The 57,506-nt window shown below is 62.0% G+C and carries 48 protein-coding genes (1 of these 48 running past the window's edge); 27 read left to right on the forward strand and 21 right to left on the reverse strand.

The annotated features are described in order from the left end of the window. Positions 1-631, forward strand: a 631-nt coding sequence (locus AAIL66_RS16160; RefSeq protein ID WP_343497221.1) for a substrate binding domain-containing protein, incomplete at its 5' end; no start/stop codon positions are given. A gap of 690 nt (positions 632-1,321) precedes the next feature. Here the strand turns inward: AAIL66_RS16160 and gyrB are convergent. The 3 genes from gyrB to dnaA all read right to left on the reverse strand — a co-directional run bounded on the left by gyrB (position 1,322) and on the right by dnaA (position 6,748). Further along, complete coding sequence (gene gyrB / locus AAIL66_RS16165; RefSeq protein ID WP_054073439.1) at positions 1,322-3,889, reverse strand: DNA topoisomerase (ATP-hydrolyzing) subunit B; 2,568 nt, start codon at positions 3,887-3,889, stop codon at positions 1,322-1,324. Between the two features lie 148 nt (positions 3,890-4,037). After that, positions 4,038-5,159, reverse strand: coding sequence for a DNA polymerase III subunit beta (dnaN, locus tag AAIL66_RS16170; RefSeq protein ID WP_003064798.1), 1,122 nt, complete (start codon positions 5,157-5,159; stop codon positions 4,038-4,040). Between the two features lie 182 nt (positions 5,160-5,341). Beyond that, positions 5,342-6,748 (reverse strand): chromosomal replication initiator protein DnaA, encoded by a 1,407-nt coding sequence (gene dnaA, locus AAIL66_RS16175; RefSeq protein WP_003064795.1) that lies wholly within the window; start codon positions 6,746-6,748, stop codon positions 5,342-5,344. 494 nt (positions 6,749-7,242) lie between these two features. Between dnaA and rpmH the strand changes: the two genes are divergently transcribed. From rpmH to yidC, 4 genes are all read left to right on the forward strand, one after another. Continuing rightward, complete coding sequence (rpmH, locus tag AAIL66_RS16180) at positions 7,243-7,377, forward strand: 50S ribosomal protein L34 (protein ID WP_003060014.1); 135 nt, start codon at positions 7,243-7,245, stop codon at positions 7,375-7,377. 64 nt (positions 7,378-7,441) lie between these two features. Further along, positions 7,442-7,999 (forward strand): ribonuclease P protein component, encoded by a 558-nt coding sequence (locus AAIL66_RS16185; RefSeq protein ID WP_343497222.1) that lies wholly within the window; start codon positions 7,442-7,444, stop codon positions 7,997-7,999. Next, positions 7,996-8,295 carry a membrane protein insertion efficiency factor YidD gene (yidD, locus tag AAIL66_RS16190; RefSeq protein WP_003064792.1) on the forward strand — a complete coding sequence of 100 codons (300 nt, stop codon included), beginning with the start codon at positions 7,996-7,998 and terminating at the stop codon, positions 8,293-8,295. The genes AAIL66_RS16185 and yidD overlap by 4 nt, the downstream gene beginning before the upstream one ends. After that, complete coding sequence (yidC, locus tag AAIL66_RS16195; protein WP_012840382.1) at positions 8,292-10,004, forward strand: membrane protein insertase YidC; 1,713 nt, start codon at positions 8,292-8,294, stop codon at positions 10,002-10,004. Before yidD ends, yidC begins: the two co-directional genes overlap by 4 nt. A 116-nt stretch (positions 10,005-10,120) precedes the next feature. Here the strand turns inward: yidC and AAIL66_RS16200 are convergent, their stop codons facing one another. Both AAIL66_RS16200 and mnmE read right to left on the reverse strand, forming a co-directional pair. Beyond that, positions 10,121-11,113 (reverse strand): restriction endonuclease, encoded by a 993-nt coding sequence (locus tag AAIL66_RS16200; protein WP_343497223.1) that lies wholly within the window; start codon positions 11,111-11,113, stop codon positions 10,121-10,123. A gap of 56 nt (positions 11,114-11,169) precedes the next feature. Beyond that, positions 11,170-12,597, reverse strand: a complete 1,428-nt coding sequence (gene mnmE / locus AAIL66_RS16205; protein WP_034382417.1) for a tRNA uridine-5-carboxymethylaminomethyl(34) synthesis GTPase MnmE — start codon at positions 12,595-12,597, stop codon at positions 11,170-11,172. A 141-nt stretch (positions 12,598-12,738) separates the two neighbouring features. Here mnmE and AAIL66_RS16210 point away from each other — a divergent pair, with 141 nt between their 5' ends. After that, a complete protein-coding gene (locus tag AAIL66_RS16210; protein WP_343497224.1) occupies positions 12,739-14,253 on the forward strand; it encodes a sulfatase-like hydrolase/transferase in 1,515 nt (504 codons plus the stop codon). Between the two features lie 240 nt (positions 14,254-14,493). Further along, entirely contained in the window at positions 14,494-16,803 is a 2,310-nt protein-coding gene (locus AAIL66_RS16215) for an NADP-dependent malic enzyme (protein ID WP_012840379.1), read from the forward strand. Between the two features lie 65 nt (positions 16,804-16,868). Here AAIL66_RS16215 and AAIL66_RS16220 read toward each other — a convergent pair whose 3' ends face one another. From AAIL66_RS16220 to AAIL66_RS16240, 5 genes are all read right to left on the reverse strand, one after another. After that, positions 16,869-17,018, reverse strand: coding sequence for a hypothetical protein (locus tag AAIL66_RS16220; RefSeq protein ID WP_343497225.1), 150 nt, complete (start codon positions 17,016-17,018; stop codon positions 16,869-16,871). Between the two features lie 137 nt (positions 17,019-17,155). Further along, on the reverse strand, positions 17,156-17,923 hold the full coding sequence (locus AAIL66_RS16225; protein ID WP_343497226.1) for a tyrosine-protein phosphatase: 768 nt from the start codon (positions 17,921-17,923) through the stop codon (positions 17,156-17,158). Positions 17,924-18,029: 106 nt separating this feature from the next. After that, positions 18,030-19,571: an AMP-binding protein gene (locus tag AAIL66_RS16230; protein WP_080746054.1), complete on the reverse strand. Its 1,542-nt coding sequence runs from the start codon at positions 19,569-19,571 to the stop codon at positions 18,030-18,032. Between the two features lie 14 nt (positions 19,572-19,585). Continuing rightward, a complete protein-coding gene (locus AAIL66_RS16235) occupies positions 19,586-21,235 on the reverse strand; it encodes an acyl-CoA dehydrogenase family protein (protein WP_343497227.1) in 1,650 nt (549 codons plus the stop codon). A 103-nt stretch (positions 21,236-21,338) separates the two neighbouring features. Then, the gene (locus AAIL66_RS16240) at positions 21,339-22,583 is read right to left on the reverse strand and encodes a branched-chain amino acid ABC transporter substrate-binding protein (protein WP_343497228.1); all 1,245 of its coding nucleotides are present in this window, start codon (positions 22,581-22,583) and stop codon (positions 21,339-21,341) included. 168 nt (positions 22,584-22,751) lie between these two features. Here AAIL66_RS16240 and AAIL66_RS16245 point away from each other — a divergent pair, with 168 nt between their 5' ends. Further along, positions 22,752-23,345 (forward strand): TetR/AcrR family transcriptional regulator, encoded by a 594-nt coding sequence (locus AAIL66_RS16245; RefSeq protein WP_343497262.1) that lies wholly within the window; start codon positions 22,752-22,754, stop codon positions 23,343-23,345. Positions 23,346-23,410: 65 nt separating this feature from the next. Here the strand turns inward: AAIL66_RS16245 and AAIL66_RS16250 are convergent, their stop codons facing one another. After that, positions 23,411-26,335: a DNA topoisomerase III gene (locus AAIL66_RS16250; protein ID WP_012840372.1), complete on the reverse strand. Its 2,925-nt coding sequence runs from the start codon at positions 26,333-26,335 to the stop codon at positions 23,411-23,413. A 117-nt stretch (positions 26,336-26,452) separates the two neighbouring features. Between AAIL66_RS16250 and AAIL66_RS16255 the strand changes: the two genes are divergently transcribed. The 3 genes from AAIL66_RS16255 to AAIL66_RS16265 all read left to right on the forward strand — a co-directional run bounded on the left by AAIL66_RS16255 (position 26,453) and on the right by AAIL66_RS16265 (position 28,884). Beyond that, positions 26,453-26,959: an SET domain-containing protein-lysine N-methyltransferase gene (locus AAIL66_RS16255; protein ID WP_003064766.1), complete on the forward strand. Its 507-nt coding sequence runs from the start codon at positions 26,453-26,455 to the stop codon at positions 26,957-26,959. 134 nt (positions 26,960-27,093) lie between these two features. Next, positions 27,094-27,924 (forward strand): biotin--[acetyl-CoA-carboxylase] ligase, encoded by an 831-nt coding sequence (locus AAIL66_RS16260; protein ID WP_003064764.1) that lies wholly within the window; start codon positions 27,094-27,096, stop codon positions 27,922-27,924. Between the two features lie 156 nt (positions 27,925-28,080). Then, positions 28,081-28,884 carry a hypothetical protein gene (locus tag AAIL66_RS16265; RefSeq protein WP_034394517.1) on the forward strand — a complete coding sequence of 268 codons (804 nt, stop codon included), beginning with the start codon at positions 28,081-28,083 and terminating at the stop codon, positions 28,882-28,884. 90 nt (positions 28,885-28,974) lie between these two features. Here AAIL66_RS16265 and AAIL66_RS16270 read toward each other — a convergent pair whose 3' ends face one another. The 4 genes from AAIL66_RS16270 to AAIL66_RS16285 all read right to left on the reverse strand — a co-directional run bounded on the left by AAIL66_RS16270 (position 28,975) and on the right by AAIL66_RS16285 (position 33,023). Next, the gene (locus AAIL66_RS16270; RefSeq protein ID WP_003064761.1) at positions 28,975-29,952 is read right to left on the reverse strand and encodes a tripartite tricarboxylate transporter substrate binding protein BugE; all 978 of its coding nucleotides are present in this window, start codon (positions 29,950-29,952) and stop codon (positions 28,975-28,977) included. 220 nt (positions 29,953-30,172) lie between these two features. Beyond that, on the reverse strand, positions 30,173-31,615 hold the full coding sequence (locus tag AAIL66_RS16275; protein ID WP_039050368.1) for a sensor histidine kinase: 1,443 nt from the start codon (positions 31,613-31,615) through the stop codon (positions 30,173-30,175). 112 nt (positions 31,616-31,727) lie between these two features. After that, positions 31,728-32,405, reverse strand: coding sequence for a response regulator transcription factor (locus AAIL66_RS16280; RefSeq protein WP_003064757.1), 678 nt, complete (start codon positions 32,403-32,405; stop codon positions 31,728-31,730). A 126-nt stretch (positions 32,406-32,531) separates the two neighbouring features. Further along, complete coding sequence (locus AAIL66_RS16285) at positions 32,532-33,023, reverse strand: MarR family transcriptional regulator (protein ID WP_012840368.1); 492 nt, start codon at positions 33,021-33,023, stop codon at positions 32,532-32,534. A gap of 138 nt (positions 33,024-33,161) precedes the next feature. Here AAIL66_RS16285 and recA point away from each other — a divergent pair, with 138 nt between their 5' ends. The 3 genes from recA to AAIL66_RS16300 all read left to right on the forward strand — a co-directional run bounded on the left by recA (position 33,162) and on the right by AAIL66_RS16300 (position 35,730). Continuing rightward, positions 33,162-34,271 carry a recombinase RecA gene (gene recA / locus AAIL66_RS16290; RefSeq protein WP_034394511.1) on the forward strand — a complete coding sequence of 370 codons (1,110 nt, stop codon included), beginning with the start codon at positions 33,162-33,164 and terminating at the stop codon, positions 34,269-34,271. Between the two features lie 185 nt (positions 34,272-34,456). Then, positions 34,457-34,933, forward strand: coding sequence for a recombination regulator RecX (recX, locus tag AAIL66_RS16295; RefSeq protein ID WP_034351075.1), 477 nt, complete (start codon positions 34,457-34,459; stop codon positions 34,931-34,933). Positions 34,934-34,995: 62 nt separating this feature from the next. Beyond that, complete coding sequence (locus tag AAIL66_RS16300; RefSeq protein ID WP_343497229.1) at positions 34,996-35,730, forward strand: hypothetical protein; 735 nt, start codon at positions 34,996-34,998, stop codon at positions 35,728-35,730. 24 nt (positions 35,731-35,754) lie between these two features. Here AAIL66_RS16300 and yddG read toward each other — a convergent pair whose 3' ends face one another. From yddG to argC, 3 genes are all read right to left on the reverse strand, one after another. Then, positions 35,755-36,669 (reverse strand): aromatic amino acid DMT transporter YddG, encoded by a 915-nt coding sequence (gene yddG, locus AAIL66_RS16305; protein WP_034351073.1) that lies wholly within the window; start codon positions 36,667-36,669, stop codon positions 35,755-35,757. 280 nt (positions 36,670-36,949) lie between these two features. Beyond that, on the reverse strand, positions 36,950-38,293 hold the full coding sequence (locus AAIL66_RS16310; protein WP_343497230.1) for an MFS transporter: 1,344 nt from the start codon (positions 38,291-38,293) through the stop codon (positions 36,950-36,952). Between the two features lie 341 nt (positions 38,294-38,634). Next, positions 38,635-39,567 carry an N-acetyl-gamma-glutamyl-phosphate reductase gene (argC, locus tag AAIL66_RS16315; RefSeq protein ID WP_054074263.1) on the reverse strand — a complete coding sequence of 311 codons (933 nt, stop codon included), beginning with the start codon at positions 39,565-39,567 and terminating at the stop codon, positions 38,635-38,637. Between the two features lie 472 nt (positions 39,568-40,039). Here argC and sucC point away from each other — a divergent pair, with 472 nt between their 5' ends. The 6 genes from sucC (at position 40,040) to AAIL66_RS16345 (ending at position 44,653) form a co-directional block, all read left to right on the forward strand. Continuing rightward, positions 40,040-41,200: an ADP-forming succinate--CoA ligase subunit beta gene (sucC, locus tag AAIL66_RS16320; RefSeq protein WP_003064741.1), complete on the forward strand. Its 1,161-nt coding sequence runs from the start codon at positions 40,040-40,042 to the stop codon at positions 41,198-41,200. Between the two features lie 20 nt (positions 41,201-41,220). Further along, positions 41,221-42,120, forward strand: coding sequence for a succinate--CoA ligase subunit alpha (gene sucD / locus AAIL66_RS16325; RefSeq protein ID WP_003064739.1), 900 nt, complete (start codon positions 41,221-41,223; stop codon positions 42,118-42,120). Positions 42,121-42,266: 146 nt separating this feature from the next. Next, positions 42,267-42,959, forward strand: a complete 693-nt coding sequence (locus AAIL66_RS16330) for a TerC family protein (RefSeq protein ID WP_034351067.1) — start codon at positions 42,267-42,269, stop codon at positions 42,957-42,959. Positions 42,960-43,099: 140 nt separating this feature from the next. Next, positions 43,100-43,537, forward strand: a complete 438-nt coding sequence (locus AAIL66_RS16335) for a MerR family transcriptional regulator (protein WP_046460395.1) — start codon at positions 43,100-43,102, stop codon at positions 43,535-43,537. Continuing rightward, a complete protein-coding gene (locus AAIL66_RS16340; protein WP_063662448.1) occupies positions 43,534-43,968 on the forward strand; it encodes a PaaI family thioesterase in 435 nt (144 codons plus the stop codon). Before AAIL66_RS16335 ends, AAIL66_RS16340 begins: the two co-directional genes overlap by 4 nt. A gap of 115 nt (positions 43,969-44,083) precedes the next feature. Then, positions 44,084-44,653, forward strand: coding sequence for a dihydrofolate reductase family protein (locus tag AAIL66_RS16345; RefSeq protein ID WP_343497232.1), 570 nt, complete (start codon positions 44,084-44,086; stop codon positions 44,651-44,653). On the opposite strand, the gene AAIL66_RS16350 is transcribed toward AAIL66_RS16345, so the two are convergent. Beyond that, positions 44,650-45,534 carry an EamA family transporter gene (locus AAIL66_RS16350; protein WP_343497233.1) on the reverse strand — a complete coding sequence of 295 codons (885 nt, stop codon included), beginning with the start codon at positions 45,532-45,534 and terminating at the stop codon, positions 44,650-44,652. The genes AAIL66_RS16345 and AAIL66_RS16350 overlap by 4 nt on opposite strands. 245 nt (positions 45,535-45,779) lie before the next feature. On the opposite strand from AAIL66_RS16350, the gene pyrF reads away from it, so the two are divergent. The 3 genes from pyrF to AAIL66_RS16365 all read left to right on the forward strand — a co-directional run bounded on the left by pyrF (position 45,780) and on the right by AAIL66_RS16365 (position 48,724). Continuing rightward, positions 45,780-46,607 carry an orotidine-5'-phosphate decarboxylase gene (gene pyrF / locus AAIL66_RS16355; protein WP_034382398.1) on the forward strand — a complete coding sequence of 276 codons (828 nt, stop codon included), beginning with the start codon at positions 45,780-45,782 and terminating at the stop codon, positions 46,605-46,607. A 19-nt stretch (positions 46,608-46,626) separates the two neighbouring features. Then, on the forward strand, positions 46,627-47,535 hold the full coding sequence (locus tag AAIL66_RS16360; protein WP_012840359.1) for a LysR substrate-binding domain-containing protein: 909 nt from the start codon (positions 46,627-46,629) through the stop codon (positions 47,533-47,535). 205 nt (positions 47,536-47,740) lie between these two features. Further along, complete coding sequence (locus AAIL66_RS16365) at positions 47,741-48,724, forward strand: tripartite tricarboxylate transporter substrate binding protein (protein ID WP_003064714.1); 984 nt, start codon at positions 47,741-47,743, stop codon at positions 48,722-48,724. Positions 48,725-49,317: 593 nt separating this feature from the next. Here AAIL66_RS16365 and AAIL66_RS16370 read toward each other — a convergent pair. Together AAIL66_RS16370 and uvrA are read right to left on the reverse strand one after the other, a co-directional pair. Beyond that, positions 49,318-50,490 (reverse strand): FAD-dependent oxidoreductase, encoded by a 1,173-nt coding sequence (locus AAIL66_RS16370; protein ID WP_343497234.1) that lies wholly within the window; start codon positions 50,488-50,490, stop codon positions 49,318-49,320. Positions 50,491-50,544: 54 nt separating this feature from the next. Further along, positions 50,545-53,613, reverse strand: a complete 3,069-nt coding sequence (gene uvrA / locus AAIL66_RS16375; RefSeq protein ID WP_034394495.1) for an excinuclease ABC subunit UvrA — start codon at positions 53,611-53,613, stop codon at positions 50,545-50,547. Positions 53,614-53,839: 226 nt separating this feature from the next. Here uvrA and AAIL66_RS16380 point away from each other — a divergent pair, with 226 nt between their 5' ends. From AAIL66_RS16380 to AAIL66_RS16395, 4 genes are all read left to right on the forward strand, one after another. Then, positions 53,840-55,012, forward strand: coding sequence for an MFS transporter (locus tag AAIL66_RS16380; RefSeq protein ID WP_039050399.1), 1,173 nt, complete (start codon positions 53,840-53,842; stop codon positions 55,010-55,012). 272 nt (positions 55,013-55,284) lie between these two features. Next, the gene (gene ssb, locus AAIL66_RS16385; protein WP_003064700.1) at positions 55,285-55,833 is read left to right on the forward strand and encodes a single-stranded DNA-binding protein; all 549 of its coding nucleotides are present in this window, start codon (positions 55,285-55,287) and stop codon (positions 55,831-55,833) included. A gap of 316 nt (positions 55,834-56,149) precedes the next feature. Beyond that, the gene (locus AAIL66_RS16390) at positions 56,150-56,866 is read left to right on the forward strand and encodes an FHA domain-containing protein (RefSeq protein ID WP_343497235.1); all 717 of its coding nucleotides are present in this window, start codon (positions 56,150-56,152) and stop codon (positions 56,864-56,866) included. Between the two features lie 188 nt (positions 56,867-57,054). Beyond that, positions 57,055-57,506 carry the 5' portion of a pilin gene (locus tag AAIL66_RS16395; protein WP_343497236.1) on the forward strand. 103 nt of this gene lie beyond the right edge of the window, so 452 of the gene's 555 nt are visible here — the first part of the coding sequence; the start codon lies at positions 57,055-57,057; its stop codon lies beyond the right edge, outside the window.

The following is a 57,506-nucleotide window of genomic DNA, read 5'->3' on the forward strand; positions in this document are numbered from 1 at the left end:
GTCTGATCTTGGGCGCAACCTGCTTCTGCTCTGGCTCAACGAATTCCAAGACCTTCACCCCAAGGTCGACATCCGGCTGCAGTTGTCGGACCGTATGGCCAACGTCTACAGCGACCCTGTAGACGCAGCCTTTCGTTACGGCAAGCCCCCGGACTCCAGTCTTGTTGCACTGCCACTGGCTCCTTCCAACCGCCGTGTGCTTTGTGCGTCCCCTGCCTATATCGCCAAATATGGTGTGCCAACAACACCGCACGAACTGTCTGCGCATGCGTGTCTGTGTTTCATGCTTGGTGACGAGATCCATGACAGGTGGCGCTTTTCATTTGGAGACGCCCCCGAAATCACAGTCCGAGTCAAGAGTGTGAATGTCTCCAATGACGGCGATGCAGTGCGCCGGTGGGCGCTTCTGGGAAAGGGCATTGTTTACAAAGCGGGCTTTGACGTGGCCACCGACCTGCTCGAAGGGCGGCTTCGCACCCTATGCCCCGAGTGGACAACCGAGGCGGCTCCGTTGTTTCTCGTAGTGCCCAGCCGACGCCAGTTGACGCCACTGGTGAGACACTTACGTGATTTCATCGCTCAACGCACCGCTGAATTGGAACAGCGCGCTTTTAAAAGCTGGATACAGTGAATCTATGCCCCAAAAGATGCGGAACGGCTTATTAAATGTCTGTCAAAAATAGGTATGTAATGCCAGCTGGAGACTTCCCTTATGAGCAAACTTTCCTGCTCAAATTGGGCTGCAGAAATGCGCATGCCCGTTAGCCACTGTCTGCTGCGCACCTGAAACCAGTCATTGAGGATCGACGCTTTTGGCACTCAGGAGAGCTACTACTTGGCTGAGACCGGCAGTCCGCCCTGAGAACTTGAGCGACAGCAATCGCTGCATCGCTGACATAGGCCGACGAGGCTCGAACGGCAGCAATGGGTCGGCAGTACCAGTTCATAAGCCGGGATAGCGGACTTCCAGCAACTTCCTTGGCTGCACTGCGGTCACGGTCAGCTGCTTACCTGAAACCTGTCCTTGAGTAGTTGCCAGTCTTGGCATTTGGATGACCGTTATGTAGCCGACCGATAGATCGTGATGCCGCGATGGACAATAGCAATCGCTGCACAGCAGTCGTCAATCACGATATGCCGAGCTGCAACGATGAGGTATTAAGCACGTCTCAGCAATGAAGGAACAGTAAAAAGGCTACCGATTGGTAGCCTTTTTTCGTACAAGAGGCCGATAGATTAGAACTCTTGCGAAGTGAGATTTGATAAATGTCTCAATAGATGCTTCTCAAAATCTCACCTTATGGGTCTCGCTACATGTACCTTACACGTCGATATTCCCCGCCCGCAGCGCGTTGTCTTCGATGAAGTTGCGGCGCGGTTCGACCTCGTCGCCCATGAGCATGGTGAAGACGCGGTCGGCCTCGATGGCGTCGCCGATCTTGACCTGCAGCAGGCTGCGGACGTTGGGGTCCATGGTGGTTTCCCAGAGCTGCTCGGGGTTCATTTCACCCAGGCCCTTGTAGCGCTGGCGACCCGTGGTGCGCTCGGCTTCGGAGATCAGCCAGGCCATGGCCTGACGGAAGTCGCCGACCTTTTCGGTCTTGGCCTTCTCGCCTTCGCCGCGCGTGACCTTGGCGCCTTCGCCCAGCAGGCCGACGAAGTTCTGCGCTTCGTCGGACAGAGCGGCGTAGTCATGGCTGCGCACGAACTCCTGGGTCAGGATGGAGCTCTTGATATTGCCGTGGTGATGGCGGCTGATGCGCAGGATGGGGTGCTCGCTGTTGGGGTCGATCTCGGCCGTCACATCGGCGGGCACGCCGGTGGTGGTCAGCTCGCGCAGCTTGGCTTCCAGAATCGGCGCGCACTCCTGGGCTTCTTCAATGGTGTCGAGCTTGATCTGCACGCCGTCGGCAATGGCGCGCAGGGCCTCGGCATCCATGAAGTTGGACAGGCGCTCGATGACGGTTTCGGCGGCCAGGTGCATGTTGGCCAGCTTGGCCAGCTCTTCGCCCTCGACGGTGCGCGGAGTGTCGCCGCCGGTGTTCACGCTGGCATGGTTCAGCGCGATCTTGAGCAGGTATTTGTTGAGGGCCGGGCCGTCCTTGAGGTAGAGCTCTTCCTTGCCGTTCTTGACCTTGTACAGCGGCGGCTGGGCGATGTAGATATGGCCGCGCTCGACCAGATCGGGCATCTGGCGGTAGAAGAAGGTCAGCAGCAGAGTTCGGATGTGGGCGCCGTCCACGTCCGCGTCGGTCATGATGATGATGCGGTGGTAGCGCAGCTTGTCGGGGTTGTAGTCGTCGCTGCTGCTCTTGCCAGAGTCTTCGCTGACCTTGCCGATGCCGGTGCCCAGGGCCGTGATCAGGGTGATGATTTCCTGGCTGGACAGCAGCTTTTCGTAGCGGGCCTTTTCCACGTTCAGGATCTTGCCGCGCAGCGGCAGGATGGCCTGGAACTTGCGATCGCGACCCTGCTTGGCGGAGCCGCCGGCGGAGTCACCCTCGACGATGTAGATTTCGCACAGCGCAGGATCTTTTTCCTGGCAGTCGGCCAGCTTGCCGGGCAGGCCCATGCCGTCGAGCACGCCCTTGCGGCGCGTCATTTCGCGGGCCTTGCGCGCGGCTTCACGGGCGCGGGCCGCCTCGATGATCTTGCCGCACAGGATCTTGGCGTCGTTGGGGTTTTCTTCGAGGAAGTCAGTCAGGCTCTTGGCCACGATGTCTTCCACGGGCGCTCGCACTTCCGAGCTGACCAGCTTGTCCTTGGTCTGGCTGGAGAACTTGGGCTCGGGCACCTTGACGCTGAGCACGGCGCACAGGCCTTCGCGCATGTCGTCGCCGGAGACTTCGACCTTGGCCTTCTTGGCCATTTCGTTGTCGGCGATGTATTTGCCGATCACGCGGGTCATGGCGGCGCGCAGGCCGGTCAGGTGGGTGCCGCCGTCACGCTGGGGAATGTTGTTGGTGAAGCACAGCACCTGCTCGGCATAGCTATCGTTCCACTGCATGGACACCTCGACACCGATTTCGGTGCCGGGAATGCCGCCATAGGTTTCCGCAGGGCGCGAGCCGTTGGCATGGAAGGTGGTGGGGTGCAGAACCTTCTTGGTGCCGTTGATGAACTGCACAAAGCCCTTGACGCCGCCGGCGCCCGAGAAGTCGTCTTCCTTGCCGTCGCGCTCGTCCTTCAAGCGGATGCGCACGCCGTTGTTCAGGAAGGACAGCTCGCGCAGGCGCTTGGCCAGGATTTCATAGCGGAACTCGAAGTTCTCCTTGAAGATTTCCTGGTCGGGCAGAAAGTGCACCTTGGTGCCGCGCTTGTCGCTGGCACCGACCACGCGCATGGGCGAGACTTCGGCGCCGTCTACGACTTCGATCAGGCGGTTTTGCACAAAGCCGCGCGAGAAGTCGATCTCGTGGCGTCGGCCGTCACGGCTGACGGTGAGCTTGAGCCAGACGGACAGCGCGTTCACGCAGGACACACCCACGCCGTGCAGGCCGCCCGAGACCTTGTAGCTGTTCTGGTTGAACTTGCCGCCGGCGTGCAGCTCGGTCAGCGCGATTTCGGCAGCCGAGCGCTTGGGCTCGTGCTTGTCGTCCATCTTCACGCCGGTGGGAATGCCGCGGCCGTTGTCGATGACGGACAGCGAACCGTCGGCATGGATGGTGACCAGAATGTCGTCGCAGTAGCCGGCCAGCGCTTCGTCGATGGAGTTGTCCACGACCTCGAAGACCAGGTGGTGCAGACCGGTGCCGTCCGAGGTGTCACCGATGTACATGCCTGGGCGCTTGCGCACCGCCTCCAGGCCTTCCAGGATCTGGATTGCGCCTTCGCCATAGCCGCCTGCATCTGCGGCGGTCTGGGTGTCTGGCTTGTTCTCTTCGGTCATGAAATTACCTTGCTGCTACAAGGTCAGGAGCTGTTGGCGCCTGACCTGCATAACTTTCAAATGAATACTTGCCTGAAATCATTACAGGACGAGCGGTAGCTGCTCCTGTTATTTCAGGCAATGAAATGGCTGGCTGCGTTCGGTCCACTCAGATGCGCATGGGCATCACGACGTACTTGAAGCTTTCGTTCTCGGGGATGGTGACCAGCGCCGAGCTGTTGCCGTCCTGCAGATCGATCTTGACCATGTCCTGGCTCATATTGGTGAGCACATCGATCAGGTAGGTCACGTTGAAGCCGATCTCGATGGTGTCGCCACCGTAGTCGATGTCGAGTTCGTCCATGGCCTCTTCCTGCTCGGCGTTGTTGGACGCCACGCGCAGCGTGCCAGGCTCGACCGACAGGCGCACGCCCTTGAACTTGTCGCTGGTCATGATGGCCGTGCGCTGCAGCGATGCCAGCAGCGGGGCGCGGCCCAGGGTCACGCTGTTGGTGTGGTTGCGCGGGATGACGCGGTTGTAGTCGGGGAACTTGCCCTCGACCAGCTTGGTCACGAACTCCATGCCGCCAAAGGTGAACTTGGCCTGGTTGTTGGCAAACTGCATCTCGATGACGGGCTGGTTCTCGCCGCTGGCGTCCGACAGCAGGCGCTGCAGCTCCAGCACGGTCTTGCGCGGCAGAATCACTTCCTGCTTGATGGGCACTTCCACGTCCAGCGTGGCGCTGGCCCAGGCCAGGCGGTGGCCGTCGGTGGCCACCAGGCTCAGGGTGTTGCCTTCGGCAACGAACAGAATGCCGTTGAGGTAGTAGCGGATGTCCTGCACGGCCATGGCGAAGGAGACCTGGCCCAGCAGGTCCTTGAGCACCTTCTGAGGCACGCTGAAGGCGGGGCCGAAGGCGGCCGATTCCTGCACCAGCGGGAAGTCTTCGGCGGGCAGGGTCTGCAGCGTGAAGCGGCTCTTGCCGCCTTTCAGAATCATCTTGGACTGCTGCGTCTCCAGGCTCACGGTCTGGTCGCCGGGCATGGTCTTCAGGATGTCGATCAGCTTGCGGGCACCGATGGTGGTGGTGAAGTCGCCGGCGTCGCCGCCCAGCTCGGCCGTGGTGCGGATCTGGATTTCCAGATCACTGGTTGTCAGCTGCAGTGCATTGCCGGTCTTCTTGATCAGCACATTGGCCAGAATGGGCAGCGTGTGGCGGCGCTCGACAATGCCGGCCACCGATTGCAGGACCGCGAGAACTTTGTCTTGTGTGGCTTTCAGGACGATCATGTCAACCTCAGTGATTTAAGTGCGCATTTGTTTTGACGCGGCGGCATCCGCAGGGCAGGGCGGACGCTCCCTCATGCCGCGTGAATTCCCCATTTTGCCCTGTGTGAGTGACATTCATGGGGGAGTTTTTCAGAGCGTGGTCATGATCTCTACGTCGGCGCGAGCAGATCGTGAACACGCTCTTAACCCTTGAGCGTTTGTTCCAGCACATGCAGCTGCTGGTTCAACTCGGTGTTGGTCTGGCGCTCGCCCGCAATCTTGCGTACGGCGTGCAGCACCGTGGTGTGGTCGCGGCCGCCAAACAGCTCGCCGATCTCGGGCAGGCTTTTTTGCGTCAGCTCCTTGGCCAGGTACATGGCAATCTGGCGCGGCCGGGCAATGCTGGCCGGGCGCTTCTTGCTATACATGTCGGCCACCTTGATCTTGTAGTAGTCAGCCACCGTCTTCTGGATGTTTTCCACAGAAATCTGGCGGTTCTGAATACTGAGCAGATCGCGCAGCGCCTCGCGGGCCAGCTGGATCGACACTTCCTTCTGGTTGAAGCGCGAATAGGCCAGGATCTTGCGCAGCGCGCCTTCGAGCTCACGCACGTTGGAGCGCACGTTCTTGGCCACGAAGAAGGCAACTTCCTCGGGCATGTCGGCGTTCTCGGCGCGGGCCTTGTTGATCAGAATCGCCACGCGCATTTCCAGCTCGGGCGGCTCGATGGCCACCGTCAGGCCCGAGTCGAAGCGCGAGACCAGGCGCTCGTGAATATTGGCCAGACCTTTGGGGTAGGTGTCGGACGTCATCACGATATGGCTCTTCTTGGCCAGCAGGGCCTCGAAGGCATTGAAGAACTCTTCCTGCGTACGGTCCTTGTTGGCGAAGAACTGCACATCGTCGATCAGCAGCAGGTCGAGCGAGTGGTAGCGTTCCTTGAACTCGTCGAAGGTGCGGCGCTGGTAGGCCTTGACCACATCCGAGACGAACTGCTCGGCATGGATGTAGAGAATCTTGGCGTCGGGCTTGTCCTTGAGCAGCTGGTTACCCACAGCATGCACCAGGTGAGTCTTACCAAGGCCGACACCGCCGTAGATGAACAGCGGGTTGTAGAGATGACCGGGCGAGCCTGCCACATGCATGGCGGCCGAGCGCGCCATGCGGTTGGCCGTACCTTCGACCAGCGTCTCGAAGGTGAGGGCCGGGTTCAATCGGGTGCGGAAAACCGGTGCGCTGGCCTCTTCGCTGGTGACGGTGGGCACGGCGACATTGTGCGTTTGCGGTGCAGCCTGCTGAGTCGATGAAGGAGGGCGCACATAAGTACGAACAACGCTTTCCCGCTGAGCAAGTGCTAACTCAAGAGTGACGGGTTGGCCGTAGAGCGACTCCAGCATGGCCGAGATGCGGCCTGCATACTGGGCACGGATCCAGTCCAGCTTGAAGCGGTTGGCCACATAGACGGTGACCTTGGAAAAATCTTCTGCAACGAGTGCCGTCAGCGGCTTGATCCAGGTGTTGAATTGCTGCTCTGGCAGCTCCTGACCCAGTTGCTCAACGCAGACCTGCCACAGGGCCTGGCCTGCATCATTGGTTGGTTCCTCTGTCATTGTCAAAAGTCTAATTGTGGATAGGAGGAACAGTTGCGGGGTTGGTATTGTAGCTTTTGCGGAAGTTATCCACAAAATATCAGAAGGCTGTCCCCGACTCCGGTGCGTTATAGGCTGCACATCCTAATAGATTGGCCGCCTGCTGTTTGTAAAGAATCTCTGGGCCGCGCAGGTGCTTGACGGGATACCCCGTGAGTCCTTAGCAAATTCAAGGGTCATTGCATCAAAGGCCCAACGCTGTGATAATCCCCGGTTTCCCTGAATGTGTTCAGGGTGATATGAGCCGGGCGCCTTTTTTGTGCGCGCGCGCCCAGTTGCTTTAGGCGCTGTGGCGGGTGCTTTGTTCCGTTTGTTGCCTTCTGGTCCGATGACATGCACGGCATGTGAAAAAATATCGGGTTTGGCGGTGACAGTGTGCGGCGCAAAACCGGAATGGTCGGGCGCAGACATGGCGCCTTGCCGACGCAAATACTGAACCTTCTCAAGGAACCAACATGAAACGTACTTACCAACCTTCCAAGATCCGCCGCGCCCGTACCCACGGTTTCCTGGTCCGCATGAAGACCAAGGGTGGCCGTGCCGTGATCAACGCACGTCGCGCCAAGGGCCGCAAGCGTCTGGCCGTCTAAGGCCGGCGTTGGCTAGCGGTCTGCTCATTCGCTGCGCTGAAGGCCTCTGAACGGAGGCTCTCCTATGCAAAGGCTGAAAACGCGTCCGCAATTCCAGGCCACCATGTCCGCGGGCACGATTGCCCGTACCCCGCACTTCGCCCTGCATCGCATGGAGCTGGTGGCCGAGGTTTCCGACATGGTTGCCAACCCCAGGACAGGGCCCGGATCGAACGATCCGCAGGCCCTGTTTGGCATTGGTGCCGTGCGCAAGCAGGCCTGGCTGGGTGCCATGGTGCCCAAGCGCTGGGCACGCCGCTCGGTCACGCGCCACACCATCAAGCGCCAGATCTACGCGGTGTCCTCGGATTACGAGGATGCCCTGCTGTGTGCTTCCTATGTGGTGCGCCTGCGCTCGGGGTTTGACCGTAAGCAATTCGTCAGTGCAACTTCGGATCAGCTCAAGGCAGCGGTCCGCAAGGAACTGCAACAGCTTTTTGCGACCGGGGCGCGCCGCCTGACGCAGGCCCGTCAGACCGCCGAGGCCGAGGTGGATTTGAAGAAGAATTCACCTCAAGCCATTGATGGTAAAGCGCGAGAAGCTACTGATTCAATAGCAAGTCAGCCGGAGAACCAGCCATGATGCAGCGACTGCTCATGGCTGTAGTGCGTGGCTACAGGCTGCTGCTCAGTCCCTGGCTGGGCTCGGCCTGTCGCTTCGAGCCGACCTGCTCGGCCTATTCCCTTCAAGCGCTGGAGCAACACGGCGCTGCGGTAGGCTCTTATCTGACGGTGCGCCGGCTGGCGCGTTGTCATCCGTGGTGTGACGGAGGGCATGATCCCGTGCCACAGCAAAAGCCCAGGCTGTTTTCCTTTCTGGACGATGCCTCGGACTCTTCCGCGACCACCCAACCTTCCTCACCTAAGAAGTCTTCATGAACGATATTCGCCGCACCATACTGTGGGTGATATTTGGCTTTTCCATGGTTTTGCTCTGGGACAAGTGGCAAATCCATAACGGCAAAAAGCCCACCTTCTTCCCATCGCCGCAGACGGTCAGTGCGCCTGCTGCGGCCGATGTCAAGCCTGCTGACGTCAGCGTGCCCCAGCCCGCAGCAGCAGCTTCTGCCGGCGATGTGCCCGGTGCCGCCAATGCCGCGGCTCAGCCCGCAGCAGCCGTGACGCCCCGTCAGGACGTGATCGTGGGCAGCGATGTGATGCGTCTGACCTTCGACAGCGAAGGCGGCACGCTGAAAGCTTCCGAGCTGCTCAAGTACTCCGACACCGTGGATGACAAGAAGCTCATGCAGGTGTTCGAGGAAAACGCCAAGCGTGTGTATCTGGGTCAGACCGGCCTGATCGGCGGCAACTTCCCCACGCACAAGACTCCCATGACCGTGATGCCCGGCGAGCGCGAGCTCAAGGACGGTCAGGACAGCGTGCAAGTGCGCTTCGAGTCGGCCGACCAGGGTGGCGTGAAGCTGGTCAAGACCTTCACGCTCAAGCGCGGCTCCTATGCCGTCGATGTGCAGCACGATGTGGTCAACACCGGCTCTGCCGCCGTGAACCCCCAGCTGTACATGCAGCTGGTGCGCGACGGCAACAAGCCCGAGCATGAGTCCACGTTCTACTCCACCTTCACCGGCCCGGCCGTCTATACCGAAGCCAAGAAGTACCACAAGGTCGAGTTCAAGGACATCGAGAACGGCAAGGCCGAAGTCGACAAGGCATCTTCCAATGGCTATGTGGCCATGGTGCAGCACTACTTCGCCAGTGCCTGGCTGCTGGCCGACGGCATCCAGCGTGACAACTTCGTGCGCAAGGTGGGTGACAACCTCTACGCCGTGGGCATGATCACGCCCGTGGGCACCGTGGAGCCCGGCCAGACCAAGACCGTGAGCTCGCGCCTGTTCTCCGGCCCTCAGGTCGAGCCCATGCTGGAAAAGCTCTCGCCCGGTCTGGAACTGGTCAAGGACTATGGCTGGCTGACGATTCTGGCCAAGCCGCTGTACTGGCTGCTGTCCGAGCTGCACAAGTTCATCGGCAACTGGGGCTGGTCCATCGTGGCCCTGGTGGTGCTGCTGAAGATTGCCTTCTACTGGCTCAACGCCAAGGCTTACTCCTCGATGGCCAAGATGAAGGCCATCAACCCCCGCATTCAGGAAATGCGCGAGCGTCTGAAGGACAAGCCCCAGCAGATGCAGCAGGAGATGATGCGCATCTACCGCGAGGAGAAGGTCAACCCCATGGGCGGCTGCCTGCCCATCGTCATTCAGATCCCTGTCTTCATGGCTCTGTACTGGGTGCTGCAATCCAGCGTGGAAATTCGCAATGCGCCCTGGATTGGCTGGATTCATGACCTTTCGGTGCCGGATCCCTTCTTCATCCTGCCGCTGCTGATGACTCTGTCCTCGCTGCTGCAGACCGCCCTGAACCCCGCTCCTCCTGACCCCATGCAGGCCAAGATGATGTGGATCATGCCGCTGATGTTCAGCGTGATGTTCTTCTTCTTCCCCTCGGGTCTGGTGCTGTACTGGCTGACGAACAACATTCTGTCGATCGCTCAGCAGTGGATCATCAACAAGCGCATGGGCGTGCCGCCTCAGTTCAACCTGCCGAAGTTCGGCAAGGCTGCCGAAGGCAAGTAAGCACGGCGCCAGCGCCAACAAAAACGCCACCTGAAAAGGTGGCGTTTTTTTATGGGACGAATAAGGGCAGATTTCGTTGGTTGCCAACGATGTTGATGCGCCGTCTGATCAAAGATCTATGCAGGCCAATACAGTCGCTTTGGTGGAATGAGGCGCTTGGTCTCGGCATCGGTGGCATCGTAGTGCTCGATTAATGCACGGACTACATGCTCTAGTGTCCACATCGCCAATGGGATGGAGGCACGATCTGCTTCGTACAGTGCATCCTTGGTAAAGCCGCCTGTGCTTACATACAGACCCCGGTCATCCTTGTGTCGGCCACCGAGGAAGCTGCGGATATCCTGGCTACCCATCTGCTCCTTGCGGTGCTTGACCTCAACGACGATGCGAGGGTGTTCAAAGCCAAAACCATCGGGCGATGCAACAATGTCTTTGCCCCGGTCTGCTCCATCTGGCGACACCTGTGTCTTGTAGCCCATGGCTCGCAGGATGCCTGCGACGACCTCTTGCATCTCTTTCCAGCTCAGATTGACGATGAGGTCCTTGATCTGCTCTCGCGCACGTTCCTCAATGCCACTCAGTGGGTCAATTGTTTCTTCTTCTACTTCGTATGCCTGTATTGGGGCTGGCTTGCCCTTTAGTGCGGCTTGTATTTCGTTTGCTGCGCTGGACGGGACTTCAAACAGAGTCAGGGTTGAGCCCAGGCTGTTTTTTGTACTGGCGCTAAGACTGTCGCGTGCGAGTTCTTGCATTTGCCACTGAACCTTGCGCACCAAAGACAAGCCCTGCTCGGCCGATTCTGGGCGGTGCTCGGATGGCCCCATAACTTTGCCGATCGAGTAGAGGCGGTTGGCTGGTGAGTAAGTAATGATCCAGTCGCCGTCTTGGATTTCATTGACGAAACGCCAGACCTGCGAAGCGCCCGATATCACGCTGCCTTGCTTGGACTGCGGCTCCATGGATTGAAAGAGTGCAATTAACTGCTTTCGGTCAACTCCAGGCTTGGCATGTGGCGCCAACTGACTCCAGCCGACGGCGACCAGGCCTTGCTCTCGGAAAGCATCGTACAGACTGCCGCCTTCGCCTCGTACCATCCACATCCGTGCCATAAAAGTCCTTTTTGAGTGGGTGTCGGTCCACTATTTCTGCTGACGGAACACCAGAGTTATTTGCCAATGCAGAAGCTGGAGAAGATCACCCCCAGCAGGTCGTCGGAGCTGAATTCGCCGGTAATAGAGTTCAGCGACAGCTGGGCCAGGCGCAGCTCCTCGGCCAGCAGGTCCAGATGGGCGGATTGAGCGGCCAGCTGCTCGTCGGCCATCTCCAGATGGGCATCCACGGCCTGCAGGGCTTCCACATGGCGGGCGCGGGCCAGGTACAGGCCTTCGGGGGCGGATTGCCAGCCCGCCACTTCCAGCAGGCGCTTGCGCAGCGCATCCAGGCCATCGCCGGTACGGGCCGACAAGGCGATCTGCTCGGCATTGAGCTGGGCGGTGTGGCGGGACTGCACGTCGGCAGCCGCCATATCGGTCTTGTTCCAGACATGGATGACCGGTACCTGCGCGGGCAGCTTGTCCTGCAGGGTGCGGGCGATATCGGCATCGGCTGCCGCATAGTCGGCCTGTTCCACGCGGGTCAGGTCGTGCAGGAAGAGCACGGCATCGGCTGCTGCAATCTCGTCCCAGGCGCGTGCAATGCCGATGCGCTCCACCTCGTCATCGCTGTCACGCAGGCCTGCGGTGTCGATCACATGCAGGGGCACGCCCTCGATCTGAATCGTCTGCTGCACCTTGTCGCGCGTGGTTCCGGCAATGGGGGTGACAATGGCCAGCTCGGCCCCCGCCAGCGCGTTGAGCAGCGAGCTTTTGCCCGCATTGGGCTGGCCGGCAATCACCACCTTGATGCCTTCGCGCAGCAGCGCGCCCTGATGGGCGCGTGCCAGCACGGCAGTGACCTGGGCGCGCAGGCGCTCGAGTTGGCCAAAGGCATCGGCCTTTTGCAGAAAGTCGATTTCCTCCTCGGGGAAGTCCAGTGTGGCCTCCACCAGCATGCGCAGATGCACCAGGGCATCGCGCAGCACATGGATTTCCTGCGAAAACGCGCCGGACAGCGAACGGCTGGCACTGCGCGCGGCGGCTTCGGTGCTGGCATCGATGAGGTCGGCAATCGCCTCGGCCTGGGCCAGGTCGATCTTGTCGTTGAGAAAAGCACGCTCGGTGAACTCGCCGGGCTGGGCCAGGCGCAGCCCAGTCAGCACCGGCTTGCCGTCTTCATTGGCGCTCTGTGCTGCTTCCAGACAGCGTGCCAGCAGCAACTGCAGCACCACGGGGCCGCCATGGGCCTGCAGTTCCAGCACATCCTCGCCCGTGTAGCTGTGCGGGCCGGGAAAGTAGATGGCCAGGCCATGGTCTATGGGCGAGCCGCCCGCGTCCCTGAAAGGCAGATAAGTCGCTTCGCGCGGTTTCAGCTCCTTGCCGCAGAGCGTCCGTACCAGCGCAGCAATGCCTTTGCCGGAGACCCGAACAATGCCCACGGCACCACGCCCCGGAGCGGTGGCAATGGCGGCAATCGGGTCGTTGTGGCGGGGAAGCATGGGCGGACTTTCGGTCGAGAAGAGAAACCGCGAATCATAGCCCTGCGGGTCAAGTCCTAGGAAATCAGTGGTGAGCGCTGCTTGGGCGGCTATTTAACAAAAGAAGTATTTCATACAATCGTCACAAATCTGTCACGAAAAATGAATATATCTTCCTTTGCAATGAGACTGGGCTCTCTACTCGCCTGGATATTGCTTTTTTCACCTCCGTTTCTCATTCGCTCATATGGAAAAGAAGTGGGCTACACGCTGTTGGCCGCGCTGTTCTTCTATCCTTTGGCGCTGTCCCGAAAGTCTCTGGCGATCTGTATTCCACTTCTGATTTTTATCGGCGCTGCGAATATTTTTCATGCCCAGTTTTTGGGAAACATGATCGATGAGTTTTCCCTTGCCACGCTGCTGCGCACCGAGACTCACGAGGCAGCCGAGTTCCTGAGCTCGATCAATCGTCAGATGGTTCTTGTCGTGCTGTGCTGGCTGGTGGCAAGTTTCGGATGTGGCTACTTTCTCTTTAAAAACTGCAAGGCTGGAGCAGCTCCATTTCAGAAATGGGAGAAAAGAATACTGCTGGGCATAGGATTGCTCTGGACCAGCTTTTTTGCCTTTGGCGTGACTCAGCAGTTCACCGTCAATGACTATGTGCATAAACTGCGTCATATCTATCCCATGCATATGGCCAAGGCTGCAGTGCGTTATGGAGATCTGGAAAAAGAGGTTTTCTATCAGCCGACACTGCCTGCCAGGCCAAGTGCATCTCAGGCAAACACCTTGGTGGTGATTATTGGTGAGAGCGCCAGCAGCCATCGCTGGTCGCTATTGGGCTATCAGGAAGACGATACCAATCAGTCACTGAGGCAGGTTTCCGGTTTGCGTACCTACAAGGTCATGGCTCATGGCTTCAATACGGCAAAGGCGCTGCCCTATATTTTGACGGGGCAGTCTGCTTTCGACAGCCAGAAAAATGCCTCGCCTTCGTTCCTGGATTTGGCTCGGCATGCTGGCTACAAGACCTTTGTCTTTTCCAACTCCAGATTCAATGACAAGAGCGAGGATATGTACTCGCAGATATTGCGTCGCTCTGCGGATGTCTATGCCAAGGTGGGCAATGGGGCACATGACGAAGTGATGACGACTTGGCTGGAGAAGTCGCTGGCGGATGAAGCGTCACATAAGCTAGTGGTTCTTCATACCTATGGCAGTCATCCCGATATCTCCCAGCGCTACCCTCGTTCCCGCTATGAGGGCGCAGATGCATACGATAACTCGATTCGCTATACCTCGGACCTGCTGGCCGACTGGATTCGCATGCTGGATGAAGCGTCTGACGCGCCCAGCGCGCTGCTTTACGTGTCTGATCATGGCCTTGGAGTTCCTCCTTGTGTGGACAGCCCTCGCCAGGGCAATGATCAGTCAGTGCTGGAGGTGCCACTGGCATATTGGGCGAACGAGGCAATGAGGGGTCTGCAAGGGAGTGAAGAGGTGGCGATCTCTGAAAGTCCTATGGCACACAGCACGACTCTGGCGCCCGAGATATTGATTGCAGCTCAGGGATACGACGTCAGCACGGCGATGCCGCATTTGCAGGACAGCCGGAAGCTGCATTTCGATGGCGTGCCTTATGCCGAGCTCTATCGCGACGATGCCTGCACGCCCTGAGGTGCAAAATCTCCATGTGTTATGCATCGTTCGCATAATGTTATGATTTTGTTTGCATTGTTATTGAACAGTCATGGCTGTTTGACCTTAAACGCCGAGCTGCACCCCCTCTTTTTTTGATAGCACTCGGCCTACAATCCAAAATCCGATTTCATCGTCCGCAGGAGCGCAGGGGCCGGGCTGTGTGCCCATAGAGAGTCCTTACTGCGGATGACTTACTTTGCGAGCTGGAGACCGCTGATGTCCGACACCAAGCCCATTACCTCGATTGATAAACGTGCGTTGCTGCGTCAGGCGGCACTGGAGTATCACGAGTTCCCCAAGCCCGGCAAGGTGGCCATCACGGCAACCAAGCCCATGGCCAATCAGCATGATCTGGCCCTGGCCTACTCGCCCGGCGTGGCTGCGCCCTGCGAGGAAATCGTCAAGGACCCGGCTGCGGCCTTCAAATACACCAGCCGCGGCAACCTGGTGGGCGTGATCTCCAACGGCACGGCAGTGCTGGGCCTGGGCGACATCGGTGCGCTGGCCTCCAAGCCCGTGATGGAGGGCAAGGGCGTGCTGTTCAAGAAGTTCGCCGGCGTCGATGTGTTCGATATCGAGATCGACGAGAAGGACCCGCAAAAGCTGGTCGACGTGATTGCTGCGCTGGAGCCCACCTTCGGTGCCATCAACCTCGAAGACATCAAGGCGCCCGAGTGCTTCTTCGTGGAGCGCGAGCTGCGCAAGCGCATGAACATTCCCGTCTTCCACGACGACCAGCACGGCACGGCCATTACGGTGGCAGCGGCCATGGTCAACGCGCTCAAGGTAGCGGGCAAGAAGATCGAAGAGGTCAAGCTGGTGGCTTCGGGCGCCGGCGCCGCGGCCCTGGCCTGCCTGAACCTGCTGCTGGAAGTGGGCCTGAAGCGCGAGAACGTGTTCGTGACCGACATTGCCGGCGTGGTCTACGAGGGCCGTACCGAGCTGATGGATCCGGACAAGGCGCTGTTTGCCCAGAAGACCGAGCTGCGCACGCTGGGTGAGGTGATTGAGGGCGCCGACGCCTTCCTGGGCCTGTCCGCCGGCAACGTGCTCAAACAGGACATGGTCAAGAAGATGGCGGCCAGGCCCATCATCTTCGCGTTGGCCAACCCCAACCCGGAAATCATTCCTGAAGATGTGAAGGCGGTGCGCGACGACGCCATCATCGCCACGGGCCGCACGGACTACCCCAACCAGGTCAACAACGTCCTGTGCTTCCCCTACATCTTCCGTGGCGCGCTGGACTGCGGTGCGACCACGATCACCACCTCGATGGAGATCGCCTGCGTGCACGCGATTGCCGCGCTGGCCCAGGCCGAGCAGTCCGAAGAAGTGGCAGCCGCCTATGTGGGCGAAGTGCTGAGCTTCGGCCCCGAGTACCTGATTCCCAAGCCCTTCGATCCGCGCCTGATGCTGATCGTGGCGCCCGCGGTGGCCCAGGCTGCGGCCGAAGCCGGTGTGGCCAAGCGCCCCATCCAGGACATGGATGCCTATCGCGAGCACCTGAAGACCTTTGTCTACGCCTCCGGCACCATGATGAAGCCCATCGTGCACGCCGCCAAGAAGGCCACCAAGAAGCGCGTGGCCTATGCCGAGGGCGAGGAAGAGCGCATCCTGCGCGCGGCCCAGATCGTGGTGGACGAACGCATTGCGCGTCCGACACTGATCGGCCGCCCCGCCATCATTGCCCAGCGCATCGAGAAGTTCGGCCTGCGCATGAAGGAAGGCGCCGATTACGACGTGGTCAACGTCGAGCATGACGAGCGCTACCGCGACTTCTGGCAGAGCTATCACCGCATGACGGAGCGCAAGGGCATCACCGCGCCCATCGCCAAGATCGAAATGCGCCGCCGCCTGACGCTGATTGGCTCCATGCTGCTGCACAAGGGCGAGGTCGACGGCCTGATCTGCGGCACCTGGAACAACACCAATGTGCACCTGAACTACATCGATCAGGTCATCGGCAAGCGCAGCGGCGTGGCCACCTATGCCTGCATGAACGGCCTGCTGCTGCCCGAGCGCCAGGTGTTCCTGGTCGACACCCATGTCAACTACGACCCCACGGCCGAGCAATTGGCCGAGATCACCATCATGGCCGCCGAGGAAATGATGCGCTTCGGCATCAAGCCCAAGGCTGCGCTGCTGAGCCACTCCAACTTCGGCTCCAGCAACCAGCCCAGCGCCGTCAAGATGCGCCAGACCCTGGAGCTGCTGCGCGAGCAGGCGCCATGGCTGGAAGTGGATGGCGAAATGCACGGCGATGTGGCCCTGGACGGCAAGGCCCGCGCCAAGCTCATGCCCAACAGCACGCTGCTGGGTGATGCCAACCTGCTGGTTTCGCCCAACATCGACGCCGCCAACATCAGCTACAACCTGCTCAAGCAGGCTGCCGGCGGCGGCATTGCGGTAGGTCCGGTGCTGCTGGGTGCGGCCAAGCCCGTGCATGTGCTGACTCCCAGCACCACGGTACGCCGTATCGTGAACATGACGGCGCTGACCGTGGCCGACGCCAACGTCAGCCGTTAATTACGCGGTAAAAACAAAAGCCCGCCGTGCATGGAGCACGGCGGGCTTTTTTGTGCCTGCGAAGCCTACCAGGTGCGGCTGACGCCTGCGTCCACCGTACCAAAGATTTCCACGCCGCCGGAGCCGCTGGAGCTGGAGGAGGCCGGTATGGTGCCGGAGCAGGCCGTCAGCGCCAGCGTGGCGGCTGCTGCGGCCAGGGTGAGCCATTTGCGCATCTGCATTTCCTTGTCCGCATCCATTGCGGCTTATGGCCCATGGTAGCGGGCCGAAGATACCTTGCCGTAACAGCTTGTTATGCCTGAAATTGGTATGAAACCAATTCAGGATAAACATTGGCAGCTATCAAATTTGATCAAGTCTCCAGATACAGCTTGGCCAGTCGCTCGCGTGCAGCACCGTCTATACCCAGCACCTGGGTCAGATAGCGGTCCACGCTGCCATGCTGGGCGCGCACCACATCGACCGAGGCCATCAGGTAGGACGGCTGCACGCGCCACAGCGCGTCCAGAGCCTCTTCGGACAGCTGGCCGTACATCTGGGCGGGGCGTCTGAAGTATTGATTGGTCAGCAGATAGTCTTCCATGATCTGCTCCTCGTCCACACCCAGCGCCGTCAGCAGCAGGGCAGCGGCCCAGCCCGTGCGGTCCTTGCCGGCCGTGCAGTGGAAGACCAGCGGCGCATCGCTGAGCTGCAGCAGCGCGAGGAACTGTGCAAAGCGACTGCCGTACACGTTCACAAAGCTGCGGTAGGTGTCATGCATCAGCTCCTCGGTATCGCGGCTGCTGAGGCTGCGGCCCTGCTCCATCATGGACTGGGCGCGCTGCACTACCGTGGGCTCGACGACCAGGGCATGGCGTTCGATCCTGGGCCAGTCATAGGAGAGATGCGCGCTTTCGCCTTCGCCGCGAAAGTCCGCGCTGCGGTGGATGCCCAGCTTTTGCAGCTGTTCCAGGTCCTGCTGCGTCAGATGCGCCAGATGGGCGGAGCGGTACAGCTTGCCCCATTGCAGGCGGCGGCCGTCCAGGCCCCGATATCCGCCCAGATCACGGAAATTGGAGGCTCCCGAGAGGGAGACTTGGCGCGCTGGGCGCTCCGTCAGCAGGTCGTGGTTCAGTTGCATATCACTGCTTATAGCGGATTGCAAAGACCCGTCCATGTCATCCGTGTTACCCAGCTGCGGCGCATGCATCGTCGGCCCCGACGAAAAGCGCCGCCTGCCTTTGACCTCAGTGGCTGGTCGTGCTGCCGCGCAGCATGTGCTTGAGCAGCTTGCCGGTCGCGGTGCGTGGCAGCGCGTCACGGATTTCGAAGATGCGCGGAATCTTGTAGCGAGCCAGCCTGGTCTCCATGAACTGGCGCAGATCCTCATGGTCCGGCGTCTTGCCGGGCTTGAGAGTCAGCACTGCCACCACGGTCTCGCCCCATTCGGGATGAGGGCGGCCGATGACGGCCACGTCCTGCACATCGGGGTGGGTGCAGAGCACGTCTTCCACTTCCTTGGAGTAGACGTTCTCGCCGCCGGTGACGATCATGTCCTTGAGTCTGTCCACGATGTAGAGATAGCCGTCCTCGTCCACGCGCGCCAGGTCGCCGCTGCGATACCAGCCCTGGTCATCCAGCACGGCGGCCGTGGCCTCGCGGTTGTCCAGATAGCCTTGCATCATGGCCGCAGAGCGCAGGCAGATCTCGCCCACTTCGCCGGGGCCGCACAGGCTGCCGTCCTGACGGCGCACTTCCAGTTCAACGCCGGGTATGGCGCAGCGACCTATGGAGCCTGCCTTGGCCACGGCTTCTTCGGGGTAGAGCACGGTGCCCAGAGGGCCTGATTCGGTCATGCCATAGACCTGCATGAAGCGGTCGCTGCGATAGACCTGAGCCAGCTTGCGTGCCATGTCCGCGCCCAGAGGGCCACCGCCGTAGGCCCACAATCGCATGGCGCTGAAGTCGTAGCTGGCCACATCGGGCACCACGGACAGCGGAGCCAGAAAGGCAATCGGTGCGCCGAAGGTGAAGCTGATGCGTTCCTGCGCCAGCGTTTCCAGAAACTCCCTGGGCGCATATTCGCGCATCAGCACGGCGGTGCCGCCCATGAGCAAGGTGCCCAGGAACCAGTTGTTCAGCGGCGACGAGTGCCAGATGGGCATGGCGATCAGCGTGCGCTCCGTGGGCGCCAGCGAGGTGGCCGCCGCTGCACACAGGGCGGCATGGAAGACATTGGCATGGCTGTGCAGGCAGCCCTTGGGCTGGCCCGTGGTGCCGGAGGTGTAGAGAATCTCGGCCAGAGCGTGTGGCGCAGGTCGGCCATGCTCGTCGCCGCAGGGCGCAGCCTGTGCCAGCAGCTCATCGAAGCAGTCCAGGCCCTCGGCGGCAGAAGCTGTGCTCAGCCACTGCATGTCGGCCAGCGGCTGTGGTTCGGCCTGGATGGCGGTGATCAGCGAAGCGCGCGCACCATCCACAAGGCATAGGCGGGCACCCGAGTGGCGCAGTATGTAGCTGACCTCCGGGGCCTGCAGCTTGTGGTTGATGGGCACGACGACCGCACCCAGCCGCCAGGCGCCAAGCAGCGCAAACACAAAGCCAGGGGTGTTGAAGCACAGCAGGCCTACCTTGTCGCCCTGGCGCACGCCTTGCTCATAAAGCACGGTGGCGGCTCGGCGGCCGGCCTGCGCCAGCGCGGCATAGCTCCAGTCCTGGCCGTCGGCGCGCAGCGCCAGTTTTTCGGGGCGCGTGCGTGCCTGCTGGTCGAGCAGGGAAATGAAATTCATCATTGCTGGCGTCCTCCTCAGCCAGTCCAGGCATTGCGCAGCAGGGCGGCTGGGTCGCTGCTGCCGAAGGCAACACCTGCCACCGGGCCCCAGTCCGGGTCGAAGCGGCTGCCGATGAAGGCCGAGGCACTGTCGCTGCCCGCATGCTGCAGCATCAGCGTGGCTTGCACCGTGGTGGCCAGGCGCTGGGTGAAGCGGCGAGCCTCGCGCTCCAGCTCCTGCGGGGGCAGGGTGACGGCCTGGCGCAGCTTGTCCACCTGCGCACGCAGCACGGCTTCCTCCGAACCGACTTCACGCAAATGGTCCAGCAGCAGATGGGCGTCGTCCGGATTGCGGGCAATGGCGCGCAGCACATCCAGGCACATGACGTTGCCCGACCCCTCCCAGATGGAGTTGACGGGTGCTTCGCGGAACAAGCGCCCCATGGGGCCGGTCTCTACATAGCCGTTGCCGCCGAAGACTTCCATGGCTTCGCCTGTGTAGCCCACGGCACGCTTGCAGTTCCAGAACTTGGCGGCAGGCGTGACGATGCGGCGCCAGGCCTGATCCAGAGGGTCTTCGGAGCCAAAGCGTGCAGCCAGATCCATGGCCAGCCAGGTGGCGGCTTCGGATTCCAATGCCATATCGGCCAGCAGGCCGGTCATCACCGGCTGCTCTACAAGGGGCAGGCCGAAGGCATGGCGGTTGCGCGTGTAGTGCAGGGCCTGGACCAGGGCCTGGCGCATGAAGCCTGCACTGGACAGCGCACAGTCAAGGCGGGTGTAGGTGGCCATTTCGATGATGGTGGAAATGCCCCGGCCTTCCTGGCCTATGAGCACGCCCCAGGCGTTGTCGAACTCCACTTCGCTGCTGCTGTTGGAGCGGTTGCCCACCTTGTCCTTGAGGCGCTGGATATGAATGGCGTTCTTGCTGCCGTCGGGCCGCCAGCGTGGCACGAAAAAGCAGGTGGGGCCGCGCTCCTCGGTCTTGGCCAGCACCAGATGCCCGTCGCACATGGGGGCCGAGAAGAACCACTTGTGGCCGGTGATCAGGTATTCCTCGCCCCAGGGGCCGCTGCTGCCCGATGGGTTCAGGGCCACGGCACGCGTGGTGTTGCTGCGCACATCGCTGCCGCCCTGGCGCTCCGTCATGCCCATGCCCACGGTGATGGAACGCTTGCCCTCGGCGGGGATATCGCGCGCGTCGTAATCGGTGGATTCCAGCAGCGGCCCCAGCACCGCATTGAGTTGCGGGTTGATGCGCACCAGCGGAATGCTGGCCTTGGTCATGGTCGTCGGGCAGGTTGAGCCGGACTCGATCTGGCTGTGCATGAACAGCGATGCGCCATAGGCGGCCCAGGCCGTTGGCCGCTTGTCGGTGAAGGGCAGGTTGGAGATGCCGTTGCGCCGTGCAATCGTCATCATCTGGTGCCATGCAGGGTGAAAGCGCACCTGGTCGATACGGTCGCCCGAGGGCGAATGCGTGTGCAGCTCGGGCTCGAAATGGTTGGCTTCTTCTGCGGCGCGCAGCGTGGCTTCGGCGCCGTATTCCGCGCCCTGGCGTTGCAGCTCCGGGTCGCGCCACTGTGCGCCGCCGCGTGTCACGGCACGCTGCAGCACCGGATCGCTGGTGTAGACGTTGTAGTCCTTGAGCTCCGGAGCCTGGTTATGGGGGTGGATGCCAGTCATGATGTCTCTTCCTTGCTATGTGGCCCTGCCCGCAGCAGGGCGCAGGGCTTTGTGATTTCTATGTCATGCGCAACTGGCGGTCAGGGGCCGCCAGGGTGCAGGTTCAGGATGGCCGCTTCATCTTGCAGCTGGTGTCCAGGCTGGCCGCCGGTGCGGAAACCGTGCTCACGGGCTTCCATCCCAGGCCCGTTCCTTCCTGGTCATGCACCACGGCCTTGCCGTCCACTTGTTCCCAGCTCAGCACATGGATGGGTTGCTGGGCCTGGTGGTCGCTCTTGCGCATTTCCACGGGGCCGTTGATGCCCTCGAAGCGCATGCCCGACATCCTGGCCGCGACGGCGGCAGGTTCCACGGACTTGGCTTCGCGTATGGCCTGGGCCAGCATCAGCATGGCGTTGTGGCCCAGGCCGTTGATGAAGTCCTCGTTGAACTGGCGCTTGAAGCCCGGCAGCAGCGGGTTGCTTGCCAGTGGCTCAGAGTTGGGGCTGAAGGCCGAGATCAGCTTGACCCTGCCTTGCCCTGCTGCCCCCATGGCGCTGGGCACGCCGAAGTTGTTGCCGTTGAGGGTGTAGAAGTCCGTGCTCAAGCCAGCTTCGCGTGCGGCCCGCACGATCAGCGCCAGATCGGCACCGAAGTCTGCGGTGATGACGGCATCGGCCCCGGATTGCTTGATCTTGGCGATATAGGGGGAGTAATCCTTGACCTGGCCCAGCGGGTGGAAGTCATCGCCCACGATCTTCAGATCGGGGCGCTTGGCCGCCAGCATGCTGCGTGCGGCGCGCGAGACTTCCTGGCCATAGGCATAGTTGGGGTTGAGCAGAAAGACCTGCTTCACCTGCTTTTGCCCGGCCAGATAGGAGGTCAGCGCGGCCACCTTCATGTCCGAGTTCGCATCGGTGCGAAAGTGCCAGTAGCTGCACCTGGCATTGGTCATCTGCGGTGCCTGGGCCGCATAGTTCAGGTAGATGATTTCCTTGCCGGGGTTGCGGCTGTTGTGCTTTTCGATGGCTTCCTGCAGTGCCAGGCCCACGGCCGAGGAGCTGGCACCCTGCACCACATAGCGGATGTTCTGTCCGATGATGGAGTTGAGCTGGCTCAGCGCCTCCTGTGCGGAGAGGCGGTTGTCGAAGGGAACGACCTCGAACTTCACGGCACCGGCCCAGCTTTGCTCGTTGGCAAGCTTGGCGCTGTACTGGAAGCTCTTGAGTATGTTCAGGCCCAGCCCCGCCATGGGGCCGCTCATGGCATCCAGCGAGGCAATCTTCACCACCGTGGCCGGCTGCGCATGAACGAGTGATGCGAAGGCCAGAGCCACTGCCGCCAGGGGAGTGGAAATACGAGGGTGCATGCTTGTCTCCGTCCTCTCATAAGAATTTTTTATTCACCAGGCCGCAATGCACAATGGCATCAAGGTACCTGTCAAAAATTCTAGGAAACCGTGCAAAAAAGGTGTTCGGATTTGGCCAGCATGAAACCACGCACTCCTTCGACCGCGACAGCAGGGCGTCGCCGCCCTTTGCAGTCCCGCGCGCGGCAGACGTTTCAGGCCCTGCAGGACGCCTTTGTTCGGCTTTTGCTTGAGCGCAGCTACGCGGAAATCACCGTGCGCGAGATCGTCCTGGTGGCGGGCACCGGGCTGGGCAGCTTCTACGAGTACTTCTCGGGCAAGGAAGACCTGGCCAAGGTCTGCCTGCATCTGCGTTCCAAGTCGCTGCTGTTGGGCATTCGCGGCGTGACCGGCAGTCATTCGGGCCAGCCGCTGATGCAGATTGCCGAGGCGGTGATCGAGTCACAGCTGCAGGCGCACCGCGAGCGGGCAGATGAATGGGGTGCCCACTATCTGCTGGAGCGCCACTACTCCACTTCCGAGGCCTACCGCAAGATGTTCGAGCGCTTTGTGGACGCCTGGGCCGCAGCCATAGAGCAGGCCGCCGATCTGCCACCGGACTACCCGGTGCGCGATGCAGCACGGGTGAGCCAGTGCATTCTGTACGGCCTGTTCAATCACAGCTATCTGGCCGCCGATGCACCGCCGGATCTGGACTTGCTGCGCCAGCGCGCCAACACGGCCATATCCGGTTATCTGAACGCCTTGCGCTGCGCTGCCTGAAATGAAAAAGACCGCCAGCGGCAAGCCGTGGCGGTCCTCGTTGGTCATTGCGGCAGGGCTGGCGATCAGCTCACATGCTTGCCCACAATGCCGGCCAGCTCGAACATGCTGATCTGCTCCTTGCCGAACACCGGCTTGAGCTTGGCGTCGGCGTTGATGGCGCGCTTGTCCTTGGCGTCCTGCAGGCCGTTGGCCTTGATGTAGTCCCAGAGCTTTTTGATCACGTCGGGGCGCGAGGTGGGTTCGCTGCCGATCACGGCGGCCAGGTCGGCGCTGGGCTTGAGCGTGGCGCTCACGGTGCGGGGCTTCTTCACCGCAGCGGTCTTGGTCGCTGTCTTGGCGGCGGTCTTCTTGGCTGCCGTGCCTGTCTTCTTGGCGGCAGCCGTCGTGGTTTTGGCCGCCGCTGCGCCGGCAGTCTTGCGTGCCGGGTATTTGCCTTCGCGCTGCTCGAACTCGAAGTTCACCTTGCCCGCAGCACCATCCCAGACCAGGAAGGCCTTGAAGTTGCGGCGCGTGCGGTTGGAGACGAACTTCTCCAGCAGATCGGTCTTGCCGGTCTGCAGCAGCTTGCTCATCTGCTCGCGTTCGATGGGCTGCTGCAGGATGATCTGGCCGCTCTTGAAGTCGCAGCTGGGCGTGGTCTGGGCCAGCGTGGGAACGGCCTTGGAGCAGACATAGTTGGCGCCATGCTCGAAGACGGGCGAGCCGCACTTGGGACAGGGGCCCAGGCTTTGCTGGTGGGCAAAGTCCACGATCTCGCCCGTGTCCTCGGAGTCCTTGTCGTCGCCGAAGTCGAATTCCAGCTTGAAGTTGCTGTTTTCCTCGTCACGCACGATGGCGACCTCGGCCACGAACGGCCAGCCGGCCTTGGAGCGGAAGCCTTCCAGCGGGCCGATGCGGCGTTCGCGCAGCAGCTGCTCGGCCTCGGCCGTCTCGAAGGTGCGGCCGGCCGGCGACTTGGTGAACGAGAAGCCGCAGCCTTCGCTGGCGCCATTGGCGCCCGTGCAGGCGTAGCGGCGGTAGTTCTCCTTGACCACGCCGCCGCAGTTGGGGCAGGGCGTGGAGAGCGTCGCGTAATCACCGGGAATGGTGTCGCGGTCGTATTCCTTGGCCTTCTTGACCAGCTTCTCGGTCATGGCCTGGATCTGCTGCATGAAGGCTTCGCGCGAGAGCTGGCCTTTTTCCATCTGCGACAGCTTGAATTCCCATTCGCCGGTCAGGTCGGCACGGCACAGCTCCTCGACTTCCAGGCCGCGCAGCAGCGTCATCAGCTGGAAGGCCTTGGCTGTGGGGATCAGCTCGCGGCCTTCGCGCAGCATGTACTTTTCCGTCAGCAGGCCTTCGATGATGGCCGCGCGCGTGGCTGGCGTGCCCAGGCCTTTTTCCTGCATGGCTTCACGCAGCTCGTCGTCGTCGATCTGCTTGCCGGCGCTTTCCATGGCACCCAGCAGCGTGGCTTCGGAGTAGCGTGCCGGCGGCTTGGTCTTGAGGCCCTTGACATCGGCGTGGTGGGTGCGCGGCTGCTCGCCGGGCTGCACGGCCACCAGGGGCTGGCCCTTGTCGCCTTCCTTGGCGTCCTCCACCTCGTTGGCTGCTTCCTTGCCGTAGATGGCCAGCCAGCCCGGCTTGACCAGCACCTTGCCCTCGGTCTTGAAGCTGTGCTGCTCCACCTTGCTGATGCGTGTGGTGACCTGGTATTCGGCGCTGGGGAAGAACACGGCCATGAAGCGGCGTACGACCAGGTCGTACAGCTTCTGTTCGGCTTCCGACAGGCCCGAAGGGGCCTGCGTGGTCGGGATGATGGCAAAGTGATCCGACACCTTGCTGTTGTCGAAGACGCGCTTGGTGGGACGGATGTAGTTGTCGTTGATGGCCTGCTGGGCAAAGGGTGCCAGATGGCGCATGCCGCTGGTGGCCAGCATGTCGAAGGTCTGGCGCGCCACGGGCAGATAGTCCTCGGGCAGGGCGCGCGAGTCGGTACGAGGGTAGGTCAGGGCCTTGTGGCGTTCGTACAGGCTTTGCGCCAGCGCCAGCGTGGTCTTGGCCGAGAAGCCGAACTTGCCGTTGGCCTCGCGCTGCAGGCTGGTCAGGTCGAACAGCAGGGGCGAAGCCTGGGTGGTGGGCTTGCTCTCTTCGGTCACCTGGGCTGGCTTGCCCTGCACGGCGGCGGCAATCGCTTCGGCATCGGCCTTGTTCCACAGGCGGTCGGCCTTGGCCTCGGCATCGTCCGATTTCTTCCACTGTGGGTTGAACCACTTGCCCAGGTACTGGCCGGCCTGGGCGTCGAAAGTGCCGTGCACTTCCCAGTAGTCGCGGCTGACGAATTTGCGGATCTTTTCCTCGCGCTCCACCACCAGGGACAGGGTGGGTGTCTGCACGCGGCCCACGGTGGTCAGGAAGAAGCCGCCGTCGCGCGAGTTGAAGGCCGTCATGGCGCGCGTGCCGTTGATGCCCACCAGCCAGTCGGCTTCGGAGCGGCTGCGCGCGGCGCTGGCCAGGCCCTGCATCTGGGCATCGCTGCGCAGATTGTTGAAGCCGTCGCGAATCGCCTGCGGCGTCATGGACTGCAGCCACAGTCGCTTGACGGGTTTGCCCAGGCCGCCCTTGGCGCCGCCCGCGTATTGCTCGATCAGGCGGAAGATCAACTCCCCCTCGCGGCCCGCGTCACAGGCGTTGATGAGTTCGGTCACATCCTTGCGCTTGGCCTGCTTGACCACGGCGTTCAGGCGGGTCTTGGTCTTGTCCACGGGCTTGAGGTCGAAGCGCGGGGGGATGACCGGCAGGTTGGCAAAACTCCATTTGCCGCGCTTGACATCGAATTCTTCGGGCGCCTGAATCTCCACCAGGTGGCCGACCGCACTGGTCACCACATAGCTGTCTGATTCGAAATAGTCATCGTGTTTTTCGAACTTGCCTGCCACCGGGGTCAGCGCACGGACGATGTCCTGTGCGACAGAAGGCTTTTCTGCAATCACCAGGGTTTTAGTCATTGTGTGTTCTCGTCGTCATTAACCACCTGAACCCGAATCGAAACTCAGGCTCATACAATTCGCTTCTCACGCGCGCGCATGCGCACATGTGTGCATATTCAAAGTATCAGAGAAAACATGCCCCGCACATCACTGGCCTCTTCAACGGGCCGACGCATCCAGACCCGGCGCTCCGGCGTTCATGGCAAAGGCGTTTTCGCCGCGCAGGATATTGCGGAAGGCGAAACCATTATTGAGTACGTGGGTGAAGTGATTGACTGGCAGGAGGCGCAGGACCGTCATCCGCATGATCCCAGCCAGCCCAATCACACTTTTTACTTTCAGGTCGACGATGAGCGGGTGATAGATGCCACGCACAAGGGCAATTCCTCGCGCTGGATCAACCACAGCTGCGCGCCCAACTGCTACACCGACGAGATCGACGGTCGCGTCTATATCGTGGCGCTGCGCAATATTGCAGCGGGCGAAGAACTGAACTACGACTATGGCCTGATGGTGGAGGAGCGCTATACGGCCAAGCTCAAGGCTGAATATGCCTGCTACTGCGGCGCTGCGAACTGCCGCGGCACCATGCTGGCGCCGAAAAGGGGCTGGAAACCGCCGATGCCTGCAAGCATCCCCTGAGGCGCTGCACGCCTTCCCCTTCTCTCTACGCGCTTTGCGCTATGGGAAGGGGACGACGCCCTCGCTGCGGGGCTGCCCTTGCTTGGCGTCTCTGACTTGCGTTGCGCCAGTTTTTAGATTTGGATAGATAAAAAATGACTCAGCCGATTCACTGGAATGCCGAAGCCTTGTGGGAAGCCATTGCACCGCAGTTGCCGGGCTTTACGGTCGAGGTGCTGCCGACCATCGACTCCTCAAATACCGAACTCATGCGCCGCGCGCGCGACGGGCTGACGGATCCGGTGCTGTTGATTGCCGAGCAGCAAACCCAGGGCCGAGGCCGCCTGGGCCGCAACTGGGTCAGCGGCGTCGGTGATTCGCTGATGTTCTCGCTGGGCCTGCCGCTGGCACCGCGCGACTGGTCGGGGCTGTCATTGGCAGTGGGCGTGAGCGTGGCCGAGAGCCTGCAGCCCCAGCTTCCCGCAGCGGGGGCGGCGCCCAAGATCGGCATCAAATGGCCCAACGATCTGTGGCTGGAGGGCGACCGCAAGCTGGCCGGCATTCTGATCGAGACCGCCAGCTTTGTTGGCGGCCAACAGCACGATATGACGGCTCCGCGCTATGTGGTGATCGGTATCGGCATCAATGTGCGTCCCCGTCCCGGTGACGGCATGCGCACAGCCCCGGCCTGCCTGCAGGAGCTCGATGCCGCACTGGATGCGCCCACGGCCCTGGCCTGCATATTGCCCAACCTGGTGGCCGAGGTGCAGAGCTTTGCCCGGCATGGCTTTGCTCCGCTGATGCAGCGTTTCGCCCAGCGCGACCTGCTGGCCGGACGCGAGGTGAATCTGAGCGACGGCACGAGCGGCATGGCTCAGGGTGTGGCTGCCGATGGCGGCTTTCTGGTGCGTACAGCGACCGGGCTGCAAGCCGTGACCAGTTCCGAAATCAGCGTGCGTCCGGCTGGCAGCCCGCTGCAGGCTTGAAATGAAGCACCTCCTGAGGCGCTTTGCGCCTTCCTCCTCTCTCTACGCGCTGCGCGCCAGGGGAGAAGGACGCAGCCCTCGCTGCGGGGTCGCCCAGGCCCTTGCTCGGCTGCCCGCGAGCGGCTGCAGCCCATGGATAACTGATGTGAGAAACCTATGCTGAGAATCGTTTTCCTGCTCTTGCTGCTGGGCAACGCGGGTTACTACATGTGGAGCCACGGCTATCTGGCCGGCATGGGGCTGGCGCCGGAGTTGCAGTCCGAGCCGCAGCGCCTTCAGGAGCAGATCAGGCCGGATGCCCTGGTGCTGCAGCAGCCCGAAGCGGCACAAGCTCCGGCCGTTGAACCGGCAAAGACTATGGAGCCCGAAGCGCCTGCGGTGGACGACAGCGCGCCGCCCGCCGCTCCCGAAAGCAAGTCGGATGGCAAGCCCGAAGCTGCAACCGTCGCAGCCAGGGAAACCAAGGACGCCAAGGACACAAAGGATGCCAAGACCGCCATCAAGGAGCCCGAGGCCTGTTATCAGGCCAACGGCATCGAAGAGGCACAGGCCGACAGCATTCGCCGTGCGCTGGCGGGCAAGTCCAAGAGCGATTGGGAGCTGGTGGCCAGCCATCAGGGCGGGCGCTGGATGGTCTATATGGGCAAGTTCCCAGACGCCGAATTCATGGACCGCAAGCGCGGCGAGTTGCGCCTGATGAATATCGACTTCGACCGCGCCGGCGGCAGCTTCGAGCCCGGTCTGTCGCTGGGACGTTTTTCGACGGAAGAAGCCGCCCAGCGCCAGCTGGCCACTTTCGCGCGCCAGGGCGTGCGCACCGCGCGCGTGGTGCAGGAGCGTCCCGATGTGACGACCTATGCGCTGCGTCTGCCCAAGGCCACGCCGACCTTGCGCAACGAAGTGGCGGCGCTGGCTGGCAAGAATCTGGTGCCCAAGGCCTTGCAGGCCTGCGCCAAGTAATTTTCGTAGCTGCTATCGCAAGAAAGGCCTGCATTTGCAGGCCTTTTGCATTGGAAAACCAGTTGCGACAAGCGCAACCAGCTCCTGTTTTTAGTCCAGATGAATATTGGCGACAGCGGCCAGCTTCTTCATCTTGGCCACTTCGCTGGCGATCTGCTTGGTGAAGTCGGCGCTCGATGTGCCCGAGGGGTACAGGCCTTGAGCAGCCATGCGTTGCTTGACGGCAGGGTCCTTGAGTGCGGCAATGATGGCTTTTTGCACACGTTCCACTTGTGCGGCGGGCGTGTTCTTGGGGGCCACCAGGCCGAACCAGGACGGCTCGTTCAGATCGGGGTGACCGGCCTGCGCATAGGTCTGCACATCGGGCAGCACGTCCAGGCGTTCATGCCAGGACACGGCCAGGGCGCGCACCTTGCCCGACTTGATATGGGGCAGCGAAGAGTTCACCTGGTCGAAGTACACGGGAACCTGGTTGCCCAGCACGTCGTTGATGGCAGGAGCCGAGCCACGGTAGGGGATGTGGTGCATTTCGGTGCCCGTGCTCTTGAGGAACTGGGCGCCCCACATATGGCCGATGGTGCCGTTGCCGGGGGTGGCATAGGACACCTTGCCGGGGTTGGCCTTGAGGTAGGCCACAAACTCGGCAAAAGTCTTCACGGGAATCAGCTTGGGGTTGATCACCAGCACGCCGGGGGCCTTGACGATCTCGGTCACGCCCACGAAGTCGTTGATCGCGTCGTAAGGCAGCTTCTTGAACACGGCGGGGTTCACGCCATGGGTGGACAGGGTGGCAATACCGAACGTCACGCCATCGGTGGCGCGAGCCACTTCTGCCATGCCGATGGAGCCGCCGGCGCCGGCCTTGTTTTCAATCACCACGGCCTGGCCGCCCAGCAGCTTGATCAGCACGTCCTGCATATTGCGGGGCACCATGTCGGTGGGGCCGCCAGCGGGGAAGGGCACGACGATGCGCAGAGGACGCGATGTGTCCTGCGCCATGCTCATGCCGGAGAAAGAAGAAGCGGCTGCGGCAGCAGCGGCGGTGTAGATGAATTGACGTCGTTGCATCAAAAAGCTCCCAGGATCCAGTGATTCCAAATTGCTGTCTTGCAGAGCGCAAATAGCGACTCTTCAGACAACCCATGATCGAATTGATTCTAGGGTAAGCGAGAACTTGCCAAATACGCAGTTTCCGATACGTGCATCGGGGCAAACGGGCGCAAAGCCAAGCCTGGCGCGGCTTCTCAGCTTTGAGAGGCACCGAATTGGTGCATTTCTAGGTTGTGCTTCACTGCTGTCCGGGCATGGCCTTGAAGCGCACGGTAAACAGCGCCCCCGGCGGGGTATGAGCGGGCCTGGCATCCTGCAGCAGCACTTGCGCGCCGTGCTGACGGGCGATTTCCATGACGATGGGCAGGCCCAGACCGGAGCCGTCGGCTTCGGAGCCCAGCGCCCGGTAAAAGGGCTGGAAGATCAGTTCGCGCTCGCCCAGCGGCACGCCGGGGCCTGAATCCTCGACTTGCAGCAGCAGAATCTGGCCGAAATGATCGGCCTGCACGCGCACGGTGACCACGCCTGGCTGTTCGCTGGTCGATGGCGTGTAGTTGATGGCGTTGTCCACCAGATTGCGCACCAGCTCGGCCAGCAGCGTGGCATTGCCGTTGAGCCAGACACCGGGCGTGCTGGCGCTGGCACCCTCGTAGCCCAGGTCTATGTGCTTGTCCATGGCGCGCGGCAGGCAGTCCTGCACCACGTCGGTGACGATGCGCACGAGGTTGCAGCCCTGCATGGCGGGCACGGCGCTCTCGGCCCGTGCCAGTGCCAGCAGCTGGTTGACAGTATGGGTGGCACGCATGCTTGAGCGGCCGATCTGCGCCAGCGAGCGCTTCAGGTCTTCGGTATTCGTGCCCTCGCGCTGGGCCAGGTCGGCCTGCATGCGCAGGCCCGCCAGCGGGGTCTTGAGCTGGTGGGCCGCGTCGGCCAGAAAACGTTTTTGCGTGGCGATGGAGTCATGCAGGCGCTGCAGCAGATCGTTGACCGAATCGACCAGCGGCACCACCTCCAGCGGCACATCCTTGTGATTGATGGGCGAGAGATCCTCGGGCTTGCGCGCGCGGATGCGCTCCTCCAGCCGGTGCAGCGGCTTGATGCCGCGCGCCAGCGCCAGCCAGACCAGCAGGGCGGCCAGCGGCAGGATGACGAACTGCGGCAGCATCACGCCCTTGATGATTTCCGTGGCCAGCACGCTGCGCTTTTCGCGTGTTTCCGCGACCTGCACGAGGGCGTTGGGCTCGCCGGGCAGCGGCATGCGCACCCAGATGTAGGCCACGCGCAGGTCAATGCCCTTGTATTCCTCATCGCGCAGCAGCACCGAGCCGGTGGGCGTGTCCTCGTCGACGGAGGGCGGGCGCGGCAGGTCGCGCTCGCCGGCCAGATATTCGCCCCTGGTGCCGCTGACCTGGAAGAACACCGTGTCCGATTCATCGGCGCGCAGGATCTCGCTGGCCGACTGCGGCAGATTGAACTGCACCTTGCCGCGCTGCACGATGACCAGCTGAGCCAGGGCCTGGGCGTTGTACTCCAGCGCGCGATCGAAGGGCTTGTTGGCCAGGCCCTGGGCCACCAGCCAGGTCAGCGCCAGGCTCACGGGCCAGAGCAGCAGCAGCGGCGTGAGCATCCAGTCGAGGATCTCGCCGAAGAGGGATCGCTGCTCACGCTGAAAAATTTTCATGCTTGTAAAACTGGCGTATTCCAACTCAGGGATGGCCAGCAAGGGCCGCCCCGCAGCAAAGGCCATCGTCCCCCTCGGGGGGAAGCGGTGGGGGCCGCCTAGGCAAAGCCGCTCAGGGGGGGGCTATCTTTTCCAGGCAGTAGCCGAGGCCACGCACGGTGGCGATGCGGATCGGGCCTTTCTCGATTTTCTTGCGCAGGCGGTGGATATAGACCTCGATGGCGTTGTTGCTCACCTCTTCGCCCCATTCGCACAGGCGCTCCACCAGCTGGTCCTTGCTGACCAGGCGGCCCGCGCGCTGCAGCAGCACCTCCAGCAGGCCCAGCTCGCGCGCCGACAGCTCCACCATCTTGCCGTCTATGGTGGCGACCCGGCCGGTCTGGTCATAGACCAGCGGGCCATGCTTGATGGTGGAGCTGGCGCCGCCCATGCCGCGACGCGTGAGGGCGCGCACGCGCGCTTCCAGCTCGGACAGCGCAAACGGCTTGGCCATGTAGTCGTCCGCACCATAGTCCAGGCCCTGTACGCGCTCTTCGATCGAATCGGCGGCCGTGAGAATCAGCACCGGCAGCGCATCGCCGCGCCCGCGCAGGCGCTTGAGCACTTCCAGGCCGTGCACCTTTGGCAGGCCCAGATCGAGAATCAGCAAATCGAATTCGCTGCTGGTCAGCAAGGCGGTATCGGCCTCGCTGCCGTTGGCCACATGGCTGACGACGGCACCCGAGCTGCGCAGCGTGCGCAGCAGGCCATCCGCCAGCACCTGGTCGTCTTCGGCAATCAGTATGCGCATGTGTGTCTCCTGCTTGTTATGTGTGCCTGTTTGCACTTTTGCTGCCATTGTAGGGATGGCTCATGGCCGTTCGGGGCAATTCTCGACAGCCGCTCATAGGCGTCAAGAAGGCGTCAATACAGAATCTCAGTAGCCTTCGGCATAGGCTTCCAGGCCCAGCGCGACCACGGTGGCCACATCCGCGCCCACGGCTTCGCGAAATTCGGCCTCGGCCTGGCTTACGGCGTCGTGAAAAGCCTGCAGCCAGGCCAGACCCGCATCGGTGAAGCGCACGCGCCTGGCGCGCGCATCATGCGGGTCGGCCTCGCGCGTGACCAATCCCCAGGCTTCGCACTGCGCCACCAGATCGGCCATGGCCTGCTTGGTCATGCCGGCCTTGTCGGCCAGATCGGTGAGCCGGTCGCCAGCCAGCGACAGATGGCGCGTGATGTGGATATGGGCCGCTCCTACCTTGTCGCGCGCCGCCAGATTGGATAGCGCCAGCGGCACCTCCACTGCACGCGCCATGAGCTGCAGCACGCGCGCATCGAAGCGGCGCATGGCATGGCCCAGCAAACGGCCCAGATGGGTCTGGCGCCAGGCATCGGCGGGCGGGGTGACAGGGGCGATTTCTGACATGGATAAATAGTAAGGCAAACTGACTAAATATTTAAATAAATCTGCAGTATCCGCATCTAAACTACTGTTCAAGCATCCAGCCTGAATGCAAAAACAGGACTGGCCACAGACAGTCATTCACCTACTTCGGAGCCTGATATGAACGCCATCGCCAAGACCAACGACGCCAACAGCGAAAAAGCCAAAGCCCTGGCTGCAGCCCTGGCCCAGATCGAAAAGCAGTTCGGCAAGGGCACCATCATGAAGCTCGGTGAAGGTGAGGCCATCGAAGACATTCAGGTCGTCTCCACCGGCTCCCTGGGTCTGGACATCGCGCTGGGCGTAGGTGGTCTGCCCCGTGGCCGCGTGATCGAAATCTACGGTCCCGAATCCTCGGGCAAGACCACGCTGACGCTGCAGGTCATTGCCGAGATGCAAAAGCAGGGCGGCACCTGCGCCTTTATCGACGCGGAACATGCGCTGGACACCAGCTATGCCCAGAAGCTGGGCGTGAACCTCAGCGACGTGCTGATCAGCCAGCCCGACACCGGTGAGCAGGCTCTGGAAATCTGCGACAGTCTGGTGCGCTCGGGTGCCGTGGACCTGATCGTCATCGACTCGGTGGCCGCATTGACGCCCAAGGCCGAAATCGAAGGCGAGATGGGCGACGCCCTGCCCGGCCTGCAGGCCCGTCTGATGAGCCAGGCCCTGCGCAAGCTGACGGCCACCATCAAGAAGACCAACTGCATGGTCATCTTCATCAACCAGATCCGCATGAAGATCGGCGTGATGTTCGGCTCGCCCGAGACCACCACCGGCGGCAATGCGCTGAAGTTCTATGCCTCCGTGCGTCTGGATATCCGCCGCACCGGCACCATCAAGAAGGGCGACGAGGCCATCGGCAACGAAACCAAGGTCAAGGTCGTGAAGAACAAGGTCTCGCCCCCCTTCAAGACGGCAGAGTTCGACATTCTGTTTGGCGAAGGCATCAGCCGCGAAGGCGAGATCCTGGACATGGGCGTGAACGCCAAGATTCTGGAAAAGAGCGGTGCCTGGTATGCCTACAACGGCGAAAAAATCGGCCAGGGCCGCGACAACTCGCGTGAATTCCTGCGCGAGAACCCCGCGCTGGCCATCGAAATCGAAAACAAGGTGCGCGAAAGCCTGGGCATCAAGCTGCTGCCCGTGGACGGTGCTGCGGCTGCCGAATCCAAGCCTGCCAAGGGCGGCAAGGGCAAGGTGGACAAGGACGGCGTGATTGAAGGTTGATTCAGTCACCCTGAGGCGCCATGCGCCTTTCGCGAAAGGGGACTACATCCTCGCTGCGGGTGCGGCCCCTGCTTGATGTCCCTGGCTTGGTGAGCGCCAGTGTTTGAGTGCGGGCCTCATTGCTCAAAAGGTTTGCCATCTTTGCGCAGGTTCGTCCTGCGCCTTTTTGTTTCTGGAGATGCGTCGTGAGCTTTGCCAAACTTTCACTCAAGGGCCGCGCCCTCAAGCTGCTGGCGCAGCGCGAGCATTCGCGGCTGGAGCTGCAGCGCAAGCTGGCCGCCCATGTGGAGGAGGGCGACGATCTGAATGCCGTGCTCGACGAGCTGGAGCAGCGGGGCTTCATCAGCGTGGAGCGCGTGGTCGAGTCTGTCTTGCGCAGCAAGGCCGGCCGTTATGGCGCAGCGCGTCTGGTGCATGATCTGCGCAGCAAGGGGCTTGATGACGAGACCGTGCGCCAGGCGGGCGAGCAGCTGCGCGGCAGCGAGCTGCAGCGCGCGCGCGAGCTGTGGTGCAAGCGTTTTGGCAGCGTGCCCGTCGACCTCAAGGAAAAGGCCAGGCAGCTGCGCTTTCTGGCTTCGCGCGGCTTTTCGTCCAGCGTGGCTTCACGCGTGCTGCGCGATGCCCCATACTCCCCTGCACCCGACAGCGAGGACGAGGACTGAGGCGGCCACCCGGTCCCCGCCCGCCTGCGGCGGCAACAGCTTCTTACACCGGAGGGACCCACGTGCTGACTGCTTCGCAACCCCCTGATTCCCCATCCGCCTTGCGCGTGGGCCTGAGTGCCGGCAAATCGCTGCTGGGCGGCCTGATGCTGGGTGCCTTGCTGGCCCTGGTGCTGGGCTGCGGCGCGGCCGTGTTCTATTTTTCCCGCCTGATGGCCGATCCCGGCCAGGGCATTCATGCCTCGGCCCATACCGGCATCTACGGCGCCGTGATCAGCCTGCTGATGTCGCCGCCGCTGCTGGTGGCCGTGGTGCTGATCTTCATCATCCCCGCCTACCTCATGGTCGGTCTGCAGCTGGGCCGCGCCCGCGCGGCAGGCAAGCTGGTGGCGCGCTACGGTCAGGGCCTGGCCGAGCGCCTGGCTGCCATGCTGGCACAGCGCATCGAGGCCCTGCCCAGCGCTCACAAGGCCATGCACAAGGCGGCCGACCTGCTCACAGTGGGCGCGGCGATGGAGCATCTGCAGCCCTGGGTGGGCAACGGGCGTGCCGTGCAGTTCGTGGTGCGCAGCGTGCTCAATCGCCTGCCGCTGGCCGACCTGCTCGAGGAATGGGGGCGCACGCGTGCCCAGTGGGGCAGCGAAGGCGGCAAGGACGATCCGGCGCTGCGTGCCTTTCTGGGCGCTCGCATCGAGGAGATGCTGCAGGGCCTGACCGAGCCGCCCTGGACGCTGTTGTGGATTTTGCTGGCCGGCCATGCCGTCGTGCTCGGCCTGGGCATCTGGCTGACCGCCTGAGCGCCCGGCCGACCTGGCGCCGGCTCAATGTCGGTGGCTGCGCGTAGCCCACCAGCAGACCAGCGAACCCAGCGTGACCAGTGCCACGCCTTGCCAGAAGCTCCAGCCCGGCAGCACCTGCAGCAGTGCGCTGGCCATCAGCGCCGAGAGCACGGGTGTGAAATAGGACGCCGCAGCCAGCAGGGCCAGCTTGCCATGCTGGATGCCGTGCTCCCAGCAGCTATAGCCCAGTGCCGTGAGCGCCCCGACCAGCAAGACCTGGCCGGCGGTGAGCCAGCTCCAGAGCATGGGCTGTGACTCGCCCAGCATCAGCCACTTGAGCCACAGCGCGATGGCAGTCCAGGTCACGAACAGGCCTACGGCGTTGAAGCCGGCGCCATAGCGGCGCGCCAGCAGCGAGTAGGCCGGCCAGAGCAGGGCGGCCGCAAAGCCCATGCCATAGGCCAGCGGGTTGCCCAGCACATGGCTCCACATGACCGGCAGGCTGAAGCTGTCGCCGCCCAGCACGCGCGCCAGACCCCACAGGCAGATCAGCACGCCTGGCCAAAGCCACCAGCGAGCCGCCTGCTGGCCGCAGAGCACGGCCAGCACGATGGTGAGGCTGGGCCAGAGATAGTTGATGAGCCCGATTTCCATGGCCTGGCTGCGGTCGTGGGCCAGGCCCACGGCCACGGACAGGCAGATCTCATAGACCACGAACAGCAGGCCGCAGCCCCAGAGATAGGCCGGGTGCATGCTGCGCCAGCGTGCCAGCTCGCGCCAGCCTTTGCGCCCGCGTGCTGCGGCAATGCAGATGGCGGCCATGGTGTAGAGGCAGGCCGCGCCGCCGACGGCGCCCAGCGGCTCGGCCACGGCACGCATCAGGCCCACGGTGCAGCTCCAGCAGAGTACGGCGATCAGGCCGATGGCCGTGGCCTTTTGCGCGGCGGCTGCGTTCATGCGCAGCCGTTCCTGCTCCTGAAGCAGGATCTGTTAACGTTAGTCCTATCTGAAAAATTCACAATAACTGCCATGTAAACCTTGTAAATGCTGCGCAGGCTGCTGCGAAATTGATGAATGCAGATATGAAAAAAGCCGCAGACCTGCGGCTTTGGAGGGTAAGGGCGAGGGCTGCGCTATGCGCGGCCCGGCACTCTGCCGTTGACGGTCATGCCGTGCATATTGTCATCGCTGTCGTGGAACTGCTTGCGCATATTGCATCTGGCCTGCGGCCTATGGGTCATGGATGCTGTTTGGCGACCCCGGCGCTGTCGCGCTTCACGAACAGCAGCACCAGAATGGCGGCACAGAACTCCACGGCAGCGATGATGAGCAGGCCTGGCGCATACGAGCCGCTGCTGGATTTGAGCAGACCCAGCAACTGCGGCGAGAAGTAGCCGGCCAGATTGGCTGCAGAGTTGATGACCGCCAGGCCCACGACCAGGGCAGTGGCCGAGAGGAAGCGGTTGGGAATCTGCCAGTACACGGGGATGGAGCCCATGGTGCCCAGCGATGACAGAGCCAGAGACGCGACGACGCCGGTCACATTGCCCTGCTGCAGGAACAAGGCCGTCAGCACCAGCCCGACAGCGCCCATGGCAGCGGCAATCGCCGTGTGCCAGCGCACTTCCTTTTTGCGATCGGACAGCCAGCCGTTGCCCACCATGCCTATCCAGCCACAGGCGTAGATCAGGGACATGACCCAGCCCAAGGTCTTGAGGTCGGTGATGCCCACGGATTTGACGATGCTGGGTCCGTAGAACACCAGCGTGGAGTTGCCGGCCACGATGCAGAAGAAGATCAGGATCAGCATCAGCATGCGAGGATTGCGCATGGAGGCCCAGAAGCTGTGCTCGCGTTGGCCCAAAGAGGCTTCCTCGGCCTTGAGCTCTTCGGCTACATGCTGTTTTTCACGGGCGCTGAGCCAGGGGGCCTTGGCCGGTGTGTCGCTGAGCAGAAAGTAGGCAGCAATGCCCGCGAGAACGGACGGAATGCCTTCGATGATGAACAGCCATTGCCAGCCCGCATGATTGGCCACGCCATGGAAGGTTTCCATCAGATAGGCGGCAATCGGGCTGCCCAGCATCAGCGACAGGGCCGACGCCGAGACAAAGAACGCCAGGGCCTTGCCGCGGCGGTGCGCCGGCAACCAGTAGGTCAGATAGAGAATCACGCCGGGCTGCAGGCCGGCTTCGAAAGCACCCATCAAGAAGCGCAGCACATAGAACTGCAAAGGCGTCTGCACCCAGGCCATGAGGATGCCGGTCACGCCCCAGCCTATGGTGATGCGCATGATGGTCTTCTTGGCCCCGAACTTGTGCAACAGCAGATTGCTGGGGACTTCAAAGAAGAAATAGCCGATGAAGAAGATGCCGGCCCCTGCGCCATAGACGGCGTCGGACCATTGCAGGTCGCTCATCATGGTCAGCTTGGCAAAGCCGACGTTGACACGGTCTACCCAGGCCAGAAACCAGATCAGGGTGAGAAACGGAATCAGCCGCCAGATGATGCGGCCAAAGGTGATGTCGCGCTCCTGCACGGTGCTGACATCGCTGCGCGCCGCCGAGACGGGGATGGAAGACATGGTTTCCTCGCTTTCGTACAACAGTGGGACTGAGAACGGCTACGAGAGCAGGGGTAGCAGCTCCGCGCATCCACTGCTGCCTGCGCGGATGCCGCCGCGCCGGGGGTCAGGCGCGGCCGGCATCACAAGGCCGGGAAAGGCTCTGGCAGGTACAGCTCAGATGGGGCGACTATAGAAGTGGCTTGCGCAAAGCACAGCCGGTGCTTTTCCGTCTGGACAAAACAAGAAATTTAAATTTCAAAAATGAAAATATGAAAAATTAATTTCTTTTTCGATTTTTGCCAGGACGTGGAAAGCAAAAAACGGCCACCAGGGCCGTTTTTTCGGGAGCAGGGCAGGGCTTACAGACCCAGCATGATCTGCAGGTTTTGCACGGCAGCGCCGCTGGCACCCTTGCCCAGATTGTCCAGGCGGGCAATCAGCACGGCCTGGCGGTATTGCTCGTTGGCAAATACGCGCAACTCCAGCTTGTTGGTATTGGCCAGGGTGTCGGCGGCCAGCTTGTTGTCATCAGTAGGCGGCAACACGCTGACCCAGTTGGCGCTGGTGTTGGTCTGGGCGTAATGGCTGGCCAGGGCGTCGTGCAGGTCGGCGGCCTTGGGTGCGCCGGGCAGCAGATCCAGGTGCAGCGGCAGCTGCACCAGCATGCCCTGGGCAAAGTTGCTCACGGCGGGGATGAACACGGGGCGGCGGGTCATGCCGGTGTAGTGCAGGATTTCGGGAATGTGCTTGTGCGACAGGCCCAGCGCGTAGGCCTCGTAAGGTGCGGCATCGCCGCCTTCATAGGCTTCGATCATGGTGCGGCCGCCGCCGGTGTAGCCGGACACGGAGGGTAGGCTCACGGGGTAGTCGGCGGGAATCAGGCCGGCAGCCACCAGCGGTGCCAGCAGGGCGATGGCGCCCGTGGCGTAGCAGCCGGGATTGGAGACGCGGGTGGCGCTCTTCACGGCGTCGAGCTGGCCGGCGCGCAGTTCGGGGAAGCCGTAGACCCAGCCTGCGGCCGTGCGGTGGGCAGTGGAGGCGTCGATGATCTTGATGGCGCGGCCTGTCTCTGCGGTGATGGAGTCCACCATGGCTGCGGTTTCACGGGCGGCATCGTCATGCAGGCAGAGGATGACCAGATCCACACCGGCAATCAGAGCGCGCTTGGCGGCCGGGTCCTTGCGCAGTGCGGGGTCGATGCTGACCAGTTCCACACCTGCAAAATCGACCAGACGATCACGGATCTGCAGGCCCGTGGTTCCTGCTTCTCCGTCAATAAAGACTTTTGCCATTGCATTTTCTCCTGCACCGGCGCGCGCATTTCTTGGTTTATATGCCGCTGCCTGCGGCACCATTGCCGCTTTCCGAACGGTGATTGTCCTTGAATCTCGTCAGGGATGTGCACTGCCTGTCTTTTGGGCAAGTCTCGCGCGAATGGCCCAGTGGACGTAGCAGCTATTAGCGGTTGTCAGCACATTGCCAGCCGCTGCCCCAATGTCCTTGACTCGTATATAAGACATAAGAAAGTTGCGGGAAGAAAAGATATCGTGTAGGAATAATTTCCCTAAAGAATTCAAGGCATTGCAGCTGTTTCCGGAACACGACAAAGTTGCGCGAAATTGTGGATTTTGCGCATGTTCAGGTGTCGTTTTGCGCGGTGCAGCATGGTACATTCCTGCTCGCCATGTCATATGAACCCGATGGCCAGGCTCCCCCGAGTCGGTGGCAAGCGGGTATTTCCCCTCAGTTCAGAGAGACAAAGTCATGAAGATTCATGAATACCAAGGCAAGGAAATCTTGCGCCAATTTGGTGTGCCCGTTCCCCGTGGCATTCCTGCGTTTACCGTGCAAGAGGCTGTTGAAGCAGCCCAGAAGCTGGGTGGACCCGTGTGGGTGGTGAAGGCCCAGATCCACGCTGGTGGCCGCGGCAAGGGCGGCGGCGTGAAGGTTGCCAAGTCCATCGAGGACGTGCAAAAGCTGTCCGAGCAGATCCTGGGCATGCAGCTGGTGACTCACCAGACTGGCCCCGAAGGTCAGAAGGTTCGCCGCCTGTACATCGAAGACGGCGCCGACATCAAGAACGAACTGTATGTGTCGCTGGTGACCGACCGCGCCACACAGAAGGTTGCCCTGATCGCTTCCAGCGAAGGCGGCATGGACATCGAGGAAGTGGCCCACTCCACTCCCGAAAAGATCATCACCGAGATGATCGACCCCCTGACCGGCATCACCGAAGCGCAATCGCGCAAGGTGGCAGCTGCCATCGGTCTGGAAGGCAAGTCCGTGGACCAGGCCGTGGATCTGTTCGCCAAGATCTACAAGTGCTACATGGACACCGACGCGTCGCTGGTGGAAATCAACCCCCTGAACTGCGACTCCAAGGGCGACCTGATGGCCCTGGACGCCAAGTTCAACTTTGACCCCAACGCTCTGTTCCGTCACCCCGAAATCGTGGCTTTCCGCGATCTGGATGAAGAAGACGCTGCCGAAATCGAAGCATCCAAGTTCGATCTGGCCTACATCTCCCTGGACGGCAACATCGGCTGCCTGGTGAACGGCGCCGGTCTGGCCATGGCCACCATGGACACCATCAAGCTGTTCGGCGGCGAACCAGCCAACTTCCTGGACGTGGGCGGCGGCGCTACGGCCGAGAAGGTGACCGAAGCCTTCAAGATCATGCTCAAGAACCCCGAAGTCAAGGGCATTCTGGTCAATATCTTCGGCGGCATCATGAAGTGCGACACCATCGCCACCGGCGTGGTCACTGCATGCAAGGCCGTGAACCTGTCCGTGCCTCTGGTCGTGCGCATGAAGGGCACCAACGAAGAACTGGGCAAGCAAATCCTCAAGGATTCCGGCCTGCCCATCATCGCTGCCGACACCATGGCTGAAGCAGCGACCAAGATCGTTGCTGCCGTTAAGTAATACGCCCCGGAGATAGAAACATGTCGATCTTTATCAACAAAGACACCAAGGTCATCACCCAGGGCATTACTGGCAAGACCGGCCAGTTCCACACTGAAAAGTGCCAGGAATACGCGAACGGCAAGAACTGCTTCGTGGCAGGCGTGAACCCCAAGAAGGCTGGCGAAAAGATTTTCGACATCCCAATCTTTGGTTCCGTCAAGGACGCTGCCAAGGAAACCGGCGCTACCGTGTCCGTGATCTACGTGCCTCCCGCAGGTGCTGCTGCGGCCATCTGGGAAGCTGTTGAAGCCGACCTGGACCTGGCCATCTGCATCACCGAAGGCATCCCCGTGCGCGACATGCTGGAAGTGCGCAACAAGATGAAGGCCAAGGAAGCTGCCGGCGGCAAGAAGACTCTGCTGCTGGGCCCCAACTGCCCCGGTCTGATCACGCCTGACGAAATCAAGATCGGCATCATGCCCGGTCACATCCACAAGAAGGGCCGCGTGGGCGTGGTGTCCCGTTCCGGCACGCTGACTTACGAAGCCGTGGCTCAGCTGACCGAACTGGGCATTGGCCAGTCCTCCGCCGTCGGTATCGGTGGCGACCCCATCAACGGTCTGAAGCACATCGACGTGATGCGCGCTTTCAACGACGATCCCGACACCGATGCCGTGATCATGATCGGTGAAATCGGCGGTCCCGACGAAGCCGAAGCTGCCCAGTGGTGCAAGGCCAACATGAAGAAGCCTATCGTGGGCTTCATCGCTGGCGTGACTGCCCCTCCCGGCAAGCGCATGGGCCACGCAGGTGCCCTGATCTCCGGCGGTGCCGACACTGCTGATGCCAAGCTGGCCATCATGGAAGAGTGCGGCTTCACCATCACCCGCAACCCTTCCGAAATGGGTCGCCTGCTGCAAGGCCTGCTGAAGAAGTAAGCTCGTGCAAAAGTTCGTGATACAGCGTTGAATTTACGCAGTATTACGAACTGGCAAGATGGGCTTCGCGCCCTACACTGCCTCCACTCTTAAAAGAAAGCGCCGCGCAATGCGGCGCTTTCATATTCAAAACAGTGGAGTCACAAATGGAATTTCTCAATAGCGCCGATTTCTGGATCGGCCTGGTGAAGATCATCTGGATCAACATCATTCTCTCCGGCGACAACGCCGTGGTCATCGCACTGGCCGCGCGCTCTCTTCCCCCTGAACAGCAAAAGAAAGCCATCATGTTTGGCTCCGGCGCCGCCGTGGTGCTGCGTATCGTGCTGACCGTGGTGGCTGCCAAGCTGCTGGAACTCTCCTTCCTGCAGGTTGTGGGCGGCTGCCTGCTGCTGTGGATCGGCTATCAGCTGCTGACCGGCGACGAAGACGGCGAGGGCGAATCCAAGGGCCATGGCTCCATGATGACCGCCATCCGCACCATCCTGATTGCCGACCTGGTGATGAGCCTGGACAACGTGATTGCCGTGGCCGCTACCGCCCAGGGCAATATGGTGCTGCTGATCCTGGGTCTGGCCATCTCCATTCCCCTGGTGATCTTCGGCTCCACGCTGATGATCAAGCTCATGGAACGCTTCCCCGTCATCGTCACGCTGGGCGCGGCGCTGATCGGCTGGGTGGGCGGCGAGACCATCGTCAACGACAACCTGCTGCATGGCTACACCATGGCTCACCCCTGGCTGCACTATGCTGCCGCTGCGGTCGGTGCCGTGCTGGTGGTCGGACTGGGCAAGTTCATGCAGGCACGCTCTGCAAAGAAGGAAGTCGCTGCGGCCTGATCGCCCCGGAAGTCTCTCCCCAAAGAACGCACTGTGGATTCACAGTGCGTTTTTTTATGGCCGCAGTGCGGAGACAAACTGTGTGAACATCTGGCGGACACCAACCTTCGTGTAACCCCAGGCTTGTTAGCCTTGTCGCCATGCAGATATCGGAACTTGCCAGCCTGTCGGGTGTGTCCGTACACGCCATTCGCCACTATGAGAGTCTGGGCCTGATTGCCGCCAGCCGGCGTCCTTCCGGCTACCGCGAGTTCGATGACAGCGTGATCCGCGAGCTGCGATTCATCGCCATGTCGCGGCAATGTGGCTTCTCTCTTGCGCAGATTGCCGAGGTATTGCCGGCCTACCGCTGCAAGTCCCTGACGGCCAGCCAGATCGTCTGCAGGCTTGAGGAGCGCATTGCCGAGATCGATGCCGAAATCGCCAAGCGCAACGCTCTGCGTCAGCACCTGGTTTCCCATGTGGAATGGTTTCGTCTGCGCGAGCAGCGGCCAGCCTCGAAACCGGGATTTCCTCGCGTCTCTGCGCGAGGCGGCAATGATGCCGGTCCATCCGGCAGGAGGGGGAGCAAGTCATGACACCGCAGAACGAACACTTTGCCCGAGACATCAGGGCGCTGGTGCTGTCCATGCCAGTGGCGCAGATGCTGCAACTGCGCTTTGAACGCATAGAGCCCGGCGAGGTCGATCTCTGCCTGCCCTATCAGGACAGTCTGAGTTTCAGGCCCGGCCAGTTGCAGGCAACGCCGGTCTTTGCCATCGCAGACTTTGCCGCCGTATCGGCGGCAGGGACGCTGCTGCCGCCGGGCTGGCTCAATGCCACGATCGACTGCAGCATCAAATACCTGGCTCCTGCCGATGGCGAGACATTGCTGGCACGTGGCCGCGTCATCCAGGCCAGCAAGCTGCTGACGGTGGCCAGGGCGGATGTGTTTTCTCGCAAGGCGGGCCGGGAGCTGCTGTGCGCCACCATGCTGGCCACGGCGCGGAACCTGGCGCCTGCACAGTAGGGGGCCTTTTGGGGGGCGTAGCGCCTGAGCGCTGGATGCTATCGAGATTGATTTTTCTCGATAGCGGGCCTGTAACCGGCCGAGTCAGCGCCTTCAAGGCAAACTACAGCCCATCATGAAGACCCAGTACTACACCGCTTCCAGCCTGGACGGCTTTCTTGCCACCGAAGACGACTCTCTGGACTGGCTGTTTCCGTTGGGCAGCCTGACGCAGTCCAGCTATCCGGGCTTTATTGCCCAGGTCGGTGCGCTGGCCATGGGCTCGTCCACCTATGAGTGGATGGTCCGCAACGCCGATGCGGTGAAGAAGGAGAGCGGCGCGGCCTGGCCTTATGCACAGCCTGCCTGGGTTTTCTCCAGCCGTCAGCTGCCGTTGATAGAGGGAGCCGATGTGCGCTTTGTCAGCGGCGATGTGCGGCCCGTGCTGGCAAGCATGAGGGCTGCAGCCGGCGACAAGAACATCTGGATCGTGGGTGGCGGAGATCTGGCGGGACAGTTCCATGACGCGGGCCTGCTCGATGAAGTCATCGTGCAGATTGGCTCGGCCACTCTGGGCCGTGGCAAGCCTTTGTTGCCGCGCCGCTTGCTGAGTCCCGTGCTGCAGCTGCAGTCCGTGCAGCAGATGGGCCCGGGAATGGCCGAGCTGCGCTACACCGTGTGCAAGACGCAGCAGCCCGGGAATTAAGCGTTGTTTTTGGCAGGCCAGAGCACCGAAGCAATTGCCACCACCATCAGGCAGACAGCAGTCCAGTCCTGCCAATGCAGGACCTCGCCCAGCCACCAGGCGCCCACGAACACGCCCAGCACGGGAATCATCATCACGCTCAGCGTGGAGGCCACGGGCGGCAGGCTGCGGGCCAGATAGAACCATACGGCCTGGGCGAAGCCCAGCACCAGCACACCATTGAAAGCGATGGCGGCCAGAGCGCTCTGGTCGGGCATATGCCATTGTTGGCGCTCGAAAACAAAGGCCAGCACGGTCAGCACCACGGTGGTGATGGCCACCATCCACAGCGACAGCGTCATCAGCGGCACCGGTGCCTCGGTGCGGCGCAGCAGCTGCGTGCCCCAGGCCCAGCCGGCGGCGGCGATCAGCATCAGCATCACGCCCAGGGGCTTGCTGCCCAGAGCGCCAACTTCATGCCACAGCAGAAGCAGCACGCCGGCAAAGGCCGCTCCCACGCCGGCCCAGGCGCGTGCGCCCAGCCGGTCCTTGAAGAACAGGCTGCCGAACACGGCCGAGAAGATGGGCATGGTGTAGCCCAGAATCGCCGCGCGCCCGCTGGACAGCGTGGGGATGGCGATGATGATCAGGCAGTGCCAGAGCACCATATTGAACAGCGTGAGCTTGGCCAGCTGGCCCCAGTAGCTGCGCGGTATGGTCAGCGGCAAGCGCTGACTGGTCACAAACAGGGCCAGAATCGGTAGGCCTATCCACATGCTGACCATGCGAAAACTCAGCGGCGGGAAATGCTGTACGCCGAGCTTCATTACCGGCCAGTTCAGGCCCCAGACGATGGTGAGCAGGACGAGAAGAATGAGCTGTTTGGGCGTGAACGAAGGCATGGGTGTGGATTATCTCCCCCGGAATGACTTTCTCCCCCTGTGGCGCTTCGCGCCTTCCCCCTGGCCGGGCGCCCCTCTCTCTACGCGCTGCGCGCTATGGGAGGGGGACGACAGCCTCGCTGCGGGGCGGCGGGGCCGCCCAGGCCCTTGCTTGCTGTCTCTTTGCTGGGGTGTGCCAAGTTTGGCGTCATGCTGCAAAACCTGTGGCAAGGCTTGGAAGGGTCGAGCAATTAAAATCACGCTTTATGACTTTTATCGACATGCTGCGCGACGCGTCCACGCGCAATGACTCCATGCTGTGCGTGGGTCTGGACCCCGAACCCAGCCGCTTTCCCGGTGCCATGAAGGGCGATGCGTCCAAGATCTACGACTTCTGTGCAGCCATCGTCGATGCCACCCATGATCTGGTCAACAGCTTCAAGCCCCAGATCGCCTACTTTGCCGCCCACCGTGCCGAAGACCAGCTCGAAAAGCTGATGGCGCACATGCGCCGAGTGGCACCCCATGTGCCCGTGATTCTGGATGCCAAGCGCGGCGATATCGGCTCCACAGCCGAGCAGTATGCGAAGGAAGCCTTCGAGCGCTATGGCGCCGATGCCGTGACGCTCTCGCCCTTCATGGGTTTCGACTCCATCACGCCCTATCTCAAGTACGAAGGCAAGGGAGCTTTTTTGCTGTGCCGCACCTCCAACCCCGGCGGTGACGATCTGCAGGCCCAGGTCCTGGCCGATGTGCCTGGCAACCCCCATATGTTCGAGCATGTGGCCAAGCTGGCCCAGGGTCCCTGGAACACCAACGGCCAGCTGGGCCTGGTGGTGGGTGCAACCCGTCCCAACGAGATCGAGCGCGTGCGTGCCGTGGCCCCCACCTTGCCGCTGCTGATTCCCGGCGTGGGTGCACAGGGTGGCGATGCCGTGGCAACCGTCAAGGCGGCCCGCATCGGCGGCGGACCCATCATCATCAACTCCTCGCGCGCCATTCTGTACGCAGGGCAGGGCGACGACTTTGCCAAGGCTGCACGCGAAGCCGCCATCGCCACGCGCGCCACGCTGCAGGCTGCAGCCCAGAGCTGAGCCAGGGTAGGCTCTGGCCATGCAAAGCAAATGGCTGGAAGACTTTCTGCTTCTGGCTCAGGAGCGCAGCTTCACCCGTGCGGCAGAGCTGCGCCATGTCACTCATCCTGCCTTCGGCCGGCGCATTCGTGCGCTGGAGGCATGGGCTGGAACGCCGCTGATCGAAGCGGGCGGCGGGCCGGTTCGTCTCACCCCGGCCGGTGAAGCCTTCCGCGACACCGCCGAGCAGATGGTGCGCACCCTGGCCCAGTCGCATGACGAGCTGCAGGCCGTGGCCGGTCGGCAGGCCCATGTGATCACGCTGGCCACGGGGCGTACCCTGGCGCGCACCATCGTGGCCGACTGGCTGGCGCGCTACGGTAGCGTGCTGCAGACGGCGGAGATGCGCATCGTTACTCGCACACTCGACGAAACCGTGCATATGCTGCAGCGCGGCGAGGTCAGCTTTGCCCTGCTCTATCACCATGCGGCCATTGCCGTGCGGCTGGATGGCCGTCAGTTCAGCTATCTGACGGTGATGAGCGACAAGCTGGTGCCCGTGGCGCGGGCCGATGCCGAAGGCAAGCCCTTGTTTGCACTGGCGCAGGCCCTGCTGCCCGGTGCCAGCCCCGTGCCCTATCTGGCTTTCTCGCACAGCATGGCGCTGGGGCGGCTGGCCGAAGATCATCTGGCCAGCCATCCGCTGTGGCCGCGTCTGCGCCGCTGCATCGAATGCGATTCGGCGGATGCCAATTACGAGTACGTGCTCAAGGGCCTGGGCGTGGCCTGGATGCCTTGGTCCATGGTGCAGCGCGACTGCCAGGACGGCCGTCTGGCGCTGGCCGGGGACGGCAGCCTGGACGTGCATTTCGATGTGCGGCTTTATCGGCCCAAACGCCGCTTGAGCACCGCTGCGGAGCAGTTCTGGACCGATATCACTGGCCAGTAAATGAGCGGTCACTCCTTTTTCGTCTGCAGCCAGACTTGAAGCTGGAAAAACAACAGCTGGTATCGGGCTCCTGGCGGCACTGCTCCCCCTCTATTTGCTCAAAAACGCGTTGTTGTGCTGAAATGGCACGGAAATGTGCCAGATCGGCACTAAAAGGTTTTCTCCGTATTCGGACAATTGCCTCATACAGATTCGGAATAGTTTCATGCAGAACACAAACATCCTCCGCCGTACCGCCATCGCCGCGGGCCTGCTGCTGGGCGCTGCCGTGGCAGTGCCTGCCATCGCCGCCGACAACTATCCCAGCAAGGCCATCACCATGGTCGTGGGCTACCCGGCCGGCGGCAGCACCGACCTGGTCGGTCGTCTGGTGGCCGACGGCCTGGCCAAGCAGCTGGGCCAGCCCGTGGTGGTGGAAAACCTGGGCGGTGCCGGTGGCGCCATCGGTGCGCAAAAAGTGGCCAAGGCCCCTGCCGACGGTTACACCATCATGGTGGGCGCCAACAATGAGCTGGCCATCGCCAGGCTCATCAACAAGGCCGTGAAGTACAACATTGGCGACTTCACTCCCATCGGGCTGGTGGGCTCCCAGCCCATGGTGCTGGTCGCATCGCACAAGGCCGGCGTGAAGAACGCGGCCGAGTTCGTGAGCCTGGTGTCCAAGAACCCCGACAAGTTCAGCTACGGCAGCTCCGGCGTGGGCACGGCGCTGCACCTGGCCGGCGAGCTGGTCAAGGAGCAGGGCAAGCTGCAGATGACCCATGTGCCTTACAAGGGCGTGGCGCCTCTGACCACCGATCTGGTGGGCAACAACATCGAGTTTGGCGTGTTCGTGCTGTCCTCGGGCCTGCCCCATATCAAGGCCGGCAAGGTCGTGGCCCTGGGTACGACCGAAGCCAAGCGCTCGGCCATCACCCCCGATATTCCTGCCCTGTCCGAGCTGCCCCAGTTCAAGAACGTGGACATCAACAGCTGGTTTGCGCTGATGGCACCCAAGGGCCTGCCCGCTCCCATCGCCGCCAAGCTGAAGAAGGCGCTGGAGGAAACCATGGCTTCGCCCGAGTTCCGCAAGAAGATGGAAGAGACCGGCAATGTGGTGGCTGATCCCAAGGTGGATGCCGGCAAGTACATCAACACCGAGATTGCCAAGTACTCGAAGATTGTTCAGTTCGCCAAGATCGAGAACTGATCTTGCGTTGACTGGCGGCGGCCTGAGGTCGCCTAGGTTTGAAAACGGCTTGTGCCTCTGGGGCGCAGGCCGTTTTTGTTTTTTCTGCTGGTTGCAGGACAGAGGGCGGGTCTCGGCCCGCCTTGCCGACTCACTTTCTTGCTGGTGGCGGGGGGCCGCCCCCAAGAAAGTAAGCAAAGAACACCGCTCCTGTTACCCACGCCCCTTTCGCTACGCTACGGGGTAACCTGCGCCGTCAACCTCTTGTGGCTGTACGGCAAAACTCACTTCGAGCTTCGCTCTGCGCTCAAACACGTTGCCGTAAAAGTGATGACGATGCAGTTGCACTCTACGGTGCAACTGCCCGCCACAAGAGGCAGCCGTCGCAGGCGTGGGCAAAAGGGGCAATACCGAATGCGGGATAGCTTCTTTATGCTTTGAATAGCTGCTTCCGTAATCTGGATAAGCGCAGGGGCGCAGACACTCGGGTTGTGCTCTTTGCCTACTTTCTGGTGGCCGAAAGTAGGTCACGCGCCGGGGTGAAATCCCTGCCTCTGCCCTGAGATCAAGAAAAAATCAGGCTACAACCAACATTCAGAAAGCGCGATGGGCTATCAATTTTGATCAGTCCGCTGACAACGCGCAGGTGACACCGCCCCCACATTCACCTTCTGCTGCGTCAGCGACGCATCCAGCGTCTCCCCCAGCAGCAGATTGCGCGCCAGCAGGCTGTAGCCGGCGGCGCTCTGGATGCCATAGCCGCCCTGGGCGGCAACCCAGAAAAAGCCCGGCACAGGCGTGGGCGAGGCATCCCAGCCTATTACCAGCTCGCCATCGGCGACAAAGCTGCGCAGGCCTGCCCAGGTATGCGAGGGGCGGCGGATTTGCAGCGTGGTGGCCTCCTCGATGTGATAGATGCCGGTGGCAATGTCCAGCTCTTCGGGCACCACATCGTGCGGAGCCACGGGGTCTGCATTGGCTGGCGAGCCCAGCAGCTGGCCGGCGTCGGGCTTGATGTACCAGTTTTCATCGGCGCTGATGATGGCGGGCCAGTGCGTGGCATCCATCCCTTCGGGGGCCGGGAAAGTGAAGGCGCTGCGGCGCTTGGGCGTGATGCCGATGGGAGCCGCGCCCACCATGGCGGCCACGACATCCACCCAGGCCCCGGCGGCGTTGACGATGACCTTGGCACGAAGGCTCCGGCCCTGGGGCAGGGCAATCTGCCAGAAGTCGTTGGCGCGGGTGATGGCCTGGACCTCGGCGTTGCACCACAGATCGCCGCCGCGCTGGCGCAGGCCGCGGATATAGCCCTGGTGCAGGCCGTGCACATCGATGTCGCGTGCGCCGGTGTCCAGAAAGCCGTCCACCAAGACCTCGGTATCGAGCACGGGAACCAGGGTCTTGAGTTGCTCGGCGCTCAAGCGCCGGGCCTCGGGGGAGTGGATGGTGGCTTCGGCGTAGGCGGCGTCGACCAGATCCTTTTGCTCGGCCGTGCCCACATAAAGCACGCCGCGCGGCGTGAGGATGGGAGCTTCGGCAAAACCGGCCGGTGGCGCATCGTAGAAGGCGCGGCTTGCGCGGGTCAGAGCCTGCACCTGGGCCGGGCCGTAATGCTCTTCAAACAGTGCGGCCGAGCGGCCGGTGGTGTGATAGCCGGGCTGGGATTCGCGCTCCAGCACCAGCACGGAAGGCGGAGTATCGCCACCCGACTGCGCCAACTGCCAGGCGGCGGATGCACCGGCCATGCCCGCGCCCACGATGACGAAATCCCAGACATCTTTCTGCATTGCTTCTCTCCTCGGTGTCGCCGGCCATGGTCCTGCATGGCCGGCTGTGCTTGGTCAATCCTGGCTTGTTGCCGACTTGGCTCTGGATTTGGCAGGAGCCTTGTCCAGATAGGGCTTGAGGTAGCGGCCCGTCACGCTGGCCGGGTTGGCCGCGACTTCCTCTGGCGTGCCCTGAGCCACGACCTGGCCGCCGCCCGAGCCACCCTCGGGACCCATGTCGATCAGCCAGTCTGCGGTCTTGATGACGTCGAGGTTGTGCTCGATCACGACGATGGTGTTGCCCGCATCGCGCAGCTGGTGCAGCACTTTCAGAAGCAGGGCGATGTCGGCAAAGTGCAGCCCCGTGGTGGGCTCGTCGAGGATGTAGAGCGTGCGGCCGGTGTCGCGCTTGGACAGCTCCTGTGCGAGCTTGACGCGCTGGGCCTCGCCACCCGACAGCGTGGTCGCGCTCTGGCCCAGGCGGATATAGGACAGGCCCACGTCCAGCAGGGTCTGCAGCTTGCGCGCAATGCTGGGCACATCCTTGAAGAAGGCATGAGCGTCTTCGACCGTCATCTCCAGAATCTGCGAGATGTTCCGGCCCTTCCACTGCACTTCCAGCGTCTCGCGGTTGTAGCGCTGGCCGTGGCAGAGGTCGCAGGGCACGTAGACATCGGGCAGAAAATGCATTTCCACCTTGACCACGCCGTCGCCCTGGCAGGCTTCGCAGCGCCCGCCGGAGACATTGAACGAGAAACGCCCGGGGCCGTAGCCGCGCTCCTTGGCGGTATTGGTTTCGGCCATCAGCTCGCGGATGGGCGTGAACAGGCCGGTATAGGTGGCCGGGTTGCTGCGCGGCGTGCGACCGATGGGCGACTGGTCGACGTTGATGACCTTGTCGAAATAGTCGATGCCCGCGATATCGTCATGCGCAGCCGGCTCGGTGCCTGCACGGTGTACCTGGCGTGCCACTTCGGCATACAGCGTGTCGTTGACCAGGGTGGATTTGCCCGAGCCCGAGACGCCGGTCACGCAGGTGAACAGGCCGACGGGGAAGTCCACCGTCACATTCCTGAGGTTGTTGCCGCGCGCGCCTTGCACGGTCAGCGCCTGAAGGTCGGTGCGTGCCTTGCTCGCAGATTCCCGCTTTTTGGCGGCCGTGACTGGAAAGCGCGATGTGCTCTGGGTGGCCTCGGCGTCACTTTCCTTGCGCAGCACGGGCAGCCAGGCGGTGCGGTGCCTGGGCACGGGAATGCTTTGTACGCCGCTCAGGTAGCGGCCCGTGGGCGAATCGGGGCTGGCCTTGATGTCTTCATAGCTGCCCTGGGCCATGATGCGGCCGCCATGCACGCCGGCGCCCGGCCCCATGTCGATGATCTGGTCGGCTGCGCGCATCATGTCTTCGTCATGCTCGACCACGATCACGCTGTTGCCGATATCGCGCAGGTGCTCCAGCGTGGCAATCAGCTTGTCGTTGTCGCGCTGGTGCAGGCCAATGGAGGGCTCGTCCAGCACATACATCACGCCCGTCAGGCCCGAGCCGATCTGAGACGCCAGTCGAATGCGCTGGGCCTCGCCGCCCGAGAGCGTGTCGGCGCTGCGGTCCAGGCTCAGGTAGGACAGGCCCACATCGTTGAGGAAGAGCAGGCGCGAGGCGATCTCGCGCACGATCTTGTCCGCAATCTCGGCCTTGGCCCCGGCCATGCTCAGCTGCTTGAACCAGCCCAGCGCATCGGCCAGCGTGGCATGGCTGACCTCATAGATGGAGCGGGCCTGTTCGCCATCGCCCACGCGCACAAAGCGCGCTTCGCGGCGCAGGCGCGTGCCTTCACATTCGGGGCATTTGCGGATGCTGCGCAGCTTGGCCAGATCGTCGCGCACGACCTGGGATTCGGTCTCGCGAAAGCGGCGCTGAATATTGGGGATGATGCCTTCGAACGGGTGCGACTTGATAAAGGCCTCGCCCTTGCGTTCGCCGCTCTCGAAAACATAGTTGAACTCCATGGATTCGTCGCCCGAGCCAAAGAGAATCACGTCGCGCACCTTCTCGGGCAGCTCCTCGAACGCCGTCTCGGTGCTCACGCCATAGTGCTTGGCCACGCTCTCCAGCATGGAGAAGTAGTAGTTGTTGCGCTTGTCCCAGCCCTTGATGGCACCGCTGGCCAGACTCAGCGATGGGAAGGGCACGACACGGTCGGGGTCGAAGGCTTCGCTGTTGCCCAGGCCGTCGCATGCCTGGCAGGCTCCCATGGGGGAGTTGAAGGAAAACAGGCGCGGCTCCAGCTCGGGCAGGGAGTAGTCGCAGAGCGGGCAGGCGAACTTGGCGCTGAACAGATGCTCCTTGCCGCCGTCCATCTCCAGGGCGATGACGCGGCCGCCGGCATCGGCACCGCCGGCGCGCAAGGCAGCCTCAAAGCTCTCGGCCAGGCGCTGCTTGATGTCTTCGCGCACCTTGACGCGGTCTATCACCACATCGATGTTGTGGCGCTCGTTCTTCTCCAGCTTGGGCAGGGACTGGGCGTCGTAGATCTGCCCGTCGACACGAAAGCGCACATAGCCCTGGGCCTGGAGCTGCACGAAAAGCTCGGCGAACTCGCCCTTTTTCTCGCGCGCCAGGGGCCCGAGGATCATCAGCTTGGTGTCCTCGGGAAGCTGCAGCACGCTGTCCACCATCTGGCTGATGGTCTGGGCCTGCAGCGGCAGATTGTGGTCGGGACAGAACGGCGTGCCGGCACGGGCGTAGAGCAGGCGCAGATAGTCGTTGATCTCGGTCACCGTGCCCACGGTGGAGCGCGGGTTGTGGCTGGTGGCCTTTTGCTCGATGGAAATGGCGGGCGACAGGCCCTCGATCAGATCGACATCGGGTTTGTCCAGGCGGCCCAGAAACTGGCGTGCATAGGCCGAGAGACTCTCCACATAACGGCGCTGGCCTTCGGCGTACAAGGTATCGAAGGCCAGGCTGGACTTGCCCGAGCCCGACAGGCCGGTGATCACAACCAGCTGGTTGCGGGGAATGTCCAGGTCGATGTTCTTGAGGTTGTGCGTGCGTGCGCCGCGAATGGCGATACGTGTCTGCGCCAGAGAACGGCCCAGATAGAGGCTGTCATCATGGACTTCAGAGGGCGAATCAGGCTTCAGGGACACGGGCGCTCCAGACGGGGAAAACTCTCCATGATAGTCAGACGGGCTTGCGCGTGACTAGATGATCCAGGTTCACGGACAATCTACGGTTTTATTTCCTCTCTTTTGCCCGGCAGTGGTTTAGTTAACCTGGGCATAAGACTTTGACTCTTGGCAAAATCTGAGCGTGAAAAAAATCAATACCTCCCCCAGCGCGGGCACGCAGGGCACGGACAAATCCTCTTCCACCATGACCTCCCAGGAACGCCGCTCCAGCGGCGCCCTGGCGCTGATCTTTGCGCTGCGCATGCTGGGCCTGTTCCTGGTACTGCCCGTCTTCATGCTGGAGGCACGCAAATACCCTGGCGGTGACGACCCGGCCATGATCGGCCTGGCCATGGGCCTGTATGGCCTGACCCAGGCCCTGTTCCAGTTGCCCATCGGCCTGGCCTCCGACCGTATCGGCCGCAAGCCGGTCATCGTCGCCGGCCTGCTGGTGTTTGCGGCGGGCAGCCTGATTGCGGCCATGGCCGACTCGCTGACCGGCCTGATGGCGGGGCGTGCCATTCAGGGCGCAGGCGCCGTGTCTGCCGCCGTCACTGCCCTGCTGGCCGATCTGACGCGCGATGGCGTGCGTACCAAGGCCATGGCCATGGTGGGCGGCAGCATCGGCCTGATGTTTGCACTGGCGCTGGTGCTGGCGCCGCTGCTCAATGCCTGGATAGGCCTGTCCGGCATCTTCGGTCTGACCTGTGCGCTGGCGCTGGCCGGCATTGCCGTGGTGCTGTGGGTGGTGCCGCCCGAGCCCAGGCAGCATGCCGATGCGCCCAAGGGCAGGTTCAGCGAGCTGCTGGGCCAGTCCGATCTGCTGCGCCTGAATTTTGGCGTCTTCATTCTGCATACTGTGCAGATGTCCATGTGGGTGGCCGTGCCGGCCATGCTGGTGCAGGCCGGTCTGGCCAAGGAGCAGCACTGGCATATCTATCTGCCGGCCGTGCTGCTGTCCTTTCTGGCCATGGGCCTGCTGTTTTCCATGGAGCGCAAGGGCAAGCTGCGCAAGGCCTTGCTGGGAGCCATTGGCCTGGTACTGGTTGTGCAGATCGGTCTGGGCATGCTGGCCGCCAGCGGCACCATTCCGACGGTCTGGTGCATGGCGCTGCTGATGTTTCTGTTTTTCTGCGGCTTCAATGCTCTTGAAGCCACCCAGCCAAGTCTGGTCTCGCGCATGGCTCCGGCGCCGCTGCGTGGTGCGGCATTGGGTGCCTACAACACGCTGCAGTCGCTGGGCCTGTTTGCCGGTGGCGCTGTCGGTGGTGCAGTCGCCAAATTTGCGGGCGTGCCGGGCTTGTTCATCATGACGGCGGTGCTTGTTGCCCTGTGGCTGGTCGTGACCTGGCCGCTGCGCCCGGTGGGGCGTCACTGACTTACAGCAACGCCCCCTGAGGCGCTGTGCGCCTAGGCGGCCCCGCCTTCCTCCTCTCTGCTACGCGGAGGGGGACGCAGCCCTCGCAGCGGGGCCGCCCTTGCTCGGCTGCTCGCGCGCAGTGGCCCCTTTTCTGCTGGAGCACCATGTATCGCCGTGATGGGATATCGGGAAATCCCGTGCTGTTCATGGCTGGCTTGGGGCAGAATACGAAGTTCATTGGTTCGGGACCTCTCCCAATAGCCCGGGCCACTTTTTGAAAAGGTATCTCTATGGCATCCGTCAACAAAGTCATCATCGTCGGCAATCTGGGTCGTGACCCCGAAATGCGCACCTTCCCCAGCGGCGATCAGGTGGCCAATGTGACCATCGCCACCACAGACCGCTGGCGCGACAAGAACACCGGAGAAAACCGCGAAGCCACCGAATGGCACCGTGTGGTCTTCAACGGCAAACTGGCCGAAATCGTGGGCCAGTACCTGCGCAAAGGCAGCCAGGTCTATGTGGAAGGCAGCCTGCGCACCCGCAAATGGACCGACCAGGCCTCCGGCCAGGAACGCTACGCCACCGAAATCCGTGCCGACGCCATGCAGATGCTGGGCAGCCGCCAGGGAGGTGGTCAGCAGCAAGGCGGCTACGGCAGCGATGATGGCTATGGCGAAAGCAGCTACGAAGCACCCCGCCGTCAGGCTCCCGCTCCCATGCAGCAGCGCCCCGCACCGGCACCCATGCAGCAGCGTCCTGCTCCTGCACCCATGGCTCCTCCTCCCCAGCGCGCAGCTTCGGGGTTTGACGACATGGATGACGATATCCCGTTCTAAATCACGGATAGGTGGCTGCCGCCACTTTGCAAAGATTTGCAAAAAAGCCCGCGCTTTCAACGAGCGCGGGCTTTTCTTATATGGCGACTTGATAGATTGCGGGTGCGATTCGAAAGATGCTGCAGTCGAATGACAGCATGGTTGAAAATTTCAATCGAATAGCTGGCTTCATCGAATTAGTGAAATAAGATGCAGCATGCAAGCGCGTTTCATCCAGTTACGATTGATGATTGAGCGCTGAATCACACACTCAAGTGGGAGTGGTCCTAGCCAGTGCAGCCAAGCAGGACTTGGCGTTTCCTCAGGAGCTTCGAGCATGCCGACTTTGGTCATCTCAATCGACGGCGCAGTCATCAAGGAAGTACAGCTCACCAAGGAGCGCACGACCTTGGGTCGTCGTCCCTACAACGACATCGTGATCGAGAATCTTGCGGTCAGCGGCGAGCATGCCGTGCTCACCATCTCTGGCGGCAAGGTCAGCATTGAAGACCTGCGCAGCACCAACGGCACCTATGTCAACGGTCGCGCCATCCAGAAGCAGGACCTGCTCAACGGCGACCTGCTGGACATTGGCCGCTACAAAATCCGCTTTCTCGATACCGTGATTGCCGATACGAATACGTCAACTGCCCAAGGCGGCAAAAAGGCGCTGGCGCATATTTCCGAAGAGGCAGACAGCGGCTATGCCAAACTTGCCAGCCCCTCGGGGTTTGGTGAAATCTCCAGCTTCAGCTCCACCATCCAGGGCTCGCTCGCCGCGCTGCCTGCGCGCCACGCCGTGATTCGCATGCTTACCGGCAGCCTGGCCGGCAGGGAAATACCTCTTTTCAAGGTCGTCACCACCCTGGGCAAGCCCGGTGTAGCCATCGCCTCCATCACCCAGAAGCCCCATGGCTTTGTGCTCACCCAACTGGAGGGCGCAAGCGAAGACCTCAAGCTCAATGGTCAGGTGGTGGGCCCTCTGTCTGTGCCGCTGCTCAATGGCGATACGGTGGACCTGGCGGGAAGCACCATGCGCTTCGTCGTGGAGTGACAGGCCGGCTTGACGGGTGTTAAGTGTGTGACAAATTTGTCACCGCTTGCGATTGGATCGCCAAAATTGTTACTCAAACTCGCGTGAATGTTGCCAAACGTGTCATCTTGGATGAGTCCTGCCTTTGCCAAATTGTTGGCACGTTGATTGCTTGGTCGCTTGTGTCTCATCCAACTAGGGAGTTTGAAATGAAGCGTTCCATTCAAAAGGGTTTTACCCTGATCGAACTGATGATCGTTGTCGCGATCATCGGTATTTTGGCTGCCGTGGCTCTGCCTGCTTATCAGGATTACACAATCCGCGCCCGCGTTTCTGAAGGCTTGGGTCAGGCTCAAGGAGCTAAAGCAATGATTGGTGCAGATGCTGCAAGTGCTGCAGATCTCGCCATCGTGGTCACGACCTGGAATGCGCAGGCCGGCAGCACTGGTGCGAACTCTAAGTTCGTGGACAGCGTTAAAATTGCTGACTCTGGTGAAGTCACTGTATCTTACAACTTCAAGGCTGTTGGTATTAAAACTGGTGAAAATACTCTGGTGATGGGCCCTTATGTCCGCTCTGTGGCTGGCGCATCAGGGGCGGTAAGTGCTGCCGTCAAGCTGGCTACTGCGCAGGCCAATGGAGTCACAGGCTCGCTCGACTG

Origin of the sequence: Comamonas sp. F1-6 (assembly GCF_039581415.1) — a bacterium.
In the GTDB taxonomy this organism is placed as follows: domain Bacteria; phylum Pseudomonadota; class Gammaproteobacteria; order Burkholderiales; family Burkholderiaceae_C; genus Comamonas; species Comamonas thiooxydans.

Coding starts and splice junctions, on each gene's coding strand:
- gyrB (WP_054073439.1), bottom strand. CDS start 3,889: ATGACCGAAGAGAACAAGCCAGACACCCAGACCGCCGCAGATGCAGGC.
- dnaN (WP_003064798.1), bottom strand. CDS start 5,159: ATGATCGTCCTGAAAGCCACACAAGACAAAGTTCTCGCGGTCCTGCAA.
- dnaA (WP_003064795.1), bottom strand. CDS start 6,748: ATGACAGAGGAACCAACCAATGATGCAGGCCAGGCCCTGTGGCAGGTC.
- rpmH (WP_003060014.1), top strand. CDS start 7,243: ATGAAACGTACTTACCAACCTTCCAAGATCCGCCGCGCCCGTACCCAC.
- AAIL66_RS16185 (WP_343497222.1), top strand. CDS start 7,442: ATGCAAAGGCTGAAAACGCGTCCGCAATTCCAGGCCACCATGTCCGCG.
- yidD (WP_003064792.1), top strand. CDS start 7,996: ATGATGCAGCGACTGCTCATGGCTGTAGTGCGTGGCTACAGGCTGCTG.
- yidC (WP_012840382.1), top strand. CDS start 8,292: ATGAACGATATTCGCCGCACCATACTGTGGGTGATATTTGGCTTTTCC.
- AAIL66_RS16200 (WP_343497223.1), bottom strand. CDS start 11,113: ATGGCACGGATGTGGATGGTACGAGGCGAAGGCGGCAGTCTGTACGAT.
- mnmE (WP_034382417.1), bottom strand. CDS start 12,597: ATGCTTCCCCGCCACAACGACCCGATTGCCGCCATTGCCACCGCTCCG.
- AAIL66_RS16210 (WP_343497224.1), top strand. CDS start 12,739: ATGAATATATCTTCCTTTGCAATGAGACTGGGCTCTCTACTCGCCTGG.
- AAIL66_RS16215 (WP_012840379.1), top strand. CDS start 14,494: ATGTCCGACACCAAGCCCATTACCTCGATTGATAAACGTGCGTTGCTG.
- AAIL66_RS16220 (WP_343497225.1), bottom strand. CDS start 17,018: ATGCGCAAATGGCTCACCCTGGCCGCAGCAGCCGCCACGCTGGCGCTG.
- AAIL66_RS16225 (WP_343497226.1), bottom strand. CDS start 17,923: ATGCAACTGAACCACGACCTGCTGACGGAGCGCCCAGCGCGCCAAGTC.
- AAIL66_RS16230 (WP_080746054.1), bottom strand. CDS start 19,571: ATGATGAATTTCATTTCCCTGCTCGACCAGCAGGCACGCACGCGCCCC.
- AAIL66_RS16235 (WP_343497227.1), bottom strand. CDS start 21,235: ATGACTGGCATCCACCCCCATAACCAGGCTCCGGAGCTCAAGGACTAC.
- AAIL66_RS16240 (WP_343497228.1), bottom strand. CDS start 22,583: ATGCACCCTCGTATTTCCACTCCCCTGGCGGCAGTGGCTCTGGCCTTC.
- AAIL66_RS16250 (WP_012840372.1), bottom strand. CDS start 26,335: ATGACTAAAACCCTGGTGATTGCAGAAAAGCCTTCTGTCGCACAGGAC.
- AAIL66_RS16255 (WP_003064766.1), top strand. CDS start 26,453: ATGCCCCGCACATCACTGGCCTCTTCAACGGGCCGACGCATCCAGACC.
- AAIL66_RS16260 (WP_003064764.1), top strand. CDS start 27,094: ATGACTCAGCCGATTCACTGGAATGCCGAAGCCTTGTGGGAAGCCATT.
- AAIL66_RS16265 (WP_034394517.1), top strand. CDS start 28,081: ATGCTGAGAATCGTTTTCCTGCTCTTGCTGCTGGGCAACGCGGGTTAC.
- AAIL66_RS16270 (WP_003064761.1), bottom strand. CDS start 29,952: ATGCAACGACGTCAATTCATCTACACCGCCGCTGCTGCCGCAGCCGCT.
- AAIL66_RS16275 (WP_039050368.1), bottom strand. CDS start 31,615: ATGAAAATTTTTCAGCGTGAGCAGCGATCCCTCTTCGGCGAGATCCTC.
- AAIL66_RS16280 (WP_003064757.1), bottom strand. CDS start 32,405: ATGCGCATACTGATTGCCGAAGACGACCAGGTGCTGGCGGATGGCCTG.
- AAIL66_RS16285 (WP_012840368.1), bottom strand. CDS start 33,023: ATGTCAGAAATCGCCCCTGTCACCCCGCCCGCCGATGCCTGGCGCCAG.
- recA (WP_034394511.1), top strand. CDS start 33,162: ATGAACGCCATCGCCAAGACCAACGACGCCAACAGCGAAAAAGCCAAA.
- yddG (WP_034351073.1), bottom strand. CDS start 36,669: ATGAACGCAGCCGCCGCGCAAAAGGCCACGGCCATCGGCCTGATCGCC.
- AAIL66_RS16310 (WP_343497230.1), bottom strand. CDS start 38,293: ATGTCTTCCATCCCCGTCTCGGCGGCGCGCAGCGATGTCAGCACCGTG.
- argC (WP_054074263.1), bottom strand. CDS start 39,567: ATGGCAAAAGTCTTTATTGACGGAGAAGCAGGAACCACGGGCCTGCAG.
- sucC (WP_003064741.1), top strand. CDS start 40,040: ATGAAGATTCATGAATACCAAGGCAAGGAAATCTTGCGCCAATTTGGT.
- sucD (WP_003064739.1), top strand. CDS start 41,221: ATGTCGATCTTTATCAACAAAGACACCAAGGTCATCACCCAGGGCATT.
- AAIL66_RS16330 (WP_034351067.1), top strand. CDS start 42,267: ATGGAATTTCTCAATAGCGCCGATTTCTGGATCGGCCTGGTGAAGATC.
- AAIL66_RS16335 (WP_046460395.1), top strand. CDS start 43,100: ATGCAGATATCGGAACTTGCCAGCCTGTCGGGTGTGTCCGTACACGCC.
- AAIL66_RS16340 (WP_063662448.1), top strand. CDS start 43,534: ATGACACCGCAGAACGAACACTTTGCCCGAGACATCAGGGCGCTGGTG.
- AAIL66_RS16345 (WP_343497232.1), top strand. CDS start 44,084: ATGAAGACCCAGTACTACACCGCTTCCAGCCTGGACGGCTTTCTTGCC.
- AAIL66_RS16350 (WP_343497233.1), bottom strand. CDS start 45,534: ATGCCTTCGTTCACGCCCAAACAGCTCATTCTTCTCGTCCTGCTCACC.
- pyrF (WP_034382398.1), top strand. CDS start 45,780: ATGACTTTTATCGACATGCTGCGCGACGCGTCCACGCGCAATGACTCC.
- AAIL66_RS16360 (WP_012840359.1), top strand. CDS start 46,627: ATGCAAAGCAAATGGCTGGAAGACTTTCTGCTTCTGGCTCAGGAGCGC.
- AAIL66_RS16365 (WP_003064714.1), top strand. CDS start 47,741: ATGCAGAACACAAACATCCTCCGCCGTACCGCCATCGCCGCGGGCCTG.
- AAIL66_RS16370 (WP_343497234.1), bottom strand. CDS start 50,490: ATGCAGAAAGATGTCTGGGATTTCGTCATCGTGGGCGCGGGCATGGCC.
- AAIL66_RS16380 (WP_039050399.1), top strand. CDS start 53,840: ATGACCTCCCAGGAACGCCGCTCCAGCGGCGCCCTGGCGCTGATCTTT.
- ssb (WP_003064700.1), top strand. CDS start 55,285: ATGGCATCCGTCAACAAAGTCATCATCGTCGGCAATCTGGGTCGTGAC.
- AAIL66_RS16390 (WP_343497235.1), top strand. CDS start 56,150: ATGCCGACTTTGGTCATCTCAATCGACGGCGCAGTCATCAAGGAAGTA.